This window comes from Streptomyces sp. NPDC053541, from assembly GCF_044544705.1.
Lineage (GTDB): Bacteria > Actinomycetota > Actinomycetes > Streptomycetales > Streptomycetaceae > Streptomyces.
The window spans coordinates 165198-221708 of the sequence record NZ_JBITXM010000013.1; the positions used below are offsets into that span (position 1 = coordinate 165198).

The window sequence follows — 56511 nt, forward strand, 5'->3', positions numbered from 1 at the left end:
GGTCCTGGAAGACGATGCCGACCCGGCGCCGGATCTCGGCGAGGTGCTCCTTGCCGACCGGCAGCCCGGCGACGGTCACGCGGCCCGCGCCGCCGGTGAGGATGCCGTTGAGGTGGAGGACGAGGGTGGTCTTGCCGGCGCCGTTGGGGCCGAGCAGGGCGACCCGCTCGCCGCGTCCCACGGTCAGGTTCACGCCGAAGAGGGCCTGGTGGCCGTCGGGGTACGCGTACGCGAGGCCGCGGACGTCCAGCGAGGGGTGCGGTGCGGTCACAGCAGTCTCAGTGGTCTCAGCGGTCTCAGCGGTCTCAGCGGTCACAGCGGTCACAGCGGTCACAGCGGTCACAGGGTCCATCCCAGGAGGCAGATCAGAAGGGCGGCGAGCGGCAGCGCGACGGCCTCGCGCCACTGCGCCGGGGTGGCGGTGACCTCGTCGATGACCGGCATGGTGCCGGTGTAGCCGCGGCTGACCATGGCGAGGTGGACCCGCTCCCCGCGCTCGTAGGAACGGATGAAGAGGGCCCCGGCGGACTTCGCGAGGACGCCCCAGTGCCGCACGCCGCGCGCCTCGAATCCGCGGGAGCGGCGGGCGATCGACATCCGGCGCATCTCGTCGGTGATCACGTCGCCGTAACGGATCATGAAGGAGGCGATCTGGACCAGCATCGGCGGCAGCTTGAGCCGCTGGAGGCCGAGGAGCAGCTCGCGCAGTTCGGTGGTGGCGGCGAGCAGCACGGAGGCGGCGACGCCGAGGGTGCCCTTGGCGAGGACGTTCCAGGCGCCCCACAGTCCGGGGACGGAGAGCTGGAGGCCGAGGACGCTCGTCTGCTCGCCGGGGACGACGAAGGGCATGAGCAGCGCGAAGGCGACGAACGGGATCTCGATCAGCAGCCGCTTGAGGAGGAAGCCGGCCGGTACCCGGGCCCGCGCGGCGACGGCGCCGAGCAGGGCCGCGTAGAGGGCGAAGGCCCAGATCGCCTCGCGGGGCGTGGCGACGACCACGACGACGAAGCCGAGGACGGCGGCGAGCTTGGTGTGCGGGGGCAGCGCGTGCACCGGCGAGTCCGCCCGCCGGTACAGCTTGTGCGTGTGCCCCGCGCCCATGTCAGGCCTCCGCCGCTTCGGGCGTGCGGCGGCGGCGCACCACCCAGAAGGCCCCGGTGCCGACGGCGAGGGTCGCGGCGACGCCGATGACGCCGGCGAGGCCGCCGGACAGGCGCGCGTTCGAGACGTCCTTGACGCCGTAGTCGGCGAGCGGGGAGTCGGCGGCGGCGTGCGGTGCGACCTTGCGGTCGATGCCCTGGTCGGCGGCGACCTTCTCCAGGCCGTCGGGGCTGGCGGAGGCGTAGAAGGAGACGAAGCCGGCGAGGACGAGCGCGGTGACGACGCCGGTGATCCACAGCGTGCGGGGCGAGCGGGCGGCGACGGCCGGGCGCGCGGGCGCGGGGCGCGCGGCGGGCGCCGAGGCCGGCTCCGCGTCGACGAGCTCGCCGTTCACGCGCAGCTTGAGCGGGGTGCTCAGGCCGCGGGCGCCGTGCACGAGGTCGGGGCGGACGGCGAGGACGGCGCCGACGGTGAGGGTGGTGATGACGGCCTCGCCGATGCCGATGAGCAGGTGCACGCCGACCATCGCGGTGAGCACCTTGCCGATCGGGACGTCGGTGGTGCCGCCGAGCGCGTAGATCGCCGTGAAGGCGGTGGCGGCGGCCGGCACGGAGACGAGCGCGGCGAGGAAGGAGGCGACGGTCACCGAGCGGCGGGTGCGCGGCAGGACGAGGACCAGGCCGCGGAAGAGCCCGTACGCGACGAGGACGGTCACCACGCCCATGACGGTGATGTTCACGCCGAGCGCGGTCAGGCCGCCGTCGGCGAAGAGGACGCCCTGCATGAGCAGGACGACGGCGATGCACAGGACGCCGGTGTACGGGCCGACCAGGATCGCCGCGAGCGCGCCGCCCAGGAGGTGTCCGCTGGTGCCGGCGGCGACGGGGAAGTTGAGCATCTGCACGGCGAAGACGAAGGCCGCGACCAGTCCGGCCAGCGGCGCCGTCCGCTCCGCTCCGGCGAGGCCGGCGGCACCGTTTCCGGAGCCGCCGCCGAGCTCGCGGCGGGCTCCGCGCAGGCTGACGGCGATGGCGCCGGCGGCGACGACACCGGCGGCGGCCGAAACGGGGGCGTTGATGAATCCGTCAGGTACATGCACGTCCCGAATGATACGGCGCTGCTGCGAACCGTTTGCAAGAGCGCTCAGGGGTCAGGAGCGGAGTGAGAAGCCTTCCCCGACCGGGCGCGCGCCCCGGATTAGTGGGACATTGAGGACAAACAGCACGAACTTTTTGTGTTCGTGTACGAGTGTGAGGAGCCGTCCGATGCCCCGCGCCGTTGATGACCGAGAAGTCGAGGACCACGCCAAGGGCCGGATCATCAGCGACGCCCCGCTCTCCCGGCCGGTGCCGGTGGCCCTCCGCTTCGATCCCGGGTCCGAGCCCGCCACCGTGCGCTTCGTCTTCCCCGGCAACATCGAGTGGTCCTTCCCCCGCAGCCTCCTGGAGACCGGGATGCGGGCGCCGACCCGGCGCGGCGACATCGGGGTCTGGCCGTGCGGCCGGGTGCAGACGGTGGTCGAGTTCCACACCGCCGACGGGGTCGCGGTGGTGCAGTTCGACGCCACCGCGCTGCTCCGCTTCCTCCAGCACACGTACGCCGTCGGCGCGGCCGTGTCGGCGCGCTGACGGCGTACGTACCGTGCCGGTTCCCCGTCCCCACAGGTTCCGGCACGTTCCGGGGCGCACCGCCCGCTCAAGCGGCGGCCCCGGAGTCCCTCGGGGTCAGACGGAGACCAGCTCGCGGTCCTTGTCCGGGTCCGTGCCCCCGTCGTTTCCGCGGCCTCCGCGGCCCGCGTCGCTCCCGTCCTGGGCGGCGGCCGCGAGGCCCTCGCCCTCGACGTCCACGTTGGGCAGCACGCGGCCGAGCCACTTCGGCAGCCACCAGGCCTTGTGGCCGAGCAGCGCGAGCACCGCGGGGACGATCGCCATGCGGACCACGAAGGCGTCGAAGAGCACGGCCACCGCGAGACCGAAGCCGATCATCTTCACCATCTGCTCACTGGAGCCGATGAAGCCCGAGAAGACCGCGATCATGATCACCGCGGCGGCGGTGACCACCCGGGCGCCGTGCCGGAAGCCGGTGACGATCGCCTCGCCGGGGCGCGCCCCGTGGACGTACGCCTCGCGCATCCGGGTGACCAGGAAGACCTCGTAGTCCATGGCGAGGCCGAAGACCACGCCCACCATGAAGATCGGCATCATCGACATGATCGGGCCGGTCTGCTCGACGCCGAACAGTCCGCCGAGCCAGCCCCACTGGAAGACCGCGACGACCGCGCCGAGGGCGGCGACCACGGAGAGCAGGAAGCCGAGGGCCGCCTTCAGCGGCACCAGGACCGAGCGGAAGACCACCATGAGCAGGAGGAAGGCGAGTCCGACGACCAGGGCCAGATAGGGCAGCAGGGCGTCGTTCATCTTCTGCGAGAAGTCGATGTTCATCGCGGTGGCGCCGGTGACCAGGACGTCGTCGCCGGTGGCGTCGCGGATGTCGTGCACCAGCCGCTCGGTCTCCACGGAGGACGGGCGGTCCTTCGGGATGACCGTGATCATCGCGGCGTCGCCGGCCTTGTTCGGGGTCGGCGGCGTGACGGCCGCCCAGCCCTCGACGCTCTTGATGCTGCTGACGGTCTTGTCGGCGGCGGCCTTGTCGCCGTCGACGACGACGAGCAGCGGGCCGTTGAAGCCGGGGCCGAAGCCGTCGGAGAGCAGGTCGTAGGCCCGGCGCTCGGTGGCCGAGACGGGCTTCACGCCGTCGTCCGGCAGGCCCATCTCCAGGGAGGCGGCGGGCAGCGCGATCGCGCCGAGGCCGAGGACGCCGACGAGCAGCACCATCAGCGGACGGCGAATGACGAAGCGCGCCCAGCGGGTGCCGGCGTTCGGCTTCTCGCTCTTGTCGTCCTTGTCGCCCTTGTCGCCCTTGGACTTCGCGAGGTCCGCGGTGTCCTGGGCGGCCGCGGTGTCCTGGGCGGCCGCGGCGTTCCGCTTGCGGTCCTTGCGGCCCACGACCTTGTCGCCGGCGAAGCCGAGCAGCGCCGGGATGAGGGTGAGGGCGATGAGGACGGCGATCACGACGGTGCCGGCGGCGGCGAAGCCCATCTTGGTGAGCATCGGGATGTTGACGACGGCCAGGCCGACCAGGGCGATGACCACGGTGAGTCCGGCGAAGACCACGGCCGAGCCGGCGGTGCCGGTGGCCCGCCCGGCGGCCTCCTCCTTCGTCCGGCCCTCGGCGAGCTCCGCGCGGTAGCGGGAGACGATGAAGAGGGCGTAGTCGATGCCGACCGCGAGGCCGATCATCATCGCGAGGGTGGAGGTGGTCGAGCCGAGGTCCAGGACGCTCGCCAGGGCCGTGATGGTCGAGACGCCGATGCCGACGCCGATGATCGCGGTGAGCAGCGGCAGTCCGGCGGCGACCAGCGAGCCGAAGGTGATGACGAGCACGATGCCCGCGATGACCACGCCGACGACCTCGCCGGCACCGGTCTCCGGCATGGTCTGGAGCGCGTCGCCGCCGATCTCGACGGTGAGCCCCTGGCCCTGCGCGGCCTCGCCGGTCTCCTTGAGCGCGTCACGGGTGGCGTCGGTCAGCTCCATCGCGTTGACCTTGTACGCCACGGAGACGTAGGCGGTCGAACCGTCGCGGGAGACCGCCTGGGCGGTGTACGGGTCGGTGACCCGGGCGATCTGGTCGGAGCCGGACTTCAGCGCGGCCACGGTCGTGGCGACCTTGGCCTTGTTCGCCGGGTCCTGCATGCTCTGGCCGGCCGGGGCCTTGAAGACCACCCGGGCGGTGGCGCCGTCGGCGCTCGCCTCGGGGAAGCGCTGTTCGAGCAGGTCGAAGGCGCGCTGGGCCTCGGTGCCGGGGATGGAGAAGGAACTGGAGGTCGCGGTGGGCGCGGTGGCGGCACCGACTCCGGCGAGCGCGAGCAGCGCCACCCAGAGGAGGGCGACGAGCCGGCGGCGCCGGAAGGCGGAGCGGCCGAGCTTGTAGAGGAACGTGGCCACGGGGGCGTACTCCCGGTGTGGGTGGGACAGGGCATGGGGAGCCGGCCCGACGGCGTGAGCGGTGCGACGTCAGGTGGTGCGGGCGGTGCGGATGGGTGGTGCGGTGGTGCGGGTGGGTGATGCGGGTGGTGCGGGTGCTGCCGGGGACTCAGACGCCGAGTGAGGGGAGCACGACGGCGTCGAAGTAGGCACTGAGGAACGCGCGGTCGACCGGCTGATCCTCGATCAGCGGACGGGCGATGAACGCGCCGATCAGCATGTGCGGGACGAGCTTCAGCGCCGGGTTCCCGGCGTCGATCTCACCCCTGCGGACCGCTCTGCCCAGGACTTCGTCGAGGCCGTTCATCTCGGGTTCGATGAGCAGCTCGCGCAGTGCCCGGTGCAGTTCGGGGTGGGTGTGGACGGCATGGGCCAGACCCCGCATCAGCGCGGCGTCCTTGTCCATCTGGCAGTCGTCGGTGCGGGCGAGCATCTCCTGGATGTCGCCGCGCAGCGAACCGGTGTCGATCTCCTTGAGCGAGACCGGCTTGCTGTGGCGCAGCGCGCGGGCGACCAGCTCCGGCTTGCTCCCCCACTGGCGGTAGAGGGTGGCCTTGCTGGAGTGGGTGCGGGCGGCGACGGCGTCCATGGTGAGGGCGTCGTAGCCGACCTCGCGGAGGAGTTCGAGCACGGCCGCGTACAGCTCGGACTCCCGCTCGGGAGTGAGCCTGCTGCGTGCCATGTCCGGCCTCCGACTCGAACGAAACGGTTTCGTACACCACGACGATACCCCCGCCCTCTACGAAACGAAACCGTTTCGTACGTGTCCTCGACCACACGTACGAGTTGCCTCGCCCCCTTCGCGCGGAAAGCATGAGGAGGTGAGTGACGACGTCGCGTATCTCCGCTTCCCGCACCTCCACGGCGAGCTCCTGTGCTTCGCGGCCGAGGACGACCTCTGGGTCGCCCCCCTCGTGCCCGAGGGCCAGCGACCGGGCCGCGCGTGGCGGATCACCGCCGACCGCACCCGGGTGGGGCACCCGCGCTTCTCCCCGGACGGACGCCGCATCGCCTACACGAGCTGGCGCAGCCTCGATCCGGAGATCCACCTCGCGCCCGTGGACGGCGGCCCCTCCCGGCGGCTCACCTACTGGGGCTCCACCGACACCCGGGTCTGCGGCTGGACCCCGCCCGACCAGGACGGCCGCTCCGACATCCTCGCCGTCTCCTCGCACGGCCAGCCCTTCTCCTACTTCTCCTGGGCCTACACCGTCCCCACCGACGGCTCCCCCGGCGGCAAGCTGCCCTGGGGCCCGGTCTCCGGCATCGCCGTCGCCGAGCTCGAAGGGGACGCCCTCCCCGACGGCGCCGAGGCGGCCGAGGGCGCCAGGGCACAGCGGCGCACCCTGCTGCTCACCGGCACCCCGCCGCACGAGCCGGCCTCCTGGAAGCGCTACCGCGGCGGCGCCATGGGCCGGCTGTGGCTGCACGGGCAGCGGCTGCTCGAGGACATCGACGGGCACCTCGACGCGCCGATGTTCGTCGCCGCCCCGCCCGACGAGGGCGGCCGCTCCGGCGCCCTGCGCATCGCCTTCCTCTCCGATCACGAGGGCATCGGCAACCTCTACTCCTGCCTCCCGGACGGCACCGACCTGCGCCGCCACACCGACCACGACGAGTTCTACGCCCGCCACGCCTCCAGCGACGGGCATCGGGTGGTCTACCAGCACGCCGGCGAACTGTGGATCGTCGACGAGCTGACCGCCGCCTCGCGCCCGCGCCGGCTCGACGTGCGCCTCGGCGGCCCCCGCACCGGCCGCCGCCCCTACCAGGTGCCGGCCGCCCACCACGTGGACGCCCTGTCCGTGGACGAGACCGGCCGGGCCAGCGCCGTCTCGGTGCGGGGCAGCCTCTACTGGCTGACCCACCGCGACGGCCCCGCCCGCACCATCGCCGACACCCCCGGGGTGCGCGTCCGGCTCCCCGAGATGCTGGGCAGCGGCGGCCAGGTCGCCTACGTCACCGACGCCGAGGGCGAGGACGCCGTCGAGATCGCCTACCTCCCCCGCGCCAGCGGCGACCGCCCCCCGCGCCGCCTCGCCTCCGGCGAACTCGGCCGCGTCGAGGAACTCGTCTCCGACCCCGACGGCGAACGCCTCGCCATCGCCTCCAGCGACGGCCGCCTCCTCCTCATCGACACCACCGAGGAGGACGAGGAGATGGAGGTGGAGGCGGGGGCAGGTGCAGGGCCGGCCCCGGGGGCAGGTCCGGAGCCGGAGGCCGGTCCGGAGCCGGAGGCCGGGGCGGCCCCGGAGGCTGGGGCAGAGCCGAAGGCGGAGGCCGCCGCGGCCGGCGAGGCCACCGCCACCGGAACCGGCACCGGGACGGGGACGGGGACCGGGCCCGCCACCGAGTCCGGGGCCGCGACCGGGGCCGCCACGGCCACCGCCACCGGGGCCGGGGCCGAGACCGAGGCCGCCACCGGGACCGGGGACCAGGCCGGAAACGGGCCCGGCACCGGCGCCGCCCCGCCCACCGAGGCCAGCGCCACCGAGACCGGCACCACCGGCGCCGCCCCGCCCACCGAGGCCAGCGCCACCGAGGCCAGCGCCACCGCCACCGGCACCACCGGCGCCGCCCCGCCCACCGAGGCCAGCGCCACCGAGACCGGCACCACCGCCACCGGCACCACCGGCGCCGCCGACACCGCCACCACTGGCTCCGGCGACCCCTCCCTCCCCCGGGGCAAGGTCACCGAGCTGATCCGGTCCGTCAACGGCCCGGTCCGCGACCTCGCCTTCTCGCCCGACGGGGCCTGGCTGACCTGGTCCCACCCGGGCATCGGGCGCTCGCTGCGCTCCATCAAGATGGCCCGCATCGCCGGCCCCGGCCCGCGCGTCATCGTCGACGTCACCAACGGGCGCTTCGAGGACGAGAACCCGGTCTTCACCCGCGACGGGCGCTACCTCGCCTTCCTCTCCTGGCGGGGCTTCGACCCGGTGTACGACGTGCACACCGGCGACCTCTCCTTCCCGCTGGGCTGCCGCCCCTATCTCGTACCGCTCTCCTCCGCGACCCCCTCTCCCTTCGCGCTGCTCCCGGACGGACGTCCGGCCGCCGGCGGGATGGACCCCGCCGACGAGGAGGCGGGCGCCGGGGACGGCACGGTCACCGTCGAGGTCGAGGGGCTCCCCGACCGGGTCACGCCCTTCCCCGTGACCGCCTCCAAGTACTCCGCCCTCCGGCCGGTGGCCGGCGGCGGCCTGGTGTGGCTGCGCTGGCCGATCTCCGGCGCCCTCGGCGAGACCTTCGCCAACCCCTCCGATCCCTCCCCCCGCCCCACGCTGGAGCACTACAACATCACCAAGGCCCGCAAGACCGAACTCGTGGACCACCTGGACTGGTTCGCGGTCAGCGGCGACGGCTCCCGGCTCGTCGTGGTCGACGAGGGCGACCTGCGGGCCGTCCCCGCCACCGAGTCCGGCGACGGCGACTCCACCGTCTACCTCGACCTGCGGCGCATCGTGCACGAGGTCGACCCGGCCGCCGAGTGGCGTCAGGCCTTCGACGAGGCCGGCCGGATCGTCCGCGCCTACTTCTGGGAGCCCGACATGGGCGGGGTCGACTGGACCGCGATCCTCGACCAGTACCGCCCGCTCGTCGAACGGGTCGCCTCCCCCGACGAGTTCGCCGACCTGCTGCGCGAGGTGATGGGCGAGCTCGGCACCTCGCACGCCTACGTCAGCCCCGCCCGCCGCAACGAGGGCCCCGCCCACTACCAGCGCCCCCAGGGCCTGCTCGGCAGCAACCTGGTGCCGCGCGAGGACGGCTGGACGGTCAAGCGGATCCTGCCCGGCGACTCCTCCGACTCCAAGGCCCGCTCACCGCTCGCGGGCACCGGCATCCGCGAGGGCGCCGTCCTCACCCATGTCGACGGCCGCCCCGTCGACCCAGTGGCCGGCCCCTATCCCCTCCTCTCCGGCACCGGTGGCACCACCGTCGAACTCACCTTCACCCCCGCCGGCGGCGAGGGCCGCTCCCGCCGGATCGCCGTCGTCCCCCTCGTCGACGAACGCCCGCTGCGCTACCAGGACTGGGTGAGCAAGCGGCGCGCCGTCGTGCGCGAGATCAGCGGCGGGCGCTGCGGCTACCTCCACATCCCCGACATGGGCGGCTCCGGCTGGGCGCAGTTCAACCGCGACCTGCGGATGGAGGTCTCCCGGCCGGCCCTCATCGTGGACGTGCGCGGCAACGCCGGCGGCCACATCAGCGAGCTGGTGATAGAGAAGCTCACCCGCAAGATCCTCGGCTGGGACCTCACCCGCAACGCCCAGCCGGTCAGCTACGCCTCCAACGCCCCGCGCGGCCCGGTCGTCGCCCTGGCCGACGAGGCCACCTCCTCCGACGGCGACATGATCACCGCCGCCTTCAAACTGCTCGGCCTCGGCCCCGTCGTCGGCCAGCGCACCTGGGGCGGCGTCGTGGGCATGACCGGCCGCCACACCCTCGGCGACGGCACCACCATCACGGTGCCGATGAACGCCGCCTGGTTCCCCGAGTACGGCTGGTCCATCGAGAACCACGGCGTCGCCCCCGACCTCGCCGTGCTGCGCACGCCCCTCGACTGGGCCGAGGGACGGCACGCCCAGCTCGACGACGCCGTGCACGTCGCCCTGGCCCTGCTCGACCAGAACCCGCCCGCGAGCCCGCCCGGCTACGAGGAGGTGCCGGACCGCTCCCGGCCCAAACTGCCGCCCAGGTCCAACTCATAGGCCGTACCGGGCTCCTGCTCCGTGCCCGCGCCCTTGCCCGGCAGCAGCACGCTGCCCACCGCGCCGAACCCGACCCGGGCGAGCACCGTCCGGGACGGCCCGTTGTCGAGGGTGGTCGCGGCGGTCAGCCGGCTCAGCCCGTACTCGTCTCGGGCCCGCGCGCACAACTCCCGTACCACCGTGGTCGCCAGACCGCGGCCGGTGGCCTTCTCGGCGACCCGGTAGCCCAGTTCGGCGCTGCCGTCGGCTATGTCCACCAGATTGAACCGCCCGACTATCTCCCCGTCCGCCGCCACCAGCACGTGGAAGCGGATCGTCCCGCTCTCCTGCTCGTCGAGGAGGGCCCGGAGCCGCGCGGCGAACTCCTCCTCCTCGAAGAAGGCGTCCCCGCGGTCGGGCACGGACGCGGCGAAGAAGGCCCGGTTCTCCCACTCGAAGGCGAGCAGGGCGGGCGCGTGGTCTTGGCGCAGGCGCTCAAGTACGAACTCGAACTCGGTCTCGGACATGGGCATCACGGTACGTAACTTCCCGGCTCCGCGCAGAAAGTTATCCACAGGTGCCGACCGGTCCGGTCCACGGCTTCCCCGGCCCTCCCCCGCGGGGCCCGCGAGGCCCTCAAGGTCCCTCAAGGCCCCCAACGCGCGAAGGCGCACCCGGCGTCCCGGGTGCGCCTTCCTCACAGGACGACGTCAGGCGTCGTAGTCCATGTCGTGGCGGTCCTGCTCCTCCTGCCGGCGACGGCGCTCCTCCTCGGACCGCGCACGGTCCTTGGCCTGCGACGCACGCTCGGAAGCCTGGTCCTTCGCCCCGCCCATGGCCTGCTTGGCCTTGTCACCGAGCTGCTCGGCCTTGTCCTGGAACTGGTCCTTGATGCCCATGAAGATTCACTCCTAGAAGGGTGTGGGAGACGAGGGCGGAATTCCGCCCCGTGGGCTGTGACCAGACTGACACGGCCGAACAACGCTCGCATGTCGGTCGAATACGGACAGTCACCCCTGCCGGGAACGGGCTTCTTCGTCCGCGGCCCCGCCCGCGCCGACCAGCCCCTTGCCGACCGACCCGAGGCGCGGCTCGAAGCGCCGCATCTCGCGCTGCCCGACGGCCGCGATGATGCCGGGCAGATAGCCGCGGCTGGACTGCATCCCGCGCAGCCACCACTGCGCGTACACATGGGCCGAACGCCGCTCGACGCCCGCGACGATCCGGTCCACGGCCGGGCCGAGCGGATACGTCCGGTTGGACGGCCACGGCAGCCGGGAGCGCAGCTCGCGCATCACGTCGTCCTGGTCCGCGCCGCGCACCATGTCGGTGTCGGTCCAGGAGAGGTAGCCGACGCCGACCTTGACGCCCTTGTAGGCGACCTCGGCGCGCAGGCTGTGCGCGAAGGCCTCGACGCCCGACTTGGAGGCGCAGTAGGCCGTCATCATCGGCGCCGGGGTCATCGCGGCGAGCGAGGCGATCTGCAGGAAGTAGCCGCGGGACTCCATGAGCACCGGCAGGAACGCGCGGGCCGTGACGGCGCCGCCGATCAGGTTGACCTCGATGACCCGCCGCCAGGCGACCGGGTCGGAGTCGACGAAGGGACCGCCCGCCGCGACGCCCGCGTTGGCGACCACGATGTCGACCTTGCCGAACCGCTCCTTCACCTCGGCCGCGACCCGGGCCATCGCCTCGTGGTCGGTGACGTCGGCGTGCCACCAGTCGGACTCGGTGTGCAGCCGCCCGGCGACCTCCTTGAGGAGCTCCGGCTCCAGGCCGACCAGCGCGATCTTCGCACCGCGCGCGGAGAGCTTGCGGGCGAGGAGTTCGCCCACGCCGCGGGCCCCTCCGGTGACGACCGCGACCTGCCCCTCCAGGCTCACCCTGCTCATGCCCCTGCCTCCTCGTTCTCCTTCACGCCCAGGTAGGTGAGCGTCAGTTCACGGATCTGCGCGGTGACGGCCTCCGGGGCCTCCACCGGCGTCATGTGCCCCATGCCGGCCAGCTCGACGAGGCCGGTGCAGTGCGGCAGGGCGCCCGCCATGGCCCGCGAGTGGCGGGGCGGGGTGAGCCGGTCGGCGGTGCCGACGAGCACGGCCACGGGCAGCCGCAGCTCCCGCACGCCGGCCTCCGCGTCGAGCGAGGCGAGCACCTGCGACCAGCCGTGGCGGACGCCGCGCGGGCAGGCGTGCACGATCCGGGCGCAGGCGTCGACCCGCTCGGGCGCCGAACCGGGCCCCATCGTCGCGTACTTGAGGATCCGCTTCGACACGGGCGTGACCGGTCCGAGCGGCGCCTTGGAGCCGAGGACGGCGCGGGTGAGCCGGGTCCTCAGCCTGCCCGGCCCGAGCGGCACCACCAGCGCCTCCTCGGTGAGCCGCGAGGGCCCGGTGGAGCAGAGCAGCGCGGCGGCGGCGTGCTGCCGGAAGACGGGCCGGCGCGCGGCGGCCATGATCGTCATGCCGCCCATGGAGTGCCCGGCCACGACGGCCCGTTCGCCCGGGCCGAGGGTCGCCGCGAGCACGGCCTCCAGGTCGTCGGCGAGGGCCTCCGTGGAGTAGCCCTTGCCGCTGCCGTCGAGCGCCGGCGCCGGGGACTCGCCGTGGCCGCGCTGGTCGTAGACGACGACCCGGTGGTCGGCGGACAGGGCGTGGATCTGCGCGTCCCAGAAGCGGGTGGAGCAGGTCCAGCCGTGCGCGAGGACGACCACGGGGGCGCCCTCGGGGCCGTACACCTCGACGTGGATCGCCGAGCCGTCGGCGGACGTGACCATCAGGTCGCGCCCGGCCCCGAAATCACGGCGGGCATCGCCAGGAGTGGCGCCAGGGGCGGCGCGGTGCAGGTCGCGGCTCACTGGACGGCCTCCTTCCGGCGGGTCGCGCGGCGGCCGGCCGCGGGCTTCGCGGGGGCGCGCAGCACCTCGTACTCGGCCAGGTCGACGCTCCGCGTCTCGCGCCGGAACTCGCCGGTCGTGCCCGGCCACAGCGTGGTGTTGCGGCCGTTGGCGTCGAGGTACCAGCTCTCGCAGCCGCCCGACTTCCACACGGTCCGCTCCATCCGCTTCTGCACCCGGCGGTTCCAGACGCCGACGGCGGAGGGGCGGGCGGCGAGGGCGGAGCGCCCGCCGAGGACGTTCAGCTGCCGCAGGTAGTCGGCCATGTAGTTGAGCTGGGACTCGATCATCAGGATCATCGAGGAGTTCCCGAGGCCGGTGTTGGGGCCGATGATCGTCATCCAGTTGGGGAAGCCGGCGGCGGTCGCGCCGCGCAGCGCCTCCATGCCGTTCTTCCAGTGGTCGGCGAGCGAGCGCCCGTCGGCGCCGATGACGCGCGGCGCGATCGGCATGTCGGTGACGTGGAAGCCGGTGCCGAAGATGATCGCGTCGACCTCGGTCTCGGTGCCGTCGGCGGCGACGACCACGTTCCCCCGTACCTCCTTGAGACCGGAGGCGACGACGTCGACGTTGGGCTGGGCGAGCGCCGGGTAGTACGTGTTCGACAGCAGGATGCGCTTGCAGCCGAGGCGGTACGAGGGCGTCAGCTTGGCCCGCAGCGCCGGGTCCTTGATCGCCCGGGCGATGTTCGCCTTGGCGAGCCGCTCGACCAGGCCGAGCTCCTCGGGCCGCTTGGTGAAGGCGCTGACCTGGAGTTCGCGGATGCCCCACAGGATGCCGCGGCGCGCGGTCGCGGTGAACGGCAGCTGTCGGTGCAGCCAGCGCTCGGGGGCGCTGATCGCGCGGTCCATCCGGGGCATCACCCAGGGGGCGGTGCGCTGGAAGAGGGTCAGCCTGCCGACCTTCGGCTGGATCGACGGCACGATCTGGATGGCGGAGGCGCCGGTGCCGACCATGGCGACGCGCTTGCCGGTCAGGTCGTAGTCGTGGTCCCAGCGGGCCGAGTGGAAGACCTTGCCGGTGAAGTCGGCGAGCCCCGGGATGTCCGGGATCTTGGGGTCGGAGAGCGGGCCGGTGGCGGAGACGACGACGTCGGCGGAGAAGCTGCCGCGGCTGGTCTCGATGTCCCAGCGCAGCTCGTCCTCGTTCCAGGCCATCTTCATGACCTCGTGGTTCAGCCGCAGGTGCGGCCGGACCCCGAAGGTGTCCGTGACGTGCTCCAGGTACGCGCGGATGTGGCGCTGGCCGGAGAAGGTGCGGGGCCAGTCGGGGTTGGGCGCGAAGGAGAAGGAGTAGAGGTGGGAGGGCACGTCGCAGGCGCAGCCGGGGTAGCTGTTGTCGCGCCAGGTGCCGCCCACGGCGTCGGCCCGCTCCAGGACGACGAAGTCGGTGATCCCCTCGCGGCGCAGCCGGACGGCGGCTCCGATGCCGCCGAATCCCGATCCGATCACCGCCACCCGTACGTGCTCGTGCTTCGCCATGCCGCCTCCCGTGCGCCCGGCCAAGATTCCGCCAGCAATCACTGGCACAATCGGGACTGTAGAGCAGCGGCATACCGAGCGGTAGGGGTAAGGCCGGGGAAAGTTACCGGCGGTACAACATAGGCTGGCGGACGTGGCAGAACGATCGGGAGACCAGACGGGCACGACGACGCACACGCCCGGCGCGCCGGGCACGGGGGGCACGGAGGGCGGTCGACCCACGGAGCGCGGGGAGGCCGCGGAGGGCGGCGCGCGCGAGTACCGGATGGCCGAGCTCGCCGCCGCGGCCGGCATCACCGTCCGCACCCTCCGCTTCTACCGCGAGCGCGGACTGATCCCGCCGCCCCGCCGCGAGGGCCGGATCGCCTGGTACGACGAGCGCCACCTGGCCCGGCTGCGCACCATCTCCGCCCTCCTCGAACGCGGCCACACCCTCAACGGCATCGCCGACCTCACGACCGCCTTCGAGTCCGGCCGCAACGTCGGCGAGGTCCTGGAGCTGGGCACCCCCACCGAGGAGGAGCCCGTCCGCCTCACGCCGGAGGAGCTCGCCGACCACTTCGCCGGCGAGGTCACCCCGGAGAACCTCGCCGCCGCCCTCGACCTGGGCTATCTCGCCACCGACGGCGAGGACATCGTCCACGTCAGCCGCCGGCTGCTCGACGTCTCGTCCGCGCTGGTCCGCGAGGGCGTCCCGCTGGCCGCCGTCCTGGAGGCCGGCGGCCGGGTCCGCGAGCACGCCGAGGCCCTGGCGGAGCTCTTCACCGAACTGCTCGGCAAGTACACCGCCGACAAGGACGTGCAGCGACTGCGCCCGCTGGCGAAGAGCGTGGTCGACGCGGAACTCTCGCTCGCCCTGGACCGGAGGCTCAGCGGACGCGCGTGACGGCGCGTCTCGCCTCGGAGAAGTGCGAGGAGTTCAACGTCACCGTCCCCATGGCCGTCGAACGGGCCACGCGGTCTGCGCGCCGGTCCACGGCGGCCCGGTCGAGACCGGCCCCGGGCGAGGGCTGACGGTGAGGCGGAGCACGAGGGACACGATCGACGGCCGGGACCGTCCCCCGCGGGCACCCACCGACCCCGCCGGACCCCGCTCCTCGCGACCGCCGCGCCGGCCGTGGTGGCGCCGGCCGTGGTGGCGCCGGCCGTGGTGGCGGCGACGGTGACGGTCGGCCGTCTCGGGCTCGGCGGCGACGGAACGGACGAGGGGCCCGACACCCCGCTCCGGGCGGGCGCCACCGTGCGCGTCAAGGACAAGGCCCGAGGCCGCGGGCCGACCCTGCGTGCGACTACAGCTCGTAGACCGCGGTCACGGGCGCGTGGTCGCTCCAGCGCTCCGCATGGGTGGCGGCCCGCTCGACGAAGGCCTTGACGGCCTTGGCGGCGAGGCCGGGCGTCGCGACCTGGTAGTCGATGCGCCAGCCGCTGTCGTTGTCGAAGGCGCGGCCGCGGTAGGACCACCAGGAGTAGGGGCCCTCCTGCTCGGGGTGGAGGGCGCGCACCACGTCCACGTAACCGCCGTCGGTCTCGTCGAGGACCCGGCTCAGCCACGCCCGCTCCTCGGGGAGGAAGCCGGCGTTCTTCTGGTTGGCCTTCCAGTTCTTGAGGTCGGCCTCGCGGTGGGCGATGTTCCAGTCGCCGCAGACGACGACCTCGCGGCCGTCGGCGGCGGCCCGCTCCCGCAGCTCCTTCAGGTACGGCAGGAAGGCGTCCATGAAGCGGATCTTCTCGTCCTGCCGCTCGGTGCCGACCTCGCCGGAGGGCAGGTAGAGGCTGGCGACGGTGACGCCCGGCAGGTCGGCCTCGACGTAACGGCCGCTGGTCTCGAACTCCGCGGTGCCGAAGCCGACGCGCACCGCGTCGGGCTCACGGCGCGTGTAGAGGGACACCCCGGCCCGGCCCTTGGCGGCGGCGGGCGCGTGGACGGTGAACCAGCCCTCGGGCGCGCGGACCTCGGCGGGCAGCTGCGCCTCCTCGGCGCGCACCTCCTGCAGGCACACCACATCGGCGGAGGTCCCCGCCAGCCACTCGACGAAGCCCTTCTTGGCGGCGGCTCGGAGACCATTGACATTCACGGACGTCACAGTGAGCATCCCGGGAGAATACCGACAACGGGCGTCCGGACTCCCTCGACGCTTCGCATAGACATACGATTGACAGCATGGACATTCGCCCTACTCCCTTCGACCACCCCGACGCCGTCAAGCTCAACGACGCCGTCCAGCTGGAATACGCCGAGCGCTATGCGGACGACGACGGGGACGGTGAGGGCGATCTCACACCCCTCGACGCCTCGATGTTCGCCCCGCCGCAGGGCCTCTACCTGCTCGCGTACGACTCCGAGGGCCGCCCCGTCGCGACCGGCGGCTGGCGCACCCAGGACGCCAACGACGAGGGGTACGCGGACGGCGACGCCGAGCTGAAGCGGATGTACGTGGTGCCCGAGGCGCGCGGCCTGGGGCTCGCGCGGCGCATCCTCGCCGCGCTGGAGGCGGACGCCCGCGAGGCCGGCCGGACCCGCATGGTCCTGGAGACGGGCACGGCCCAGCCGGAGGCCATCGCGCTCTACACCTCGTCCGGCTACGAGCCCTGCGAGAAGTTCGGCTACTACCGGCACTACGAGAACAGCCGCTGCTACGCGAAGTTCCTCTGAGGCCCGTCCGTAGTCCGGGACCGAGTCCGGTCCCGGTGCCGTGGCCGGTGCTGGTGCCGACGCCGGTTCCGGTCCCGGTCCCGGTGCCGGTGCCGATGCCGGTGGCCGGTGCCGACGCCGGGACACAGCCCGGGACGCCCCGGGCCCCGGCCGCTCCCGCCACCCTCCCCCGTGACGCGCTCCTGACAAATCCACAAGGCTCTGGCACGCTGCCCTCACGCACGCCGATCCGCACCGTTCTCATCCCCACCTGCCCCGGCAGAAGGAGACATGCGTGAGACGCCATCGCTTCGCCACAGCCGTCCTGTTGACCGCCGGCGCCCTCTTCGCCGGCGGACTCGCGTCGACCGGAGCGGCCCAGGCCGCGGACCACCCCGGCGCCGTCGGGAACACCGGCCACTCGTTCACCGCCGCGCAGCAGGACCGGGCCGCGGACTTCTGGACCCCGGAACGGATGCGCTCGGCCACCCCGCTGGACCTGGAGGCCACCCCCGGCGCCCTGCGCCGGGTCCCGCGCGCGGCCACTCCGACGACGATCGCCCCGACGGCCGGCCCGGCCGCCGTCTCCCCCACCGCCTTCCCGCAGGCGGGCGGCGCGTGGACGGGCGGCGGCGCGGTCGTGAAGACCTCGGGCCGGGTGTTCTTCACCTTCCAGGGCCGCACGGCCTCCTGCTCCGGCAACGCCGTCACCAGCAAGAACGCCAGCACCGTGATCACCGCCGGCCACTGCGTGAAGTACCAGGGCGCCTGGCACACGAACTGGGTCTTCGTCCCGGCGTACGACAACGGCAACGCGCCCTACGGCCAGTGGACCGCCACCAAGACCCTCACCACCCCGCAGTGGGAGGCGAGCGAGGACATCAACTACGACGTCGGCGCCGCCGTCGTCGCCCCGCTGAACGGCCGGACCCTCACCTCGGTCACCGGCGCCCAGGGCATCCAGTTCAACGGCGGCTACAACAAGCCGATGTACGCCTTCGGCTTCCCGACCGCCTCTCCCTACGACGGCACCAAGCTGATCTACTGCGCGGGCAACACGTCCAAGGACTTCCTCTTCTCCCAGGACCACTCGCTCGCCTGCAACATGACCGGCGGCTCCAGCGGCGGCCCCTGGTTCGCCTCCTTCGACGAGACCACGGGCACCGGCCTGCAGTCCTCGGTGAACAGCTTCGGCTACACCTTCCTGCCCAACCGCATGTTCGGCCCCTACTTCGGCACCGACGCCCAGAACCTCTACGACAAGGCCCAGAGCTCCTGACACGCACATAGCGAAGAGCCCGGCCGATCTGGTGATCGGCCGGGCTCTTCGTGTCTGTGGACCTGAGGGGATTCGAACCCCTGACCCCCTCGATGCGAACGAGGTGCGCTACCGGACTGCGCCACAGGCCCCTGCGACGTGTGAAACATTAGCATCCCGAGCGCAGTACGAGGAAATCCGTTCCCCCGCAGGTCAAGGAGCCGGTCATTCGTTGGCCGCGCGGGGGCGGTCGTCGTCGGCGTACTGGTCGAAGAGCGGGGTGCGGCCGTGGTCGCGGCGGGCCTGCGGGCGGGCGGTGCGCTGGCGCGGGGCCGGGGCGGGGGCCGGGGTCGGGTCGGCCGCCGTGGAGGAGCGGGCCGAGCTCCAGGTCTCCGGGTCCGTGACGTCGACGCCGCCGGAGGCGCGCGGGGCGACCGGCGCGGTGACGTACGTGGGGAGCGGGACCGGGACCGGGTCCCAGCTGTCGCCGCGGGCCGGGCCGCGCTCGCGCTGCTGGTCGACCCACTCGGCGTGGTCCGTCTGCTCGACCAGCGCCCGGCGGTCCGCCTCCTGCGGGGAGACGGCGGGCTCGGCCGGGGCCGCCGGGGCGGGCTCCGGCTCGGGCGTCGGGGCCGGGCGACGGCTCTCGCGCAGCCGGGCGGCGGCCGCCTCCGCGTTGCGGCGGTCCATCACGTACACGAAGCGCCGCCGCTCCTGCACCCGCAGGTAGACGATGTACGCGCTGAGCAGCACGGCCGGGACGGCGGGGGCCCACAGGAAGGCGAGGCCGCCGACGGCCGCGACGACCGCGCCGAGCGTGAAGGCCAGGAAGAGGACGACCGTGGTGCGCCGGCGCCGGGCCAGGACCTTGCTCCGGCGGGCCCGTTCGGCGGCCGCGCCGCCGGCCGCCCCCGCGCCCGCACCGCGCCGCGCCGGGGCCGGAGCCTGGGACGGGGCCGGAGCGGGGGCCTTGGGGGCCTCCTCCGGCAGTTCCAGACGGGCCTCGGTTCTGGTCGCGGGCGCGGAGAAGCCCCGGACGTCGACCGAGCTGAGGTGCTCGGTCACCGCGTCCGGGTCGACGTCGGGTGCCGGGTCGTCGGCCGCCCGGTCCCGGTCCCTGAGCTCCTTGGCGTAACGGCGCTCCATGCCCGCCCGTCCGGACAGCAGCCGGATGGCGGTGCTGAAGCGTTCCGTCGGACGGGCCTCGTTCAGCTCGTCCTGCCTGCGGAGCCACATCGGCACCAAGTAGGCGGCCCAGGCCCCGACGATGACTGCGTAGATGAGGCCGCTGCTGCTCACGCCTCACACGGTAGAGGGGTTCGGGTGAGCGCATCGGCCAATTGGGCCGGTGTGTCGCACGATCTGGCTGATATCACTGAACTTTTTTGTGATTGTTCAGATCGATTGGCGCTCAACTGCCGATTAAATTCGAACACTTATTGGAATTACTGGTGCTGGCGACGTGCCTCGTGCCACCGCCGCACCAGACCCTCCGGCGCCTCCTCCGCCGTCATCGCGAAGACCAGATGGTCACGCCAGGCGCCGTCGATGTGGAGGTAGCGCGGGCGCAGCCCCTCCTCGCGGAATCCCAATTTCTCCACGACCCGGCGCGACGGGCCGTTCTCCGGACGAATGCAGACTTCCATCCGGTGCAGTCCGACCGTGCGGAAACAGTGGTCGACGGCGAGCGCCACCGCCGTCGGCATGACGCCCCGGCCGGCCACCTCGCGGTCCACCCAATAACCCACGTGGGCCGAGCACATCGAACCCCACGTGATTCCCGCCACCGTCAACTGCCCGACCAGCCGCCCCTGGTACTCGATGACGAACGGCAGCATCCGGCCCGCGTTCGCCTCCGCCCGCAGATGGCGCACCATCTGACGGTACGTGGGGCGCTGGGCCACCGGGCCGGCCGGTCCCGGCGGCGGGACGGTCGCCTCCCAGGGGCGCAGCCAGTCGCGGTTGCGCCGGTTGACCTCGCGCCAGGCCCGCTGGTCGCGCATCTTTATCGGGCGGAGCACCACGTCTCCGTCCACCAGCACCACGGGCCAGGACGGAATCATGACTCCGGGCCCGTTTCCGCCGCGGGTCTGGGGTGGTCGCCGCCACGGATCTGGTCCACCGCGTGGACCAGCAGCGGCTCCAGGACCGCGAGCCCGTCGCGCACCCCGCCGGAGGACCCGGGCAGGTTGACGATCAGGGTGCCCTTCGCGACCCCGGCGAGACCGCGCGAGAGGGCCGCCGTCGGCACCTTCTCCCGGCCGTACGCCCGGATCGCCTCCGGGATGCCCGGGATCTCCTGGTCCAGGACCCGCCGGGTCACCTCGGGCGTCTCGTCGGTGGGCGAGATGCCCGTGCCGCCGGTGGTCAGGATGACGTCGTAGCCCGCCTCGACACCGGCCCGCAGCGCCGCCTCGACCGGCGCGCCGTCCGGGACGACCTGCGGGCCGTCCACGGCGAAGCCGAGCGCCCGCAGCCCGGCCGCGATCAGCGGACCGCCCTTGTCCTCGTAGACACCGGCGGACGCCCGGTTGGAGGCGGTGACGACGAGCGCGGCGTACGGGGCGGTCAGCGCGGCCCCGGAGGGCTCCCCGGGGCCGTGCGCCTCGGACCGCCGCGGCCCGTGCTCGGACCCGTGCCCGTGCCCGTGCTCGTGCTCGTGCTCGTGGGCTCCTGTCACCCGGCCCGCGCGCGTCACGCCTCGCTCCGCGTCCAGTGGCCGGACTTGCCGCCGGTCTTCTCCTCGACGCGCACGTCGGAGATGACCGCGCCCTTGTCGACCGCCTTGACCATGTCGACGACGGTCAGCGCCGCCACCGACACCGCCGTCAGGGCCTCCATCTCCACGCCCGTGCGGCCGGTGGTCTTCACCGTCGCGAGGATCTCCACGGCGTCGTCGGCGACCGTGAGGTCGAGCGTCACGCCGGAGACCGCCAGCGGGTGGCAGAGCGGGATCAGCTCGGGCGTCTTCTTCGCGCCCATGATCCCGGCGATCCGGGCGGTGGCGAGCGCGTCGCCCTTCGGGACGCCCTCGCCGCGCAGCAGCTCGATCACGCGCGGCGACACGAGGACCCGTCCGCTGGCGCGGGCGGTGCGGGCGGTGACGTCCTTCGCGGAGACGTCGACCATGCGGGCCGCCCCGGCCTCGTCGATGTGGGTGAGTCCTTGCTGCGTGCTCATGGCGGTGACACTCCCGGTCGCTGTGTGGGACGACACGGTACCCCCACCGGGCGCCGTCCACCGGACGAGGCCCGAAGGGTGGTCACCCGCCGTCACCCCCGCTCGCCCGCGCTCACCCCAACAGGAGCACGTCGAGCTCCGCACCGGGCTCGACCTCGGTCACCTCCTCCGGTACGACGAGCAGCGCGTCCGCGTGCGCGAGTGCCCCGATCAGGTGGGAGCCGGAGCCGCCGACGGGGCTGACGGCGCCCGACTCCGCGTCGTACGTCCCGCGCAGGAACTGGCGCCGGCCGGCCGGCGAGGACAGCGCCCGGTCGGCCTTGAGCACGGCCCGCACCCGGGGCCGCCGGGTGTCGGGCCGGTCGCCGAGGCCCCTCAGGACGCGGATCGCGGGCCGGACGAACAGCTCGAAGGAGACGTACGAGGAGACCGGGTTGCCCGGCAGCGCGAGCAGCGGGGTGTGCTCGGGGCCGATCATGCCGAAGCCCTGCGGCTTGCCGGGCTGCATGGCGAGCTTGCGGAAGTCGACCTCGCCGTCGGCGGTCAGCGCCTCCTTGACCACGTCGTAGGCGCCGACGCTGACCCCGCCGGTGGTGACGATCAGGTCGGCGCGGATCAGCTGGTCCTCGATGGCGGCGCGCAGCGACTCGGCGTCGTCGGCGACGGCGGGGACCCGGTAGGCGAGGGCTCCGGCGTCCCGGGCGGCGGCGGCGAGGGCGAAGCTGTTGGAGTCGTAGATCCGGCCCTCGACGAGCGGCTCGCCGGGCTGGGTCAGCTCGCTGCCGGTGGAGATCACGACCACCCGCGGGCGGGGGCGCACCCGCACGGTGCCGCGGCCGATGGCGGCGAGCAGGCCGATCTGCGGCGGGCCGAGGACGGTGCCCGCGGCGAGCGCGAGCTCGCCGGCGGTGACGTCGCTGCCGCGGGCCCGGACGTGGGCGCGGGCCTCGGCGGGGCGGTGGACCCGGACCTCGCCGGCCGCGCCCTCGGGGGCGGCGCTGGCCGGGCGCATCCCGCCGGCCGCGCCGCCGCCGGTGCCGCCGTCGGTCCACTCGACGGGGACGACGGCCTCGGCGCCGGGCGGCAGCGGGGCGCCGGTCATGATCCGGGCCGCCTGGCCGGGGCCGACCTCGGGCAGGCCGCCGGCGCCGGCGGCGACGTCGCCGATCACGGTGAGGACGGCGGGGAACTCCTCGCTCGCCCCGGCCACGTCGGCGACCCGCACCGCGTACCCGTCCATGGAGCTGTTGTCGAAGGGCGGCAGCGCGACCGGCACCGTGACGTCCTCGACCAGCACGCAGCCCTGGGCGTCGGCCAGTTGCAGCTCGATGGGCTCGAGCGGGGAGACCGCCGCGAGCACGTCGGCCAGGTGCTCGTCGACGGACCACAGGCCCGTGGCCGGCCCGGCGCAGGGGTCACCGGGACCGCTGCCGTGGCCGTCCCCGTGGCCCCGGCCGTGGTCGTGGCCCTGGCCGAGGCCGTGGCCGTGCCCCTGGCCGTGGTCCGCCGGTGCCGTACCGCTGCTGCTCAAGGTGCTACATCTCCTCGCTGACGTAACTGCGGAGCCAGGACCGGAAGTCCGGCCCCAGGTCATCACGTTCGCACGCCAGTCTGACAATGGCACGCAGATAGTCGCCGCGGTCCCCGGTGTCATAGCGGCGGCCCTTGAAGACCACGCCGTGCACGGGCCCGCCGGCCCGCTCGTCCTGGACGAGCTTCTGCAGGGCGTCGGTCAGCTGGATCTCGCCGCCGCGGCCCGGCTCGGTCTCGCGCAGTATGGCGAAGACGGCGGGGTCGAGGACATAGCGCCCGATGATGGCCAGATTGCTGGGGGCCTCCGCCGGCTCGGGCTTCTCGACCAGGCCGGTCACCTTCACCACGTCGGACTCGCCGGTGGGGCCGACGGCGGCGCAGCCGTAGAGGTGGATCTGCGAGGGCTCGACCTCCATCAGCGCGATCACGCTGCCGCCGAAGCGCTCGCGGACCTCGACCATGCGGGCGAGCAGCGGGTCGCGCGGGTCGATGAGGTCGTCGCCGAGGAGGACGGCGAAGGGCTGTTCGCCGACGTGCGGGGCGGCGCACAGGACGGCGTGGCCGAGGCCGCGCGGGTCGCCCTGGCGCACGTAGTGCATGGTGGCGAGGTCGCTGGACTCCTGCACCTTGGCGAGGCGTTCCCCGTCGCCCTTGCGGACCAGCGCCTCCTCCAGCTCGTAGTTGCGGTCGAAGTGGTCCTCGAGCGGACGCTTGTTGCGGCCGGTGATCATCAGCACGTCGGAGAGCCCGGCGGCGACGGCCTCCTCGACGACGTACTGGATGGCCGGCTTGTCCACGACCGGCAGCATCTCCTTCGGCGTCGCCTTGGTGGCCGGCAGGAACCGGGTGCCGAGGCCGGCCGCCGGGATGACAGCCTTTGTGATGGACGGCGTCTGAGTCATGCGGTGCACCCTAGCCGTTCGGTATGCGAGGGAAGGTGAGGATCACATGAGCTTTCTCAACCCTCGTACCGCTACCGCCCGATACCAGAGGAATACGAGCCACGTTGAGCGCCGGAACCCCCGCCGAGCCCACCGAGCCGACGACGACCGCCGAGCACACGACGGCTGCCGAACCCGCGACGACTGCTGAGCCCACGACGACCGCTGAGCCCACGACGACCGCCGAGCCCGACGGGGGCGGCACCGAGAAGGCGCTGTTGCGCCGGGCCCTGCTCGCCGCCCGCGCCGCGCTGACCAGCGACGAGCGGGAGGAGGCGGCCGGGGCGCTCGCGCGGGCCGCGCTCGACCTGCCGGAGCTGGCGGAGGCGGGCACGGTCGCCGCGTACGTCTCGGTGGGGCGCGAACCGGGTACCCGCGCGCTGCTCGACGTGCTGCGCGAGCGGGGCGTACGGGTGCTGCTTCCGGTCCTGCTGCCCGACAACGACCTCGACTGGGCGCCGTACGAGGGTCCGGAGCGCCTCGCGAAGGCGGGCCGGGGGCTGCTCGAACCGGTCGGCGACCGGCTCGGCCCGCAGGCCGTGTGCGCGGCGGACGCGGTGCTGCTGCCGGGCCTCGCGGTCGACGGGCGGGGCATGCGGCTCGGCCGGGGCGGCGGTTCGTACGACCGGGTCCTCGCCCGGCTGGTCCGCTCGGGCGCGGATCCGGCGCTCGTGGTGCTCCTGTACGCGAACGAGGTGGTCGCGCGGGTCCCGGAGGAACCGCACGACCACCCCGTGCACGCGGTGGTGACCCCTCAGGGGGTCCGGCGCTTCGCGCCCTGAGGCTCGGGCCCTGGGGCTCCGGCTTCGCTAGGGCTGCAGCGTCAGGGTGTCCTGGGTGGTGGCCTCGACGGCCGCCTTCCCGTAGGACCAGTCGAGCAGCTCGCCCTTGGACCACTTCTCGGTCTGGTCGGTGTAGTGGCTGGCGAAGGCGTGGCCGGAGGCGCCGGTGAGGTTGATCCAGCGGGACTTGTCCCAGTCGCCGACGTTGACCACCATCCGCATGGACGGCACCCAGATCACGTCGTAGCCGCCGGCCGCGTTCCAGCCGGTGGCGTCGACGGCGGCCTCGCCGCCGCCGAGGTTCCACGGGCCGCGGTTGAGCAGGGACTGCACGAAGCCGGGGCCGGCGGTGCCGAGGGTCTGGTTCTTCAGGGTGAGCTGGTGCAGCCGGCCCCAGCTCCAGGTGGAGACGTCCTTGCCGAGCTTGGCCGTCAGCTCCCAGCGGGCGTCCTTCATGGCCTGCGCGAGCAGCTGGTCACGGGTCTCGGTGGCGGCGTTCAGGCGGTCGCCCGGGGTCTTCCACCACTCGCTCCGCTCCTGCTCCAGGAGCGGGCGGACCACCTCGTACCAGCGGTCGCCGCCGTCCGGCTGCGCGCTGTCGGGGTCGCGCTCGCCGCACTCGGGGACGAGCTTGTTCTGCTCGTCGACCGGGCCGGTGGCGTCGGCGACGCGGACGTTGATGCACTCGCCCTCGACGCGCAGCTCCTTGGGCAGCTTGTTGCCGAAGGCGAGCTTGAGGACGTTGCGCCAGACCGCGTTGAAGTAGGCGGCGGCGGCCGAGTCCGGCTCCTGGGTGTAGTCCCAGCCCTCGAGGAGCTTCTGGGCCTCGCGGACCTGCGGGTCGGAGATGTCGATCTTCAGCAGGAGGGGGTTGAGCAGGGTCGCGATCTCGCTGCGGTTGTCCTTCTGCATGGTCTGCATGTCGTCCGGCGAGATCTTGCCGCCGTCCTTCAGCTTGGACTCGATCAGGTCGTTGATCCGCTGGCTGCGCGAGCCGTAGCCCCAGTCCCGGGTGAGGAGGTAGGGGTACTTCTTCTCGTCGACGACGGCCTGGTTGGCGGTGACGATGTAGCCGCGCTTGGGGTTGTACTCGTAGGGCAGCTCGGTGAAGGGGATGGTGCCCTTCCAGTCGTACGAGGAGTCCCAGCCGGGCGCGGGCAGGGTGCCGTCGTAGCCGGGGGCCTTGCTGCGGATCGGGATCGTGCCGGGCGCCTGGTAGCCGATGTTGCCGGCGGTGTCGGCGTAGATCAGGTTCTGGGACGGGACCTCGAAGTGCTTGGCCGCGGCGCGGAAGCTCTGGAAGTCCTTGGCGCGGTTGAGCTCGAAGACGGCGTCCATGGACTTGCCGGGCTGGAGGGCGGTCCAGCGCAGGGAGACGCCGTAGCCGGTGCCGCGGTCGGGGGCGGCGTTGCCGACGGGGGCGGTCTGTCCGACCTTCTCCAGTTCGGTGGAGCGGTCGGAGACCAGCGGGCCGTGCTCGGTGGAGCGGATGGTGATGGTGCGGTCGGCCTCGCCGGCGACCTTGATGACCTCGTCGCGGCTGATGAACGGCTTGGTCTTGCCGTCGACGACGTAGCCGTCGGTGCCGATCTTCTCCAGGTAGAGGTCGGTGACGTCGGCGCCGAGGTTGGTGAAGCCCCAGGCGATCTTGTCGTTGTGGCCGATGATCACGCCGGGCATGCCGGAGAAGGTGTAGCCGGCGACGTCGTAGCGGCAGGTCGCGGAGACCGAGCGGCAGTGCAGGCCCATCTGGTACCAGAGGGACGGCAGCATCGGCGCGAGGTGCGGGTCGTTGGCGAGCAGCGGCTTGCCGGAGGTCGTGAAGTCGCCGGAGACGACCCACGAGTTCGAGCCGATGCCGTTGCCGTTGGGGCCGAGCAGGGCCGGGATCCGGTCGAGGGCGTCGGAGAGCGAGGCGAGCTGGGACTGGACGCCGCCCTGCCCGCCGGACGTGCCGCCGCTGCCGGTGTCGTCGCCGGTGCGGGGCTCGGCCTTGGGGTCGAACGTGCCGGTGGCCTTGTCGACGGCGCCGCGGTCGACGATCGGCTGGTGCAGCTCGTACGGGTAGCCGGGGTAGAGGTCCTTGATCTGCTGCGGCTTCAGCCGGCTGGTCATCAGGGAGCGGTCGATCTCGTCCTGCATGTTGCCGCGCAGGTCCCAGGCCATGGCCTTGAGCCAGGCGACCGAGTCGACCGGGGTCCAGGGCTCGATCGTGTAGTCGTTGGTGAAGGCCAGGGCCGCGTACTCGACGGAGACGTCGGACGGGTCGCGGTCCTTCAGATAGGCGTTGACGCCCTCGGCGTAGGCCTGGAGGTTCTTCTTGGTCTCCGGCGACAGGTGCTTGTCGTACTCCTCCTGCGCGACCTTGCGCCAGCCCAGGGTGCGCAGGAACGCGTCGGTGTCGACCTGGCTGCGGCCGAACATCTCGGAGAGGCGGCCGGCCGTCAGGTGGCGGCGGACGTCCATCTCGTAGAAGCGGTCCTGGGCCTGGACGTAGCCCTGCGCGCGGAACAGGTCGGCCTCGCTGTCCGCGTAGATCTGCGGGATGCCGTTGGCGTCGCGCTTGACCTCGACGGGCCCGGAGAGCGCGCCGAGCCGGATGGTGCCGGTGGTCTGCGGGAACGAGCCGCGGACGGTGCCGACGCCCCAGTACCCCCCGTAACCGACGCCCGCGACCAGCGCGAGCACCAGGACGAGGACGATCAGGCGGGCGCGCCGTCCCTTCTTCTTCTTGGCAGGGGGCGCGGTCGTGTTGGAGGGCATCGCTGTCCTTCGAGGGGCAGGGTGGTCCTGGAGTACGGGAGCAACCTTAGGCGCAGCGTCCGAAGGGCCCGGACGCGGAGTCAGGAAGAGATCCTTCCTTATACGCACTGTTGTGCGATCACACACCAAGAGGGCGTCAAGGATGCGTTAAAGATTAGGTAAGGTAACGAAGTACCGGTGTCGGCAGGAACGATCCGTTCACGCCACCCGGCACGCTCCGAGGGGAAGGAACGGCCACTGACTGTCCACCAGCTCAACGAACTCCTGCTCATCTGCTCGCTCGTGCTGCTCATCGCCGTCGCGGCGGTGCGCATCTCCTCCCGGAGCGGGCTTCCCAGCCTGCTGCTGTACCTCGGGATCGGGGTCGCGATGGGACAGGACGGCATCGGCAACGTCGCCTTCGACAACGCCGAACTGACCCAGGTGATCGGTTATGCCGCACTTGTGGTGATCCTGGCCGAGGGTGGTCTGGGCACCAAGTGGAAGGAGATCGAACCCGCGTTGCCCGCGGCGGTCATGCTGTCGACCGTCGGCGTCGCGGTGAGCGTGGGCATCACGGCGACGGGGGCGCACTACCTCGTCGGGCTCGAGTGGCAGCAGGCCCTCATCATCGGCGCCGTCGTCTCCTCCACCGACGCCGCCGCCGTCTTCTCGGTGCTGCGCAAGGTCCCGCTGCCCTCGCGCGTCACCGGTGTCCTCGAAGCCGAGTCCGGCTTCAACGACGCCCCGGTCGTCATCCTGGTCGTCGCCTTCTCCACCGCCGGCCCCGTCGACGCCTGGTACGTCCTGGTCGGCGAGATCGCCCTGGAGCTCGCCATCGGCGCCGCCATCGGCCTCGCCGTCGGCTTCATCGGCGCCTACGGCCTGCGCCACGTCGCCCTGCCGGCCTCCGGCCTCTACCCGATCGCCGTCATGGCCATCGCGGTGGTCGCCTACGCCGCCGGCGCCATGGCCCACGGCTCCGGCTTCCTCGCCGTCTACCTGGCCTCGATGGTCCTCGGCAACGCCAAGCTCCCGCACGCCCCGGCCAACCGCGGCTTCGCCGAGGGCCTCGGCTGGATCGCCCAGATCGGCATGTTCGTCCTGCTCGGTCTGCTCGTCACCCCCCACGAGCTCGTCCACGACTTCTGGCCGGCCGTCGTCATCGGCCTGGTGCTCACCGTGATCGCGCGGCCCATGGAGGTCCTGGTCAGCCTCCTTCCCTTCCGCATTCCCTGGCAGGAGCAGGCCCTGATGTCCTGGGCCGGCCTGCGCGGCGCCGTCCCGATCATCCTGGCCACCATCCCGATGGTGGCCCAGATCGAGGGCAGCGAACGGATCTTCAACATCGTCTTCGTGCTGGTCGTCGTCTACACCCTGGTCCAGGGCCCGACCCTGCCCTGGCTCGCCCGGGCCCTGAAGCTCGGCGACCAGGGCGAGGCCGCCGACCTCGGCGTCGAGTCCGCGCCCCTGGAGCGACTGCGCGGCCACCTGCTCTCCGTCGCCATCCCGGAGGCCTCCAAGATGCACGGCGTCGAGGTCGCCGAGCTCCGGCTGCCCGCCGGCGCCGCCGTCACCCTGGTCGTCCGCGACGAGAAGAGCTTCGTCCCCGGCCCCGCCACCGTGCTCCGGCGCGGCGACGAACTCCTCGTGGTCGCCACCGACCCCGTCCGGGACGCCGCCGAACGCCGGCTCCGGGCCGTCGGCCAGGGCGGCAAGCTGGCCGGCTGGCTCGGCACCGGCGGCTCGGCCGCCCTCCCACCGGACCGCCCCCGAACCGGCCTCCGTCACCCCTTCCGCAAGCCAACCCGGCGAACATCCGGCTAATCCGAGGCATTAATTCGGGGCCGAGGGCGTTTTCCCAGGCGGGAAGACGCCCTTCCCTGTACCATGAAGGCACACCAGATCGAACCAACTCTGCCTGACGCAGAGCTGGCGCGACCGTATGGCGGCCGCGGCGCCCTTCGCAGTGGGGCCCGGTATCTACCGCAGTTCCGCGCAAGAGGACAGCTCTCGGCGACGCCCGCACCACCATGCCCGGGCCCGCTACCAGGCGGCAGAAAGGCATGGACCGTGGCGTCCACGGTCGTCTCGGAGAAGCGACCCGGCTACGGCCGACTGCTGCGCACCCCCGGCGCTCTCTCCTTCCTCCTTCCGGGCTTCGCCGCCCGCCAGCCGTTCGCGATGCTCACCATCGGCATCGTCCTGCTCGTCCAGCACACCACCGGCTCCTACGGCAGTGCCGGCGCCGTCGCCGCCGCGACCGGCGTCTCCATGGCGCTGTTCGCCCCGCAGAGCGGCAAGCTCGCCGACCGCTTCGGCCAGCGGGCCGTCCTGATCCCCGGTGTGCTGATCCACACCGCGTCGGTCTCCCTTCTCGTCGCCCTGGCGCTCTCCGGCGCCCCGATGTGGGCCCTGTTCCTCGCCGCCGTCCCCTCCGGCGCCTCGGTGCCGCAGGTCGGCCCGATGGTCCGGGCCCGGTGGGCGGCCAAGCTGGAGGGCACACCGCTGATGCCCACCGCCGCCGCCTTCGAGTCGGTCACCGACGAGTTCACCTTCGTCGTCGGCCCGGTCCTCGCCACCGCCCTGTGCACCGGCATCCACCCGGCCGCCGGCCTGATCACCGAGGCCGCGCTCACCCTGGTCGGCGGCCTCTTCTTCGCCGCCCAGCGCCGCACCCAGCCCGCCTTCGGCCCGGCCGCCTCGGCCGGCCACGCCGACGGCGAGCCGCACCGCTCGGCCCTGTCCATCCCGGGCGTCCGCGTCCTGATCGTCGCCTTCCTCGGCATCGGCTCGGTCTTCGGCGGCATGCAGGTCTCGCTCACCGCCTTCTCCGAGGAGATCGGCAACCCGGGCGCCAACGGCCTGCTGTACGGCGTCTTCGCCGCCGGCAACATGCTCGCCGGCATCGCCATGGGTGCCGTCGCCTGGAAGATCGGCCCGCGCCGCCGGCTGATCCTGGGCTACGCCGGTCTCACCGTCGCCGCCTCCCTCCTGTGGTCCGTCCACTCCGTCCTGCTGCTCGGCGCCCTCGGCCTCGTCGTGGGCCTGTGCATCGCCCCGGCCCTGATCACCGGCTACACGATCGTCGAGACCCTGGTCCCGGCGAGTTCCCGCACCGAGGCCTTCACCTGGCTGACCGGCGCCGTGGCGCTGGGGCAGGCCGCGGCCGTCACCGTCGCCGGCCGGCTGGCCGACGCCCACGGCGCGAGCACCGGCTTCCTGGTGCCGATGGCCGGCACCCTGCTCGCGCTGGTCACGCTGGTCGCCCTGCGCTCGCGGCTCGCCCCCCGCGCTGCGAGCCGGGTCGCGGCACGTGGTATCGGTCACCGAGTTCCCGTGCCGGTGGACTGAACCCGCGGAATACGTCACTATGGATCGTCGTTAGCACTCGATGAGTGTGAGTGCCAGGAGGAAGACAAGTGCCGACCTACCAGTACCAGTGCACCGAGTGCGGCGAGGGCCTCGAGGCGGTGCAGAAGTTCACGGATGACGCCCTGACCGAGTGCCCGAACTGCAAGGGACGCCTGAAGAAGGTGTTCTCCGCCGTCGGCATCGTGTTCAAGGGTTCCGGTTTCTACCGCAACGACAGCCGCGGCTCGTCGTCCAGCAGCTCGCCGGCCTCGTCGAAGTCCTCCTCGACCTCGACCTCCACTTCGTCGTCGACGACGGCCTCCTCGGACGCGAAGCCCGCGTCGTCTTCCAGCACGTCGAGCTCCACGAGCTCCACGTCGGCGGCCTGACCTCCGTCTCTTCCGTTTCCTTCCGGTGCCCCGTCGCTGTCCGCGACGGGGCACCGGCGTTTTCCGGCCGTCCTCCGGCAGAGCCCGGCCGACCCCCGGGCGGCCGGGCGGGCGGGGTGACTAGGGTGACGGCCATGGCGACCCACAGGACTGATCGAACGGCCGACCGGACGGCTGCGGGGACGACCGTCCCGGCGGCGGACTCGTTCGCGGACATCGGCGTGATCGGCGGCTCCGGGTTCTACTCCTTCCTGGACGATGTGACCGAGGTGCCGGTCGACACCCCGTACGGCAGCCCCAGCGACTCCCTCTTCCTCGGTGAGGTCGCCGGCCGGCGGGTCGCCTTCCTGCCCCGGCACGGGCGCGACCACCGCGTACCCCCGCACCGGATCAACTACCGCGCCAACCTCTGGGCCCTGCGCTCGGTGGGCGTGCGCCAGGTCCTCGGGCCGTGCGCGGTCGGCGGCCTGCGCGAGGAGTACGGCCCGGGCACCCTCGTCGTGCCGGACCAGCTGGTCGACCGTACGAAGAGCCGCGCGCAGACCTACTTCGACGGTGAACCCCTCCCCGAGGCCTGGGGCGGCACCGTGCCCCGAGTGGTCCACGTGACCTTCGCCGACCCCTACTGCCCCGACGGGCGGCGGGTGGCCCTGAAGGCCGCCCGGGGGCGGGGCTGGGAGCCGGTCGACGGCGGCACGATGGTCGTCGTCGAAGGCCCCCGCTTCTCCACGCGCGCCGAGTCGCGCATGCACGCGGCCGCGGGTTGGTCGGTAGTCGGCATGACCGGCCACCCCGAGGCCGTGCTGGCCCGGGAACTGGGACTCTGCTACACCTCCCTCGCACTGGTGACGGATCTGGACGCGGGTGCGGAGACGGGCGACGGCGTCTCGCACACCGAGGTCCTCCGTGTGTTCGGCGAGAACGTCGGCCGGCTGCGCGACGTGCTCTTCGACGCGGTCGGCGCGCTCCCCGCGACGGTCGACCGGGACTGCCTGTGCACACGGGCCCACGACGGGTGGGACCTCGGGATCGAACTGCCCTGAGCCTCGAGGCCGGGGGTCGGGCCGGGTGAGGGCCGGCCGCCCGCGAGGTCCGGACTCGTTCCAGAGTCGCCGACCGCCCCCACGGCGGCAATCGCTCGCGCGGGTGAGTGAGTTATCCACAAACGCCTGGTTGTCCACAGGCCGAAGCGGGATCGCGGCGGATGCGGGACGGTGGATCCGGTTCGCCGGAAGGTGGACCCCGCTCGCCGGACCGTCCGGCGAACGGCCGTGCCACGACAGGCGGTTGCGCGATGACCACGAACTCCTGCCTCACCACCCACACACCGGCCTCGGTGCCCCCGCCGTGCGGGCTCCCGCCCTTCGACCCGCTGCGGGTGCGCGGTGCGCGGCTGCGGCTGCGCCGGGCGCTGCGGCGCAGGCGACGGGCGCCCGCCGCGGTGCTCGTCATGACCGCGGCCACGCTGGCGGCGGCCGGCGCGGCCGGGGCCGACGACCCCGCCCCGCCACCCCCTCCCCCGGCCTCCCGGGCCGCTGCCCGGCCGGCCGGTGTGCCGCTCGTGTCGGCGCCGGTGCGGATCGCCGACGCGGCGACCGTGCGGCTGCTGCGGCCCGGCGACCGGGTGGACGTGATCGCCGCCGCCAACTCCGTGACCGGCATGGCGGGTGAGGCCAGAGTGGTCGCCTCGGGCGCTCGAGTGGCCGAAGTGCCGCAGCCGGGTGAGACTCGTTCGGACGGCGGGGCCCTGATCGTCCTCTCCGTTCCACGGTCGACGGCGACGGCGCTCGCGGGGGCGGGAATGACGTCCCAACTGGCGGTGACTCTGTGCTGATTCGCACTGACGGCCTGTCAAGTCACCGTCCCGTGTGTACGGATTGGACGCGTTCGCGCCCGGCGCGGCCTAATGGCTCCGCACACTGCACACGGAACGAAAGGCACCTTGGTGGCCGAGAAGAAGGAAAGCTTGCTGGGAGGCTTCAAGGCCTTCCTGATGCGCGGGAACGTGATCGACCTGGCGGTGGCGGTCGTCATCGGTGCCGCGTTCACCAACATCGTGAACTCGGTGGTCAAGGGCATCATCAACCCGCTCGTGGGTGCCTTCGGCACGAAGGACCTGGAGGGCTACTCGTCCTGCCTCAAGGACCCCTGCAAGGTCGTGAACGGCGAGATGCAGGGCATCCAGATCCAGTGGGGCCTGGTGCTCAGCGCCGTCCTCAGCTTCCTGATCACGGCCGCCGTCGTCTACTTCCTGATGGTCCTGCCGATGGCCAAGATCCTCGCCAAGCGTGCCGCGCACGACAAGGCGAAGGAGAGCGTGGAGGAGACGCTGGAGATCAGCGAGCTGGAGGTGCTCAAGGAGATCCGCGACCACCTGGTCGCCCAGCGCGGCCCGAGCTCGGGCTCGACGGCGGGCTCCGGCGCCGGTGGCGGGACGCACTCCACCTCCTGACCGGCCTTTCCGGTCGGTCTCAGAGGTGGTGCGGCGGCTTCTCGTCGAGGAAGCGCGCGAGGTCGGCGGCGCTGCCGCCGGCCGGAGGCCGCTCGCCCCACCCGCGGTCCGTGTCGTCCGCGGACTGCTGGTCCAGCGGATCGTCGAAGACCAGTGCCGGCCGGGGTCGTGCATCGGGATCGTTGTCGGACTGCTTCGCTGCTCGCGGTCCGTGGGCGGGGGCGGTGCTCATGTTTTCAGGGTACGCCCGGAGCACCGCCCCGTACCCGCCCGATCAGAGGTCTGATCTGCGGGATTCGACTCATCGGTCCTTCGGGTCGAGCAGCCAGAGGCCGAGCACGACGAGGAACGACAGGACCAGGAAGGCCGCTCCCCACCAGGCGGTGCCGGTGTCGCCGGCCATCCACTCGTCGACGACGACGGTGAGCCCCCACAGCTGGCCGATGACCACGGTCAGGGCCAGGGCGAGTCGGGCGGAGAGCTTGGCGGAGCGTTCGGGTTCCTGTTCGCCGCCGGCACCGGGGCCCGGGCCGGTGTGCCGGATACGGGGGTCTCCATAGCCGCTGGTGGGGCGGATCTGGGGGTAGCGCTCGTGGACCGGGCGGTTGAGCCGCGGCTGGGCGCTGCCGGGGGTGTAGGCGGGGCGGGGCGGCGGGTTCCGGGGGGTACCGGCCGGTTCGGGGGCCGCCGGGTCCCTGGGGAACGGGGTGTCGGTCATGTCCGTCGGCTCCCTTCCCCGGCGGGGCCGCCGGTGCCCGGGCAGCCGAGGCGTTCGGCGAGACCGGGGCGTTCCTCGCCGAGCTGGCGGCACAGGCCCTCGCGGACGCTCTCTCCGGAGCGGGTGGTGCCGACGGCCCAGATGCTGCCGTCGGTCTCCTCGACCAGGAGCACCTTGGGCAGGCCGCGGGGTGGCGGGCCCGCGGTGACCTCGCCGGTGCGGGCGTCGAAGACGCCCTCGTGGCAGGGGCAGTACAGCTCGCCCTCGCTCCCCCGTTCCTTGCGCCAGAGGACGGCGCAGGCCAGGTGGGTGCAGACGGCGGAGTAGCCGGCGAGGGTGCCGTCGACGAGGCGGACGGCGACGGCGCGGTCCTCCTCGTCGGGGTAGCGGAAGGCGATCGACTCGCCGGGCAGGAGCCGTTCGGCGATCCGCTTCGGCTCGGGGGCGCCGTTGTCGTTGTCGCCGTGGCGGTGCAGGATGCCGGCGGCGACGCCGATGCCGCCGGCGGCGAGACCGCCGGAGACGGTGGCGACGATCCGCAGGTAGTCGCGGCGGGTGGTGAGGGAGTCGGCGGCGATCCGGTCGTGGAGGGCCGCGTGGGCGGCGTCGGCGGGCCGGTTCGGGCCGTCCGGGTCGGTGGTAGTGACGGCGCCGCTGTCCGGGGGCGGTTCGGTGAGGCTCATCGGACATCCACTCCGTTGACTTCGACGATGGGCAGTCCGCCGGGGACGGGCCACCGGACTCTGTCCGCGGGGACGACCATCGCCACTCCGGTGGAGACGGTGGTGGACCCGAAGGTGAAGGAGTCGGCGACCTCGACGCCGGGGCGTTCGGCGCGGAGCTCGTCGAGGGTTCCGTAGAAGAGGGCGCCGGTGGGGCAGACGGTGGCGCACATGGGGGCCAGTCCGTAGGCGGTGCGGTCGTAGCAGAGGTTGCACTTCATCTGCAGCTTCGCCTGGAGGTCGATCTTCGGGACTCCGAAGGGGCAGGCGTTGACGCAGTTGGCGCAGCCGATGCAGCGGGTGGTGTCGGCCTGCTGCACGACGCCGTCGGCGGTGACCAGGATGGCGTCGGCGGGGCAGACCTCGGCGCACGGGGCGACCGGGTCCTCGCAGTGCATGCAGACGGTGGGAAGGGAGGCGACGGAGTGCCCCTCGTCGGGGTAGTCGAGGTGGATCATCGACTTTCCGCGGTGGGAGTCGCACTCGCGGCAGGCGGAGACGCAGGCCTGGCAGCCGATGCAGCGGCCGGGGTCGATGAAGATCGTGCGGCCCATCATCTGCGGCTCAGCTCCTCTCCGAGGTGCCACGGCCCTGCGGGGACGTGGGCGGCAGGGGGTCGTCGCGGGAGACCTGGGTCTCCGGGTAGGCGACGTGGCCGGGCGCGGTGGGCGGCGCGGGGACCTCGTCGACGCGTTCGGCCGGCTCGATGCGGGCGGCGCAGACCTTGTACTCGGGGATCTTCGACCGGGGGTCGAGGGCGTCGATGGTCAGGGCGTTGGCCGCCGTGGGCACGGGCCAGTGGTAGGGCACGAAGACGGTGTCGGGGCGGATGGCCTCGGTGACCAGGGCGGGGAAGACCTCGCTGCCGCGGCGGGTGACGACGCGGACCGGGTCGCCGTTGCGGAAGCCGTGGGAGGGGTGGACCTCGACCCAGGGGCGCGGGGTCTGTTCGACGAGGGCGCCCAGGCGGCGGGTCTGGTTGCCGGAGAGGAAGTGGGCGACGGTGCGCCCGGTGGTGAGGGAGAGGGGGTATTCCTCGCTGTACGGGTCCATGGGCGGGTGCCATTCGACGGCCTGCATGTGGACCTTGCCGTCGGCGTGGTAGGTCCGGCCGTCCTCGAAGAGGCGGGGGGTGCCGGGGTGGTCGGTGGAGGGGCAGGGCCAGGCGATGCCGCCGGTCTCCTCCAGCCGTTCGTAGGTGATGCCGTAGTAGTCGTTGACCGTGCCGGCCGACGCGATGCGGAGTTCCTCGAAGACGGAACGGGAGTCGGGGAAGGCGAATTTGTCGCCCGCGCCGAGGCGTCTGGCGAGCTCGCAGAGGACCCAGGTGTCGGTGCGGACGCCGGCCGGGGGTTCCTGGGCCTTGTTGTGCTTGACGACGCGGGCCTCGGCGTTGGCCATGACGCCTTCGTCCTCGGCCCAGACGGTGACGGGGAAGACGACGTGCGCGTTGGCGGCGGTCTCGGAGAGGAAGAAGTCGAATTGGGCGTGGAACTCGGTGGTGTCGTAGCCCTCCTTCACCGTGGCGTAGTGCGGGAGGGAGACGAAGGGGTTGTTGCAGATGCCGATGAGGCCGCGGATCTCCTTGCGCCGCATCTGCCAGACCATCTCCATCATGGAGGTGCCGGCGGGCGGGAGCTCGGTCTCGTCGATGCCCCAGATCTCGCAGATCTGGCGGCGGTGCTCGGGGTCGGAGATGGAGCGGCCGCCGGGCAGCAGGTCGGACTTCTGGCCGTGCTCGCGGCCGCCCTGGCCGTTGCCCTGGCCGGTGATGGTGCCGTAGCCGGCGCCGGGCTTGCCGATGTTCCCGGTGGCGACGCACAGGTTGATGATCGTCAGGCAGTTCTCGACGCCCTGGGAGTGGTGTTCGACGCCGCGGGCGTGCCAGGCCATGGCCTTGCCTGCGCCGGCGAACATGCGGGCGACCTGGACGATCTGTTCCTCCGGGACGCCGCAGATCTCGGCGGCGCGGGAGGGCGGGTAGTCGGCGACGGTCTTGCGCACCTCCTCCCAGCCGGTGGCGTGGGCGGCGAGGTAGGCCTCGTCGGCGAGGCCCTCCTCGACGACGACGTGGAGGACGGCGTTGAAGAAGGCGGAGTCGGTGCCGGGTTTCAGGGCGACGTGGACGTCGGCGGTCCGGGCGATGGCGGTCTCGCGCGGGTCGACGACGATGAGGGTGGCGCCGCGGTCCCGGGCTCCCCAGAGGTACTGGGTCATGACGGGGAAGCACTCGCCGACGTTGGAGCCGGCGATGAGCAGGCAGTCGGTGAGGAGGATGTCGGAGAAGGGGTTGCCGGCCCGGTCGATGCCGAAGGAGAGCTTGTTGGCTCCGGCGGCCGAGACCATGCACAGGCGCCCGTTGTAGTCGACGTGCCGGGTCTTGAGGGCGACCCGGGCGAACTTGCCGACGAGATAGGTCTTCTCCGAGAACAGGCTGGCGCCGCCGAGCAGGCCGAAGGCGTCGTTGCCGTAGCGGGACTGGATGCGGCGGATCTCGGCGACGGTGAAGTCGAGCGCCTCGTCCCAGCCGACTTCGCGGAAGGGCTCGTCGCGGCTGCGGCGCATGAGCGGGGTGGTGAGCCGGTCGGGGTGGTTGACCTGCTGATACGCGTTGATGCCCTTGGGGCAGAGCCGCATCCGGTTGATGTCGTGGTTGCGGGGTTCGACGCCGAAGACCTTGCCGCCGCGGTCGACGCGCAGGTACATGCCGCACTGCACCCCGCAGAAGCAGCAGTGGGTGGGGACGAGGGTCTCGCCGTTCTGGTCGGCGTGCCAGCGGTCCGCGGGGATGCCGCCGGCGTCGCGGAAGTCGCGGGTGCCGGGCGGGGCGACCGAGGGGTCGAGCGGCAGCGGCTGCCCCGCGTGCGCGTGGGTCACTTGAAGCCCTTCTTGACGTGGGTGAGGTAGGCGGTGCCGCGCAGGACGCGCTTGCAGCGGGGGCAGTACTCGGCCCATTCGTCGAAGCCGAGCTGGAGATCGCGCATGGTGCCCCGGAGGTTCTCGACGTACGGGGCGGTGTCGACGGGCCGGCCGCAGCGGCGGCAGCCGAGCAGGCCCTCGGCGTCGACCTCGCCGGGGACCCCGGCCTCGGCGGCGGCCCCGGTCAGGGCCCCGGCCGTGGTGGCCGGCTCGCCCTTGCGGCGGGCGGTGTACTTGAACAGCTTCATGCCGACGGCGGCGGGTCGCTGCACGATGTGGAAGAACTTCCCGAACGGGATGTAGATGAGCGTGAAGACCACCGACACCATGTGCAGGATCGCCAGGAACTTGTAGCCGCCGCCGTGCAGGAAGATCGAGGAGAAGGTGAGCAGCAGGCCGGTGACGGAGATGACGACGAGGGCGAGCAGCGGCACCAGGTCGTAGGCGAAGCGCTGGCCGGTGATGGCGCCGCGGTCCTTCATCCGGCGCCACAGGAAGTAGCCGGCGCCGGGGATGACGAGGACGGCGGCGATGTCCAGGCCGTGGAACATGAGCCAGCCGACGATGTTCAGCGAGTCGAAGCCGAGGATCTTGAAGCCCCAGATCCGCATCTCGTAGCCGGGCCCCGAGCCGGTGGAGGAGGTGAAGGTGAACCAGCCCCAGGTCAGCGGGAAGGTGATGAGGGCGGCGAGGACACAGCCCCAGAAGATCAGCTGGTGAGCGGCCCAGCGGGCGTGCGAGCGGGCGCCGAGGAACTTCTGGAAGCCGAGGTAGGTGGCGATCATCCGGGGCAGGGCGGTGGGCGCCCTGCGGAAGTTCGCGGCGGAGAAGAAGGCCCGCCAGCCCTGCTGGAAGAGCCGCCGGGCGCCGGGGGCGGAGATCCACACGGTGTAGCGGTAGGCGACGCCGAAGGCGAGGAAGACCGTGGCCACCGCGTACGGGAGGAGGGCGGAGTCGAAGTCGCGCAGCAGCCGGCTGCCGAGGACGATCGCGAGGATCAGCAGGGCGGAGACGGCGACACCGGCGAGGGCGGCCCGGCGGCGCACCTGGGCGGGGGTCTGTGGCGGCCGGGTCCCGGCGGCTGCCGTCGCCCCGGCGGGGGCCTGGTCCTGGGTGGAGTCGGCGCGTGCCTGCGGGGACTCGGCGGGGGCCGGCGGTGGCTCGATCACGCGGCCACCCTAGGTGGGTATGGGTACATGTGCGCGCTTTGTGACACGAGTGGGTGAGGGCGCGTCGGCTCGTCGGGCGGCGGGCGGTCCGGGGCCGGAAGACCTCCGCCACGGTGTCGCGGCGGGCCCGGATCGGGCGCGCGTGCTGTTCTGTCGTGCATGACGCAACCTCTTCTGCCACTCACCGCACGTTCGCGCGACGAGGCGCACCGGGCGGCGACGCCCCTCGAGTTGTTCTTCGACCTCTGTTTCGTCGTGGCCGTCGCCCAGGCCGGCGCCGAGCTCGTGCACGCCGTCGCGGAGGGGCACTCCGGGACCGGGATCCTGAACTACGCCATGGTCTTCTGGGCCGTGTGGTGGGCCTGGATGAACTTCACGTGGTTCGCCTCGGCGTACGACAACGACGACGCGCTCTACCGGGTGGTCACCCTGGTCCAGATCGCCGGCGTGCTGATCCTGGCCGCCGGTGTCTCGCGGGCCTTCGAGGAGCACGACTTCCTGGTCGTCTACGTCGGTTACGTCGTGATGCGGCTCGCGCTCTCCTCCCAGTGGCTGCGCGCCGCGCACCACGCAGCCGACGCCGCCGAGCGGACGATGTGCCGCCGTTACGCCGCCGGGGTGGTGGCCTGCCAGATCGGGTGGCTGGCGCTGCTCTTCGCGCCGGAGGACGCGCGACCCTACGTGTTCCTGGTGATGGCGCTGGCCGAGATGGCGGTGCCGGTGTACGCGGAGAAGGACGTCACCACGCAGTGGCACCCGCACCACATCGCGGAGCGCTACGGGCTCTTCACCATCATCGTGCTCGGCGAGACGATCGCGGCGGCTACGGTCGCCGTGAAGTCGGGCGTCACCGAGAACGACGCACTCGGCGAGGTGCTGCCGATCGCCGCGGGCGGGCTCCTGATCGTCTTCGCGGCCTGGTGGATCTACTTCGTCGTGCCCGCCCACGACCGCCTGTCCTCCAACCGGCAGGGCTTCCTCTGGGGCTACGGCCACTACCTGATCTTCGCCTCGGCCGCCGCGATCGGCGCGGGCATCGAGATCGCGGTCGAGCAGGCGGTCGGGAAGGCGCACATCACCACCCTCGCCGCGGCCTCCGCCGTGACCATCCCGACCGCCGTCTTCCTGATGTGCGTGTGGCTGCTGCACGCCCGCTACTTCAAGGTCGGGCTCGCCCAGCAGGCCGTGCTGCCGGTGGCGTCCCTGGCGATCCTCATGTGCTCCTTCGCCGGGCACTGGGCGGTGCTCGCGGCCGGCCTGGTGGCCGCCGCGACGGTGGCGGTGGGCGTGACCCTGACCGCGACCAATCCGGCCACCCGCCCGCGCCGCCCCGACCGGTCCCGCACCTGACCGGTGCCGCACCTGACCGGTCGCGCGCCCGCCCGCTCCTCCCCAGTCGCCGCCTTCCGTGCTACCCAGGACGCATGACGGAGGAGCAGCACACGGAGCAGCAGCGAAGGGGACCGCTCGACGCCCTCACCGACGTGGCCGGCCTGCGGGTCGGCCACGCACGCGTGGCGGGGGCGGGAGCGCTGTCCGGGACGACGGTCGTGCTCGCGCCGGAGGGCGGCATGGTGGCCGCGGTGGACGTGCGGGGCGGCGGGCCGGGCACGCGGGAGACGGACGCGCTGGATCCGCGCAACGTGGTGCAGCGGATCGACGCCGTGGTGCTGACCGGCGGCAGCGCGTACGGGCTCGACTCGGCGGGCGGGGTGATGGCCTGGCTGGAGGAGCGCGGGCGCGGCGTGCGGGTGGGGCCGGAGCCGGCGCACGTGGTGCCGGTGGTGCCCGCCGCCTGTGTCTTCGACCTCGGCCGGGGCGGGGACTTCGCGGCCCGGCCGGACGCGGCGACGGGGCGGGCGGCGGTGGCCGCGGCGGAGGCGAACGGGCCGCACGCGCGCGTGGCGACGGGCGCGGTGGGCGCCGGGACCGGGGCGGTCGTCGGCGGCCTGAAGGGCGGGGTGGGGACGGCGAGCACCGTCCTGGGGTCGGGGATCACGGTGGGCGCCCTGGTGGTGGTCAACGCGGTCGGTTCGGCGGTGGACCCGGAGACGGGTGTGCCGTACGGGGCCTATTTCGCGGGCGGGCGCCCGGTGCACCCGGAGCCGGCGGTGCACGAGGCGGCCCGGCGGCGGCTCGCCGAGGCGCGGGCGAAGCACGCGCCGCCGCCGCTCAACACCACGCTCGCGGTGGTGGCGACGGACGCGGTGCTGACGCGGGCGCAGGCGCACAAGCTCGCGGGGACCGCGCACGACGGCATCGCGCGCGCCGTCCGTCCGGTGCATCTCCTGAACGACGGCGACACGGTCTTCGCCCTCTCCACGGGGGCGCGCGAACTTCCCTCCGCGCCGGGGCCGCTGGCGCTCAACGAGATCCTCGCGGCGGGCGCGGACACCGTCACGCGGGCCATCGTGCAGGCGGTGCTCGCGCCCACTTCCGGGGCCTACGGGCCTGGTGGGGACTTCCCGGCCTATCGGGAGCTGTACGGCGGCACGCCGGGCGACTAGCCCCAGGCGCCGACTGCCGGTATACCAAAGGAAGTTGAGAAATATGCGCGGGGGGCGCGGGAACTCGATGTGCGCCCCCGTTCGTTTTCCCGAACGCCGGACACGATGTCAGACCCAGGGACTACGTTTAGCAAGCAGCAAGTGACATGCGGCGACGGCCTGGAGACCCTCTTGAACGATCCGCAGGATCAGTCACACGATCCGTACGAGACGACCGAGACCCATCTTGAGCGACTCCTCGGCCGGGCGCTCAACTCCTTCGATCTGCCCGACTCCCTGGTCGAGCGCCTGGAGTCGGCCCTCGCGCACTCCACCGCGCTCTACTCCTCGCACCACAGCGCGTCGCTGCACCGCACCACCTACCGCCACACCTATCTGCTCCCCGACGGCACGGCGCCCAGCCTGTGGGAGCTGGTGCACAACTCGGGCCGGGACGGCTCCGACCAGCACGAGCTGTACGTGGAGGAGGCCGAGGCGCGGCTCGCCGCCTCGCGGCTGCCGGCCGGGCCCGCGCTGGGCTGGACCGTGGAGCGCGCCGACGGCACGCCCGCCGACGAGGACGACGACCTGGAGATCCTGAGCGCCCTCCTCGCCCGGCCGATACCGGCGCAGCCGCGCGTGTACGTGCCGGACAACTCCGCGGACCACGCGCGCCGGGTGCTGCGCCGCGCGGAGAACGCGGACCGGCCCGGCGAGGCCACGGCACGCCGGCTGCGTCTCGCCTTCGCGCACCACATCACGCAGGCGCTCGGGCGCCAGTGCCCCGTCGAGGGCGGCCGGGACGCCGGCTTCACCCTCTACGAGCACCAGTTCCTGCTGGTCGACGGCACCGAGCTGAGCCTGTGGGAGGTCGAGCACACGGCGACCCCCGACGGGCGCCACATGTGCGAGGTGTACGAGGAGGAGGCCGCCGCCCGCGCGGCGATGGAGTCGCGCAGCCGCCGCAGCCGGGTCCGCTGACGCCCGGCCGAGGCCGGCCCAGGGACCGTTGCCGGGCAAGGGTCCCGGTCGCATGACGCGAGGGGCGGCGCGCCCTCCCGGTGCGCGCCGCCCCTTCTCGTACCACTTCGTACTGCTCGTACTGCTCGTGCCGCTCAGAGTCCTCCGACGGTCGCCTTCGGTCAGGAGACCAGCTCGGGCTCCTTCGCCGGCGGGGCGTCCGGGGTGGCTCCGGTGTCGCCGGCGTCACCGCCCTCCAGGTGCTGCTGGGGCTTGGCCGGGAGGGCGAACATCACCAGGAAGATGCCGGCGAGCACCACGGCCGCCCAGCCCAGCGAGTTCTGGAAGGCCTCCGTGAAGGCCTTGCCGGTCTCCTGCGGGAAGGCCTTCAGCCGCTCCTCGTCGATGGTCCCGAAGAACACCACGGACACCAGGCCGAGGCCGAGCGCGTTGCCCATCTGGCCGGTGGTGTTGATCAGCCCGGAGGCGGAGCCGGCGTGCTCGCGCGGCACCTCGGAGAGCACCGCGTCGGTCAGCGGGGCCACGATGAGGCCCATGCCGAGGCCCATGACGACCAGGGCCGCGATCATCTGCCAGGGGTGGATGTCGGTGCCGTAGCGGCCGGCGAGGACGAAGTAGAGCAGGATGCCCGCGCCCATGGTCAGCGCGCCCGCCTGGAGCACCTTGCGGCCGAAGCGCGGCACGAGCTGCTGGACGGAGAGGCCGGCCGCGGTGGACACGGCGATGGAGAACGGCACACCGGTCAGGCCGGCCTTGAGCGGGCTCCAGCCGAGGCCGATCTGCATGTAGAGCGTCCAGACCAGGAAGAAGATGCCCATCACGACGCCGAAGGTGAGCTGGACGGCGATGCCGGCCGCGAAGGACTTCACCTGGAACAGGGACAGCTCGACGAGCGGCGAGCCGTCCTTCCGGGTCTTGTGCTTCTCGTACGCGACGAGGGCGCCGAAGACCAGGACGCTGCCGGCCATCATCAGGTGGCCCCACAGCGGCCAGCCGAGCTCGCGGCCGCGGGTCAGCGGGTAGATCAGCATGAGCAGCGCGGCCGTCACCAGGAGCACGCCGACCATGTCGAGCCGCAGCGCCTTGGGCGCCTTGGACTCGATGATGAAGCGGCGGCCGAGGATCAGGGCGGCGATGCCGACCGGCAGGTTGATGAGGAAGATCGGGCGCCACTCCAGGCCCGCGATGTTCCACTGGGTGAGCAGCGCGCCGAGCAGCGGGCCGGAGACCGCGCCGAGGCCGATGATCGCGCCGAACAGGCCGAAGACCTTGCCGCGCTCGTGTGCCGGGAAGGTGACGTGCACGATCGACAGCACCTGCGGCACCATCATCGCCGCCGCCGCGCCCTGCAGCAGCCGGGAGCCGACCAGCATCTCCTGGTTGGCGGCGAAGCCGCACAGCGCGGAGGCGAGGGTGAAGCCGGCGGTGCCGACGAGGAACAGGCGCTTGCGGCCGTGGATGTCGCCCAGCCGGCCGCCGGTGATCAGACCGGCGGCGAAGGCCAGTGCGTAGCCGGCGGTGATCCACTGGATGGCGCCGAAGGAGGCGCCGAGGTCCCGCTCGATGCTGGGGATCGCGATGTTCACGATCGTGGCGTCGACCAGGTCCATGAAGGCGGCGGTCATGACGATCGCGAGGGCGATCCAGCGTCTCTTGTCCCCGGTGGCGGGGTCGGCGACGGCCGCGTCGGAAGCGGCCGCGGGGGCGGCGTCGTGTGAACTCATACGAGGAAACTAGAAGCCATATAGGTCAGGTCATGTCCTAGTTGGCGCGCATCCTGGATCTCATGACGGACACACCGGCACGACTCCTGAATCTGCTGTCGCTCCTCCAGACCCCGCGCGAGTGGCCGGGCAGCGAGCTGGCCGAGCGGCTCTCGGTCTCGCCGCGCACGATCCGCAGGGACATCGACCGGCTGCGCGACCTGGGCTATCCGGTCGAGGCGAGCAAGGGCGCGGTGGGCGGCTACCGCCTGGGGGCGGGCTCGGCGATGCCGCCGCTGCTGCTCGACGACGAGGAGGCCGTGGCCATCGCGGTGGGGCTGCGGGCCGGGGCGGGGCACGCCATCGAGGGCGTCGAGGAGGCCTCCGTACGGGCCCTGGCCAAGCTGGAGCAGGTGCTGCCCTCGCGGCTGCGTCACCGGGTCTCGACGCTCCAGAACGCGACGATCCCGCTCACCCGCGGGGACGGCGCCACCGTCGCGCCGCAGACCCTGACCGCGCTGGCGGGTGCGGTGACGGGCCACGAGAAGCTGCGCTTCGGCTACCGGGCGGGGGACGGCGCGGAGAGCCGGCGGCTCGTGGAGCCGTACCGGCTGGTGTCGACGGGGCGCCGCTGGTACCTCGTCGCCTACGACCTGGGGCGGGAGGACTGGCGCACCTTCCGGGTGGACCGGGTCACCGAGCCGTTCCCGACGGGGGCCCGGTTCGCGCCGCGCGAGCTCCCGGCCGGGGACGCGGCGGCGTTCATGACGCGGTCGATGGCGCGGGCGCAGGGCGAGGTGGACCTGGACGTCGAATTCGCGGCGCCCGCCGAGTTCGTGGTCGCCCGGCTGCCCGGGCACCTGGTGCCGGTCGCCGAGGGGCCGGACCACTGCCGGCTGCGGGCCCGGGTGGCGGACTCGGTGGAGTGGCTGGCGCTGCGCCTGGCGCTCATGGACGTCGACTTCACCGTGCACGCGCCGGAGCCGCTGATCGCCTACATGCGGGACCTGTCGGTGCGGCTGGCGGCGGCGACGCGGCCTGCCTGAGCAAGGGGCCGCACGCGCGCCGTACGTGCGGGCCGGCCCGGGGGCAGCCCCGGGCCCGGTCTCACGGCCCGTACCTGGGGGCGCCGGTCCCCCGGACGTGCCCGGGTGCCGGCTCCCGTCCGGCCCTCCTACGCCACCGCGTCGAAGCCGGTGTCGCGGGCCATCTTCTTCAACTCCAGGAGCGCGTGCTTCTCGATCTGGCGGATGCGCTCGCGGGTGAGGCCGTGCTCCTTGCCGACCTCGGTGAGGGTGCGCTCGCGCCCGTCCTCGATGCCGTACCGCATGCGGATGATCGAGGCCGTGCGGTGGTCCAGCTTGTCGATCAGGTCGTCGAGCTCCTCACTGCGCAGCAGCGTGAGCACGGACTGCTCGGGCGAGATCGCCGAGGTGTCCTCCAGGAGGTCGCCGAACTGGGTCTCGCCCTCGTCGTCCACGGACATGTTGAGCGAGACCGGGTCGCGGGCCCAGTCGAGGACGTCCGTGACCCGCTCCGGGGTGGAGCCCAGCTCGGTGGCGATCTCCGCGGGCTCCGGCTCGCGGCCGTTCTCGCGGTTGAACTCGCGCTGGACCCGGCGGATGCGGCCCAGCTCCTCCACCAGGTGGACGGGGAGCCGGATGGTGCGGGACTGGTCGGCTATGGAGCGGGTGATGGCCTGGCGGATCCACCACGTCGCGTACGTGGAGAACTTGAAGCCCTTCGCGTAGTCGAACTTCTCGACCGCGCGGACCAGGCCCGCGTTCCCCTCCTGGATCAGGTCGAGCAGCGGGAGTCCGCTGCGCGGATAGCGTCGGGCCACGGCGACGACGAGCCGCAGGTTGGACTTGATGAACAGGTCCTTCGCCCGCTCGCCCTCGGCGACCAGTGCCTCGAGCTCCTCGCGGGTCGCCTCCGTCTCCGTCTCGATCTCTCCGTCGAGGATCTGCCGGGCGTAGACGCCCGCCTCGATCGTCTGGGAGAGCTCGACCTCCTTGGCGGCGTCGAGCAGGGGGGTGCGCGCGATCTCGTCGAGGTACATGCCGACCAGGTCGCGGTCGGCGATCTCCCCGCCCACGGCGCGAACGCTGCTTGCCCGGCCCTCTCCGCTCGCGGCGGAGGACTGACGACGGGCGACGGCACGGGTTGCCATGCGTGCTCCCTTGCTGAGTAGGTCGCGACACCCTCGCGGGTGCCCTGCATCCGACGGAAACAACGACTGGAATCAGGACAGAATTCCCACCCGGCACATGGATTTTCGCGATCATGCAGTATCCTGCGCCGCCCCTACGTGCACGCGGGAGCGGCGGGCCGGTCGCCGTGACCCACGGAGGTGCAGGTCAGAGCGGGCGAAGGGGGCGATCCGGGCGCCCTGCTCGCCCTCTGTCACCCCTCCATGCGTGAGACGGGCGTCACGTTCGGCCCCGAATCCCTCACCCGGGAGCAGCGGCTCCTTCGGCTCCGCTCCCACCCCGAAGACGCCCCGCACCGCCTGCTGGTTGCGCGCGGCCCTTCGGCGGGCACCGGCGCGTCAGCCGAACTGCACCGAGCGCTTGGCGAGCCCCATCCAGAAGCCGTCGATGACGCTGCGCTCCTCGTCCAGGTCACCGGCCGCGTCCGCCGCGCCCATGGTGACGAAGAGCGGGGCGAAGTGCTCGGTGCGCGGGTGGGCGAGGCGGCCGGCCGGGGACTTGTGCTCGAAGTCGAGCAGGGCGTCGACGTCCCGCGCGGCCAGCGCCTCGCGGCCCCACGCGTCGAACTCGGCGGACCAGCCGGGCACGCCCGGGCCGGTGTGGCGCAGGGCGGCGAGGTTGTGGGTGAAGAAGCCGCTGCCGACGATCAGCACGCCCTCGTCGCGCAGCGGGGCGAGCCTGCGGCCGATCTCCATGAGCCGGCGCGGGTCGAGCGTGGGCATGGAGATCTGGAGGACGGGGATGTCGGCGTCGGGGTACATCTCGACGAGCGGCACGTACGCCCCGTGGTCGAGGCCGCGGTCGGGGATGTCCTGCACGGGCGTGCCGGGCGCGCGCAGCAGCTTGCGGACGGCCTCGGCGAGCGCGGGGGCGCCGGGGGCCGCGTACCGCACCTGGTAGTAGTGCTCGGGGAAGCCCCAGAAGTCGTAGACGAGGGGCACCGTCTCGGTGGCGCCGAGGGCGAGCGGGGCCTCCTCCCAGTGCGCGGAGACCATGAGGATCGCCGTGGGGCGGGGCAGGCCGGCGGACCAGGCGGCGAGCTCGCCGGGCCAGACGGGGTCGTCGGCCAGCGGCGGCGCGCCGTGCGAGAGGTAGAGGGCGGGCATGCGCCCGGCCGGGGTTCGTTCCAGCGTGGCGTCGCTCATGGCGTCCGCCTCCTTACCGCGCACCGCGCATGCGTTCCCCGCACGCGCTCCATGAATGCTTGAAGTTTCAAGCTTGACTGTCGGGCACAGCTTAGACCCGATCTAGTTCAACTTTCAAGAACTGCCCGTACCATGGATCCATGACCGAACCCCGCTGGCTCAGCGACGAGGAGCAGCGCGTCTGGCGCTCCTACCTCCACGCCACCACCCTCCTGGAGGACCATCTCGACCGCCAGCTGCAGCGCGACGCCGGGATGCCCCACGTCTACTACGGGCTGCTCGTCCAGCTCTCCCAGGCACCCCGGCGCCGGATGCGGATGACCGAGCTGGCCAAGAACGCCAAGATCACCCGCTCGCGGCTCTCGCACGCCGTCGCGCGCCTGGAGAAGAACGGCTGGGTGAGCCGCGAGGACTGCCCCTCCGACAAGCGCGGCCAGTTCGCGGCGCTGACCGACGAGGGGTACGAGGTGCTGCGCCGCACCGCGCCCGGGCACGTCGACGCCGTGCGGCAGGCCCTCTTCGACCGCCTCTCGCCCGAGCAGGTCGAGCAGCTGGGCGGGATCATGCGCACCCTCGCCGAGGGCCTGCAGCCCTCGGACCCGAACGCGGACCTGCCCTGGCTCCGCTGAGCGGAGCCAGGGCAGGATGCGCCGGATCGGGTGGCCGGGCCCCGTCTCGTGTCGCGCGTCGCGCACGGAAACCTCTCAGTGCGCGACGACCCAGTGCACGACGAGTCAGTGGGCGACGCCCCAGTGCACGACTCAGTGCACGACTCAATGCACGCCTCAGTGGGCGACGACGGGGATCTTCACCTCGTCCTCGGCGTCCGCACCGGAGCCGGCGACCGCGCCGGTGCCCGGCTTGCCGGTGTTGATCAGGGTGACCGCGAGGGTCGCCGAGACCACCAGGATGCCGACCGCCCACCAGATCGCCGCCGAGTAGCCCTCGACCATGCCCTGGAGCTGGACCAGCTTCTGGGCCGCCGGGGTGGTGGCGCCGGCCGCGTGGTCCGTCAGGTACGCGGTGGTCGCCGAGGCGGCGATGGTGTTCAGGAGGGCCGTGCCGATGGCGCCGCCGACCTGCTGCGAGGTGTTGACCATCGCGGAGGCCACACCGGCGTCCCGCGGGTCGACCCCGAGGGTGGCCAGCGACATGGCCGGCATGAAGGCGGTGCCCATGCCGAGGCCGAGCAGCAGCTGCGCGGGCAGGATCAGACCGGCGTACGAGGAGCCGATCTCCAGCTGGGTGAGCAGCAGCATGCCGACGGCGGCGGTCAGGAAGCCGGGGCCCATCAGCCAGCGCGGCGGGACCCGGGTCATCAGCCGCGTACCGATCTGGGTGGAACCGGTGATCATGCCCGCGATCATCGGCAGGAACGCGAAGCCCGTCTTGACCGGCGAGTACCCCTTCACGACCTGGAGGTAGTAGGTCAGGAACAGGAACAGGCCGAACATCGCGATGACGGCGAGGCCGAGGGAGAGGTAGACACCGCCGCGGTTGCGGTCGGTGACCACGCGCAGCGGCAGCAGCGGGGACTTCACCAGGCCCTCGACCACCGCGAAGGCGACGAGCAGCACGACCGAGGCGCCGAACAGACCCAGGGTGACCGGGTCGGTCCAGCCGTCGGACTCGGCGCGGGTGAAGCCGTAGACCAGCGAGACCAGGCCGAGGGTGGAGAGCAGCACGCCGGGGACGTCGAGCGGCGAGCGGTTGCGGCCGCCGGCCGGCTCGCGGATCACGAAGTACGCGCCGAGCGCCGCGACGACGGCGAACGGGATGTTGACGAAGAAGGTCCAGCGCCAGTTCAGGTACTCGGTGAGGAAGCCGCCGAGGATCAGGCCGACGGCGCCACCGCCACCGGCGATCGCACCGTAGATGCCGAAGGCCTTGGCGCGCTCCTTGGCGTCGGTGAACATCACCGCGAGCAGCGAGAGGGCGGCGGGCGCGAGCAGCGCGCCGAACGCACCCTGCAGCGCACGGGCGCCCAGCATCATCGCCTCACCGGTGGCCGCGCCACCGAGGGCGGAGGCGAAGGCGAAGCCGATCAGGCCGACCACGAAGGTGCGCTTGCGGCCCCACAGGTCGGCGACCCGGCCGCCGAAGAGGAGCAGACCGCCGAAGGCGAGGGCGTAGGCCGTGATGACCCACTGCCGGTTGCCGTCGGATATCCCCAGGTCCTGCTGGGCGGAGGGCAGCGCGATGTTCACGATCGTGGCGTCGAGCACCACCATCAGCTGGGCGAGCGCGATGAAGACCAGGGCCTTCCAGCGGCTCGGGTCCGCCTGCACGGGCGGGGACTGGGCGATTTTTGACATGGGGGTAGCCACCTCTTGGCGCAAAAGGCTGAAAAAGGACGTTCGGGCGTTCTTACGGGGAGTCAGGGGTGCCGCGCGGCGACGGCGTCATGATCAAGGGCGCGGACCTCAGCGGGCCGGACAGATCTCGCTCCTCAGGCTCTCGAGGGTGGCGGCGGCACCGGGCAGCTCGGAGCGCGCGGGCGCCTCCAGGCCGTCCAGGAACACCTGAAGGTGACGGTGGACGAAGCGGTCCATGTTCATGCAGGCCGTGCCCGGCAGCGGCCGGGTCAGCTGCGAGAGCGCGACCATCAGGTCCCCGACCCCGACGTCGGCCCGCATCCGGCCGGCCGCCTGCGCCCGCTCGACGAGGCCCGTCACGGCCTCCTCCAGACGCGAGCGCTCGGCCAGCAGGTCCGGGTGGTCCTTGTCGAAGTCGCCGTCGAGCATCGGGCACAGGGCACCGACCCGCTCGTCGGCCGCGGCGTGCGTGAAGCGGCGGAGCGCGGCGAAGGGGTCGCTCTCCTCCTCGGCGGCCTCGTACGCCCGCTCGGTGATGCGGGCGGTGAGCGAGAGGACGACCTCGCGGACGAGGTCGGCGCGCTCCGGGAAGTTGCGGTACAGCGTCGCGTTGCCCACGCCCGCGCGGCGGGCTATCTCGTCGAGCGGCACCTGGGCGCCGAACTCCACGAACATCTCGCGGGCCGCCGTCACGATCCGCTCCCGGTTGCGCAGGGCGTCCGCCCGCGGCCGGGGCATCCGGCGGGCCCGGGTGCCGGTCCCGGAGGTCCGGGTGCCGGTCCCGGACGCCCGGGTGTCGGCCGCGGTCGTCGGGGCGGCCTCGGGTACGGGCGCGGCGAGCGCGCCGGCGAGTGCCGTCTCCGCTGGGCTGGTGCTCACTGCCGTACCTCTCCCGCCTGCTCCGGATGGCCGGGCCGCTTTCGGGTGGCCATCTGATCCGGGGACTCAGTCCCCACTTCGTCGAACACAGGGGTAAACGGGGACTCGTTCCCCGGTTATTTCCCTCACCCGACGTGACCTGCGTCACATCCCCCGGTCGGGCCACCCGGCGCGCGCCCCTCGATCACCCGCCACAGGCTGATCGCAACACCGAGCGGAGAGAGGCGACCGCATGCAGGAGACCCGCCGACGGATACGCAGACCCATCGCCCTGGCCTCGGCGGCCGCCCTCGCGATCGCCGCCCTGGCGACGGCCAGCACCACCCTGCCCGGACCGGCCCCCGCCTCGGCGGGCCCGGTGGCCGCCGGCACCGGGGAGGCACCGCTGGGACCGTGCCGGATCGCCACGACGATGGGTGTGCAGATGTCGGAGGGGCTGCCGACGGCCCCCGGTTACGCCCGCTCCACAGGGCACATCAAGGCCCTCAACCTGATGATCGACTTCCCGGACGCCCCCGGGCAGGGCACCGCGATGAGCCGCTTCCGCGAGTTCTTCCCGCAGACCTCCGACTGGTTCCGGGTCAGCTCCTACGGGCGCCTCCACTACACCCCCGAGACCCCGATACCCGACTGGCTGCGGATGCCCCGCCCCTTCTCCTCGTACGGGGTGGAACGCGGCTCGCCGTACGAACCGGGCTACCGCGGCCTCGTCCAGGACATCGTCAAGGCCGCCGACCCGCGCGTGGACTTCAGCGCCTACGACCTGGTCAACGTCCTCGTCACGCCGAACGCCGGGCCCTCCGCCCTGGACACCGTGCTGTCCGTGACCTTCTCCGGCAACGACGACGCCCCGTACGCGGACGGCGTCCCGCTCGCCAACACGTCCTTCGTCTACAGCCGCCAGGACGACGGCTCCGGCAGCTACGCCGAGACCGGCTACCGCGTGCTGCCGCACGAGAACGGGCACGTCTTCGGACTGCCCGACCTCTACACCGTCGACGGCGGCGGCACCGTCGGGCACTGGGACATCATGTCCGAGGACTGGGGGGCCAACAACGACCTGCTCGGCTGGCACAAGTGGAAGCTGGGCTGGCTCGACAACGACCAGGTCGGCTGCGCCTCCCGGCCCGGCGACTTCGAGTACACCCTCACCCCGCTCGCCACCACCGGCGGACCCAAGCTCGCCTTCGTCCCGCTCTCCGGCACCTCCGGCTACGCGGCCGAGGTGCGCACCCGCGAGGGCAACGACGAGGCCGTCTGCAAGACCGGCGTCCTGGTCTACCGGGTGGACACCGACGTGGACACCGGGCACGGCCCGGTCACGGTCGCCGACAGCGACCGCTCCAGCGGCGGCTGCACCCGGCGCCCCAACGTGCACGCCGAACTCTCCGACGCTCCCTTCGGCCCCGGCGAGACCTTCACGGACCGGACCAACGGCGTCCGCATCAGCGTCCTCGACGAGGACCCCGAGACCGGCGGCTACCGCATCCGGGTCACCCGTTCCTCCTGAGGCCCGCCGAATCCGGCGCCCCGCTGATGAACTCGGTGAGCTCGGTGAACTCGGCGAACTCGGCGCGCAGCTCGCGCTTGAGGACCTTGCCCGTGGCGTTCCGGGGCAGTTCCGCGTCCCGTACGCGCACGTGCGCGGGCACCTTGAAGGCGGCGAGGCGCGCGCCGACGTGCGCCCGCAGCTCCTCCGGGCCGGCCGACGCGCCCGCCCGGAGCCGGACCACGGCGGCGACCTCCTCGCCGAGCAGCGGGTGCGGCACGCCGAGCACGGCCGCCTCGGCGACGTCCGGGTGCGCGTGCAGCACGCCCTCGACCTCCCCGCAGTACACGTTCTCGCCGCCCCGGATCACCAGGTCCTTGATCCGGTCGACGATCGTGACCCGCCCGTCCCGCACCCGCGCCAGGTCGCCCGTGCGGAACCAGCCGTCCGGGGTGAAGGCGGCCCGGGTGGCCTCCTCGTCGCCCCAGTAGCCGCGGATCAGGGACTGGCCGCGCAGCCACAGCTCGCCGACGCCGTCCGCGTCCGGCCGGTCGATCCGCACCCGCACGGCCGGGGCCGGCCGGCCCGCGCTGTCCGGGTGCGCGCGGTACTCGGCGCCGAAGTTGGCCAGCACGCCGCCGCAGGTCTCGGTGAGGCCGTAGCCGTTGCGGGGCTCGATCCGCTCCCCGTACGCGGCGGTGATCCGCGCCGCGAGCTCGGGCGGGGCCGCCGCTCCCCCGGTGTTGATCATCGTGACGGAGGCCAGCGGGTCACCGGTGCGCTCGGCGAGGTCGAGCAGCTGGAGCGCGGTGGTGGGCACGCCCGCGTAGTGGGTGACCTGGTGGGTCCGGATCAGCTCCAGGGCCTTCGCCGCGTCCCACTTGCGCATCAGGACGAGGCTGCCGCCGGCCGCCATCACCGAGTAGAAGGAGGTGAACGCGGCCACGTGGAAGAAGGGGAACGTGGTGAGCGAGACCGGCACCGGCCCGGCCCCCGGCCGTCCGCCCCGGCGGACCGCGGAGGCGGCGGCGAACCAGCGCGGGTTCATCGCCGCGCCCGCCTGCGCGAGATGGGTGGCCACGGCACCCTTGGGGCGCCCGGTGGTGCCCGAGGTGTAGATGATCGTCGCGTCGTGCTCGGGCAGCACCTCGACCGGCGGCGGCCCGAGCAGCGGGTCGGTGTCGGGGACGTACGGCTCGAAGCCCTCGGGGTACGGGTCGGGGTGCGCGTGGGGGTCGCCCTCGGGGTCACCCTCGGAGTCGCCCTCGGGGTCGCCCCCGGTGTGCGTGGCCGTGGCCGGTTGCCCCTCGGGACCGCCGTGGAAGACGATGCCGGGGACGGCGCGGGCCCGGGCCCAGTCGGCGACCCGTGGCACCCGCTCGCCGTCCACCAGCAGCACCCGCGGGGCGCAGTCGTCCAGCGCGTACGCGAACTCCTCGGCCGTCCACCAGGCGTTGAGCGGGACGGCGACGAGTCCGGCGAGCTGGGCGGCCCAGAAGGCGACGTGCCACTCGGGGTGGTTGCGCATCGCCACGACCGCCCGGTCGCCGGGGCGCAGTCCGTGCACGTCGACCAGGCGCCGGGCGAGGCCGCAGGCGGCGTCGAAGAAGGCGCGGTAGCCGAGGACGCCGTCGTCGGAGATGAGGAAGGGCCGGTCACCGAAACCCCAGGTGGCCTCGACGAACTCGCGCAGCGTGCGCGGGCCGCCGGTGTAGACGCCGTGCTCGTCGACGGCGAAGGGGGCCCCAGGGGCGGTCAGCGCGGCGAGCGCGGAGCGCACCTCAGCGGAGCGCGGCACGTCGGACGGCACGCCGAACGGATCGGCGTACGGGTCGGCGTACGGATCGGCACATGGATCGGCGCACGCATGGGCGTACGGATCGGTGTGCCGGTACGGATCGGTGGGCCGGTCGGCCATGGCGCCTCCCTCTCTCCGTCGCTCGCTGTCGGCCGCCTTCCGCGCGGGCTAAGCGTTCGCTCAGCGGATCGGTCCGCCGACGCTATCAGGCGGGCCCGGAGGCAGGGCCAGGGCCAGCGCCCGGATCAGGGCCAGGGTCAGGGTCAGGGTCAGGGTCAGGCGAGGGTCGGGGTCAGGGCGACGGCCAGAGCCAGGGTCAGGAAGGGAGCACCTACTCACCGGTCGCCCGTACGCAATCGGCCTCCCCCGACTCCCGTACGCGGTCCGGCTCCCCCGTTTCAGGTACGTGATCAGGCTCCCGTACGCGTTCCTGGTCGCCGGCCGCCACGAAGAGGCCGACCCGTGCCGCGCCGACCACCCGGGGCAGCAGGAACGCCCAGAAGCGGGTGAGCGGGGCGCGCTCCAGCCAGCCCGGGTCCTGGTGGCCCAGGGCCTCGTGGCCCGCCGCGACCGCGACGACCGCCGCCGCGACGTCACGGGCGGCGACGTCGGGCGCGAGCAGGCCCGCGCGCTCGGCGCGGGCCACCATGCCCTCGACCCACTCGCGCCACTGGCGCCTCAGGTCCCGCTCGGTGCGGGTGCGCTCGGGGGCGGCGCCCAGCGCGAAACCGGCGCGCAGCACCGGGTCGGTGCCGAGACCCTGGACCAGTTCGTGGCTGGCGTCGATCAGGATCTGCAGCGGCAGCGCCTCGCGCTCCCGGGTGATCCGCAGCAGGCGGTCGCCGGCCGCCGCGACGACCGCGTCGGCCAGTGCCGCCTTGCTGGGGAAGTGGAAGTGCAGGGCGCCGCTGCTCACCCCGGCGCGGGCGCTGATGGTCGCGAGCGAGGCGAGCTCGAAGCCGTCCCGGTCGAAGAGCACCGCCGCCGACTCGACGAGGGCGTTGCGGGTCCGGATGGCCCGCTCCTGCTTGGCCAAGGGGCCTCCGTCACTGAGGAGGTGCCGACGCGTTCCGAGGTGCCGACGCGTTCACTTTCTTCGACTGTAACAAACCGGTCGAGCGGTTTTTCAGCGAACAAAAGAGACCGTGCGCCCGTGCCCGTCAGTCGCGCGCGGCCCGCCGGACGGGCAGTGCCCCGTACCCGTTCAGGATGAAGGTCGGGAGCGGAGCCAGCTCCTCGGCGGGGCAGGCGAGTTCGAGGTCGGGGTAGCGCTCGAAGAGGGCTTCGAGGGCGGTCGTCGCCTCCAGGGTCGCGAGCGGGGCGCCGAGGCAGCGGTGCACGCCGTGGCCGAAAGCGAGCGGGTCGCGGTCGGTGCGGAGCACGTCGAAGCGCTCGGCGTCCGGCCCGTGGCGCTCCGGCTCACGGCCGCCGGCGGCGAAGTTGACGAGGATCGGGTCGCCCTGGGCGATCTTCACGCCGTCCAGCTCGATGTCCTCGACGGCGAAGCGCAGCGGCGAGTAGGCGGCCGGGCCGTGCAGGCGCAGGGTCTCGGCGACCACGTCGTCCCAGCTCGCCCGGCCGGCCCGGACGTGGGCGAGCTGCTCGGGGTGGGTGAGCAGCGCGGCGACGGCGTTGACCACGAGGGTGGCGGTGGTGTCCTGGCCGGCGGCGATCAACAGGAAGAGGGAGCCGAGGAGTTCGTTCTCGGTGAGGGCGTCGTCGCCGTCGCCGTCGCGGGCGGCGATCAGGGAGGAGGTCAGGTCGTCGCCGGGCACCTCGCGGCGGGCGGCGACCAGGCCGCCGAGCAGCCGGAAGGCGGTACCGCGCGCGGCCTCCATGGTCTCGGCGGAGACGCTGGAGCTGAAGACGGTGCGCAGGGCGGCGGTGAGCTCGTCGCGGTCGGCGCCCTCGGCCACACCGAAGAGCTCGCAGATGACCTGGAGCGGCAGCGGTTCGGCGTAGCCGGTGCGCAGGTCGGCGGTCTCGCCGGCGGCGAGGCGCTCGGCCAGGCCGTCGAGGAGCGCGGCGCTGATCTCCTGGATGCGGGGGCGGAGCGCGGCGGTGCGGCGGGCGGTGAACGCGGCGGCGACCAGACGGCGCAGGCGGGCGTGCTCGGCACCGTACGAGAAGAGCATGTTCTCGTTGGCGACCCAGGGGAAGAGCGGCCACTCGGGGGTGATCCGGCCCTCCATGAAGGCGGGCCAGTGGCGCCGGGCGTCCTTGGAGACGCGCGGGTCGACCAGCAGCCGCTCGACGTGCTCCTGGCGGACCACGGCCCAGGCGCCGACGCCGCCGGGCAGCTCGATCGGGACGGCGGGGCCGCGCTCCCGGAGGGCGGCGGCCTCGCCGGCGAGGTCGCGGCCGGTCACGTCGAGGGCGTACGGGCAGCCGCCCGCGCCCGCGAGGGCGAGGGATCCGGCGCCGGTGGCTCCGGGGGCGTCGTGCTGCACCTCGGGGTGCACGTCGTTGCGCTCGTCCATCTCGTCCATGCGGTTTCTC

At 72.8% G+C, this 56511-nt stretch carries 50 protein-coding genes and 1 tRNA gene (1 of these 51 cut by a window edge); 18 read left to right on the forward strand and 33 right to left on the reverse strand.

Features of this window, described 5'->3' with window-relative positions:
* From ACIGW2_RS31365 to ACIGW2_RS31375, 3 genes are all read right to left on the reverse strand, one after another.
* Nucleotides 1–271 carry the start of an energy-coupling factor ABC transporter ATP-binding protein gene (locus ACIGW2_RS31365; protein ID WP_399847389.1) on the reverse strand. The gene continues 479 nt to the left of window position 1, outside the view, so the window shows 271 of its 750 coding nt (coding positions 1–271); its start codon is at nucleotides 269–271; its stop codon lies beyond the left edge, outside the window.
* A 68-nt stretch (nucleotides 272–339) separates the two neighbouring features.
* Entirely contained in the window at nucleotides 340–1101 is a 762-nt protein-coding gene (gene cbiQ, locus ACIGW2_RS31370; protein WP_391654643.1) for a cobalt ECF transporter T component CbiQ, read from the reverse strand.
* A 1-nt stretch (nucleotide 1102) separates the two neighbouring features.
* Nucleotides 1103–2200 carry an energy-coupling factor ABC transporter permease gene (locus ACIGW2_RS31375; protein ID WP_391654644.1) on the reverse strand — a complete coding sequence of 366 codons (1098 nt, stop codon included), beginning with the start codon at nucleotides 2198–2200 and terminating at the stop codon, nucleotides 1103–1105.
* Nucleotides 2201–2366: 166 nt separating this feature from the next.
* Here ACIGW2_RS31375 and ACIGW2_RS31380 point away from each other — a divergent pair, with 166 nt between their 5' ends.
* Nucleotides 2367–2729 (forward strand): SsgA family sporulation/cell division regulator, encoded by a 363-nt coding sequence (locus ACIGW2_RS31380; RefSeq protein WP_391654645.1) that lies wholly within the window; start codon nucleotides 2367–2369, stop codon nucleotides 2727–2729.
* Nucleotides 2730–2825: 96 nt separating this feature from the next.
* On the opposite strand, the gene ACIGW2_RS31385 is transcribed toward ACIGW2_RS31380, so the two are convergent.
* The gene (locus ACIGW2_RS31385; RefSeq protein WP_399847393.1) at nucleotides 2826–5108 is read right to left on the reverse strand and encodes an MMPL family transporter; all 2283 of its coding nucleotides are present in this window, start codon (nucleotides 5106–5108) and stop codon (nucleotides 2826–2828) included.
* A gap of 148 nt (nucleotides 5109–5256) precedes the next feature.
* Complete coding sequence (locus ACIGW2_RS31390; RefSeq protein WP_391654647.1) at nucleotides 5257–5829, reverse strand: TetR/AcrR family transcriptional regulator; 573 nt, start codon at nucleotides 5827–5829, stop codon at nucleotides 5257–5259.
* A 139-nt stretch (nucleotides 5830–5968) separates the two neighbouring features.
* Here ACIGW2_RS31390 and ACIGW2_RS31395 point away from each other — a divergent pair, with 139 nt between their 5' ends.
* Nucleotides 5969–9859, forward strand: coding sequence for a S41 family peptidase (locus ACIGW2_RS31395; protein ID WP_399847395.1), 3891 nt, complete (start codon nucleotides 5969–5971; stop codon nucleotides 9857–9859).
* Here ACIGW2_RS31395 and ACIGW2_RS31400 read toward each other — a convergent pair.
* The 5 genes from ACIGW2_RS31400 to ACIGW2_RS31420 form a co-directional block, all read right to left on the reverse strand.
* Nucleotides 9802–10365 (reverse strand): GNAT family N-acetyltransferase, encoded by a 564-nt coding sequence (locus tag ACIGW2_RS31400; RefSeq protein ID WP_399847398.1) that lies wholly within the window; start codon nucleotides 10363–10365, stop codon nucleotides 9802–9804. The genes ACIGW2_RS31395 and ACIGW2_RS31400 overlap by 58 nt on opposite strands.
* A gap of 183 nt (nucleotides 10366–10548) precedes the next feature.
* Nucleotides 10549–10737 (reverse strand): hypothetical protein, encoded by a 189-nt coding sequence (locus ACIGW2_RS31405; protein ID WP_391654650.1) that lies wholly within the window; start codon nucleotides 10735–10737, stop codon nucleotides 10549–10551.
* 111 nt (nucleotides 10738–10848) lie between these two features.
* On the reverse strand, nucleotides 10849–11730 hold the full coding sequence (locus tag ACIGW2_RS31410; protein WP_391654651.1) for an SDR family oxidoreductase: 882 nt from the start codon (nucleotides 11728–11730) through the stop codon (nucleotides 10849–10851).
* The gene (locus ACIGW2_RS31415) at nucleotides 11727–12692 is read right to left on the reverse strand and encodes an alpha/beta fold hydrolase (RefSeq protein ID WP_399847401.1); all 966 of its coding nucleotides are present in this window, start codon (nucleotides 12690–12692) and stop codon (nucleotides 11727–11729) included. Before ACIGW2_RS31415 ends, ACIGW2_RS31410 begins: the two co-directional genes overlap by 4 nt.
* A complete protein-coding gene (locus tag ACIGW2_RS31420; RefSeq protein ID WP_399847403.1) occupies nucleotides 12689–14212 on the reverse strand; it encodes a flavin-containing monooxygenase in 1524 nt (507 codons plus the stop codon). The genes ACIGW2_RS31415 and ACIGW2_RS31420 overlap by 4 nt, the downstream gene beginning before the upstream one ends.
* 265 nt (nucleotides 14213–14477) lie before the next feature.
* Between ACIGW2_RS31420 and ACIGW2_RS31425 the strand changes: the two genes are divergently transcribed.
* Nucleotides 14478–15098, forward strand: a complete 621-nt coding sequence (locus ACIGW2_RS31425) for a MerR family transcriptional regulator (protein ID WP_391654845.1) — start codon at nucleotides 14478–14480, stop codon at nucleotides 15096–15098.
* A 403-nt stretch (nucleotides 15099–15501) separates the two neighbouring features.
* On the opposite strand, the gene ACIGW2_RS31430 is transcribed toward ACIGW2_RS31425, so the two are convergent.
* On the reverse strand, nucleotides 15502–16305 hold the full coding sequence (locus ACIGW2_RS31430; protein ID WP_399847405.1) for an exodeoxyribonuclease III: 804 nt from the start codon (nucleotides 16303–16305) through the stop codon (nucleotides 15502–15504).
* 68 nt (nucleotides 16306–16373) lie between these two features.
* Between ACIGW2_RS31430 and ACIGW2_RS31435 the strand changes: the two genes are divergently transcribed.
* Nucleotides 16374–16865: a GNAT family N-acetyltransferase gene (locus tag ACIGW2_RS31435; protein ID WP_399847406.1), complete on the forward strand. Its 492-nt coding sequence runs from the start codon at nucleotides 16374–16376 to the stop codon at nucleotides 16863–16865.
* Nucleotides 16866–17139: 274 nt separating this feature from the next.
* Nucleotides 17140–18123: a trypsin-like serine peptidase gene (locus tag ACIGW2_RS31440; protein WP_399847409.1), complete on the forward strand. Its 984-nt coding sequence runs from the start codon at nucleotides 17140–17142 to the stop codon at nucleotides 18121–18123.
* A gap of 57 nt (nucleotides 18124–18180) precedes the next feature.
* Here ACIGW2_RS31440 and ACIGW2_RS31445 read toward each other — a convergent pair.
* The 7 genes from ACIGW2_RS31445 to galU form a co-directional block, all read right to left on the reverse strand.
* Nucleotides 18181–18254: transfer RNA gene (locus ACIGW2_RS31445), tRNA-Ala, on the reverse strand.
* 73 nt (nucleotides 18255–18327) lie between these two features.
* Complete coding sequence (gene glpR, locus ACIGW2_RS31450) at nucleotides 18328–19401, reverse strand: gephyrin-like molybdotransferase receptor GlpR (RefSeq protein WP_399847410.1); 1074 nt, start codon at nucleotides 19399–19401, stop codon at nucleotides 18328–18330.
* Between the two features lie 146 nt (nucleotides 19402–19547).
* On the reverse strand, nucleotides 19548–20165 hold the full coding sequence (locus tag ACIGW2_RS31455; protein WP_361585881.1) for a GNAT family protein: 618 nt from the start codon (nucleotides 20163–20165) through the stop codon (nucleotides 19548–19550).
* On the reverse strand, nucleotides 20162–20800 hold the full coding sequence (locus tag ACIGW2_RS31460; RefSeq protein WP_399847413.1) for a molybdenum cofactor biosynthesis protein B: 639 nt from the start codon (nucleotides 20798–20800) through the stop codon (nucleotides 20162–20164). The genes ACIGW2_RS31455 and ACIGW2_RS31460 overlap by 4 nt, the downstream gene beginning before the upstream one ends.
* Entirely contained in the window at nucleotides 20797–21282 is a 486-nt protein-coding gene (gene moaC, locus ACIGW2_RS31465) for a cyclic pyranopterin monophosphate synthase MoaC (RefSeq protein ID WP_399847416.1), read from the reverse strand. The genes ACIGW2_RS31460 and moaC overlap by 4 nt, the downstream gene beginning before the upstream one ends.
* A gap of 112 nt (nucleotides 21283–21394) precedes the next feature.
* Nucleotides 21395–22672, reverse strand: a complete 1278-nt coding sequence (gene glp, locus ACIGW2_RS31470) for a gephyrin-like molybdotransferase Glp (protein WP_361586002.1) — start codon at nucleotides 22670–22672, stop codon at nucleotides 21395–21397.
* 145 nt (nucleotides 22673–22817) lie between these two features.
* Entirely contained in the window at nucleotides 22818–23717 is a 900-nt protein-coding gene (galU, locus tag ACIGW2_RS31475) for a UTP--glucose-1-phosphate uridylyltransferase GalU (RefSeq protein WP_361585885.1), read from the reverse strand.
* Between the two features lie 254 nt (nucleotides 23718–23971).
* Here galU and ACIGW2_RS31480 point away from each other — a divergent pair, with 254 nt between their 5' ends.
* Nucleotides 23972–24538 carry a 5-formyltetrahydrofolate cyclo-ligase gene (locus ACIGW2_RS31480; protein WP_391654846.1) on the forward strand — a complete coding sequence of 189 codons (567 nt, stop codon included), beginning with the start codon at nucleotides 23972–23974 and terminating at the stop codon, nucleotides 24536–24538.
* Nucleotides 24539–24565: 27 nt separating this feature from the next.
* Here ACIGW2_RS31480 and ACIGW2_RS31485 read toward each other — a convergent pair whose 3' ends face one another.
* Nucleotides 24566–27301, reverse strand: coding sequence for a penicillin acylase family protein (locus tag ACIGW2_RS31485; protein ID WP_399847418.1), 2736 nt, complete (start codon nucleotides 27299–27301; stop codon nucleotides 24566–24568).
* A gap of 237 nt (nucleotides 27302–27538) precedes the next feature.
* Here ACIGW2_RS31485 and ACIGW2_RS31490 point away from each other — a divergent pair, with 237 nt between their 5' ends.
* The 6 genes from ACIGW2_RS31490 (at nucleotide 27539) to mscL (ending at nucleotide 33475) form a co-directional block, all read left to right on the forward strand.
* Nucleotides 27539–29107: a potassium/proton antiporter gene (locus ACIGW2_RS31490; protein WP_399847586.1), complete on the forward strand. Its 1569-nt coding sequence runs from the start codon at nucleotides 27539–27541 to the stop codon at nucleotides 29105–29107.
* Nucleotides 29108–29353: 246 nt separating this feature from the next.
* Nucleotides 29354–30634, forward strand: coding sequence for an MFS transporter (locus ACIGW2_RS31495; RefSeq protein ID WP_399847419.1), 1281 nt, complete (start codon nucleotides 29354–29356; stop codon nucleotides 30632–30634).
* Nucleotides 30635–30702: 68 nt separating this feature from the next.
* Complete coding sequence (locus ACIGW2_RS31500) at nucleotides 30703–31023, forward strand: FmdB family zinc ribbon protein (RefSeq protein WP_391654725.1); 321 nt, start codon at nucleotides 30703–30705, stop codon at nucleotides 31021–31023.
* Between the two features lie 134 nt (nucleotides 31024–31157).
* Nucleotides 31158–32066: an S-methyl-5'-thioadenosine phosphorylase gene (locus ACIGW2_RS31505; protein WP_399847422.1), complete on the forward strand. Its 909-nt coding sequence runs from the start codon at nucleotides 31158–31160 to the stop codon at nucleotides 32064–32066.
* A gap of 251 nt (nucleotides 32067–32317) precedes the next feature.
* Nucleotides 32318–32857 carry a hypothetical protein gene (locus ACIGW2_RS31510; RefSeq protein ID WP_399847425.1) on the forward strand — a complete coding sequence of 180 codons (540 nt, stop codon included), beginning with the start codon at nucleotides 32318–32320 and terminating at the stop codon, nucleotides 32855–32857.
* Between the two features lie 72 nt (nucleotides 32858–32929).
* A complete protein-coding gene (mscL, locus tag ACIGW2_RS31515) occupies nucleotides 32930–33475 on the forward strand; it encodes a large conductance mechanosensitive channel protein MscL (RefSeq protein WP_391654728.1) in 546 nt (181 codons plus the stop codon).
* Nucleotides 33476–33494: 19 nt separating this feature from the next.
* On the opposite strand, the gene ACIGW2_RS31520 is transcribed toward mscL, so the two are convergent.
* The 6 genes from ACIGW2_RS31520 to ACIGW2_RS31545 form a co-directional block, all read right to left on the reverse strand.
* Nucleotides 33495–33707 (reverse strand): hypothetical protein, encoded by a 213-nt coding sequence (locus ACIGW2_RS31520; RefSeq protein ID WP_356064216.1) that lies wholly within the window; start codon nucleotides 33705–33707, stop codon nucleotides 33495–33497.
* A 69-nt stretch (nucleotides 33708–33776) separates the two neighbouring features.
* Nucleotides 33777–34193: a hypothetical protein gene (locus ACIGW2_RS31525; protein ID WP_391654729.1), complete on the reverse strand. Its 417-nt coding sequence runs from the start codon at nucleotides 34191–34193 to the stop codon at nucleotides 33777–33779.
* Nucleotides 34190–34876, reverse strand: coding sequence for a ubiquinol-cytochrome c reductase iron-sulfur subunit (locus tag ACIGW2_RS31530; protein ID WP_399847429.1), 687 nt, complete (start codon nucleotides 34874–34876; stop codon nucleotides 34190–34192). Before ACIGW2_RS31530 ends, ACIGW2_RS31525 begins: the two co-directional genes overlap by 4 nt.
* The gene (locus ACIGW2_RS31535; RefSeq protein ID WP_361585918.1) at nucleotides 34873–35472 is read right to left on the reverse strand and encodes a 4Fe-4S dicluster domain-containing protein; all 600 of its coding nucleotides are present in this window, start codon (nucleotides 35470–35472) and stop codon (nucleotides 34873–34875) included. The genes ACIGW2_RS31530 and ACIGW2_RS31535 overlap by 4 nt, the downstream gene beginning before the upstream one ends.
* A 7-nt stretch (nucleotides 35473–35479) precedes the next feature.
* Nucleotides 35480–37792 (reverse strand): molybdopterin oxidoreductase family protein, encoded by a 2313-nt coding sequence (locus ACIGW2_RS31540; RefSeq protein WP_399847432.1) that lies wholly within the window; start codon nucleotides 37790–37792, stop codon nucleotides 35480–35482.
* Complete coding sequence (locus ACIGW2_RS31545; protein ID WP_399847588.1) at nucleotides 37789–38880, reverse strand: MFS transporter; 1092 nt, start codon at nucleotides 38878–38880, stop codon at nucleotides 37789–37791. Before ACIGW2_RS31545 ends, ACIGW2_RS31540 begins: the two co-directional genes overlap by 4 nt.
* Before the next feature lie 282 nt (nucleotides 38881–39162).
* On the opposite strand from ACIGW2_RS31545, the gene ACIGW2_RS31550 reads away from it, so the two are divergent.
* From ACIGW2_RS31550 to ACIGW2_RS31560, 3 genes are all read left to right on the forward strand, one after another.
* A complete protein-coding gene (locus tag ACIGW2_RS31550; protein ID WP_391654732.1) occupies nucleotides 39163–40353 on the forward strand; it encodes a low temperature requirement protein A in 1191 nt (396 codons plus the stop codon).
* A 74-nt stretch (nucleotides 40354–40427) separates the two neighbouring features.
* Nucleotides 40428–41510 (forward strand): P1 family peptidase, encoded by a 1083-nt coding sequence (locus tag ACIGW2_RS31555; protein ID WP_399847435.1) that lies wholly within the window; start codon nucleotides 40428–40430, stop codon nucleotides 41508–41510.
* A 171-nt stretch (nucleotides 41511–41681) separates the two neighbouring features.
* Entirely contained in the window at nucleotides 41682–42470 is a 789-nt protein-coding gene (locus ACIGW2_RS31560; RefSeq protein ID WP_391654734.1) for a DUF6227 family protein, read from the forward strand.
* Nucleotides 42471–42631: 161 nt separating this feature from the next.
* Here ACIGW2_RS31560 and ACIGW2_RS31565 read toward each other — a convergent pair whose 3' ends face one another.
* Nucleotides 42632–44194 (reverse strand): MFS transporter, encoded by a 1563-nt coding sequence (locus tag ACIGW2_RS31565; RefSeq protein ID WP_399847436.1) that lies wholly within the window; start codon nucleotides 44192–44194, stop codon nucleotides 42632–42634.
* 62 nt (nucleotides 44195–44256) lie between these two features.
* Here ACIGW2_RS31565 and ACIGW2_RS31570 point away from each other — a divergent pair, with 62 nt between their 5' ends.
* Entirely contained in the window at nucleotides 44257–45219 is a 963-nt protein-coding gene (locus ACIGW2_RS31570) for a helix-turn-helix transcriptional regulator (protein ID WP_399847438.1), read from the forward strand.
* A gap of 128 nt (nucleotides 45220–45347) precedes the next feature.
* Here ACIGW2_RS31570 and ACIGW2_RS31575 read toward each other — a convergent pair whose 3' ends face one another.
* Both ACIGW2_RS31575 and ACIGW2_RS31580 read right to left on the reverse strand, forming a co-directional pair.
* On the reverse strand, nucleotides 45348–46346 hold the full coding sequence (locus ACIGW2_RS31575; protein ID WP_361585937.1) for a sigma-70 family RNA polymerase sigma factor: 999 nt from the start codon (nucleotides 46344–46346) through the stop codon (nucleotides 45348–45350).
* A 378-nt stretch (nucleotides 46347–46724) separates the two neighbouring features.
* Entirely contained in the window at nucleotides 46725–47531 is an 807-nt protein-coding gene (locus ACIGW2_RS31580) for a dioxygenase (protein WP_391654737.1), read from the reverse strand.
* Nucleotides 47532–47671: 140 nt separating this feature from the next.
* Between ACIGW2_RS31580 and ACIGW2_RS31585 the strand changes: the two genes are divergently transcribed.
* The gene (locus ACIGW2_RS31585) at nucleotides 47672–48160 is read left to right on the forward strand and encodes a MarR family winged helix-turn-helix transcriptional regulator (RefSeq protein WP_391654738.1); all 489 of its coding nucleotides are present in this window, start codon (nucleotides 47672–47674) and stop codon (nucleotides 48158–48160) included.
* Between the two features lie 156 nt (nucleotides 48161–48316).
* On the opposite strand, the gene ACIGW2_RS31590 is transcribed toward ACIGW2_RS31585, so the two are convergent.
* Both ACIGW2_RS31590 and ACIGW2_RS31595 read right to left on the reverse strand, forming a co-directional pair.
* Nucleotides 48317–49846 (reverse strand): MFS transporter, encoded by a 1530-nt coding sequence (locus ACIGW2_RS31590; RefSeq protein WP_361585946.1) that lies wholly within the window; start codon nucleotides 49844–49846, stop codon nucleotides 48317–48319.
* 108 nt (nucleotides 49847–49954) lie between these two features.
* Nucleotides 49955–50584 (reverse strand): helix-turn-helix domain-containing protein, encoded by a 630-nt coding sequence (locus tag ACIGW2_RS31595; RefSeq protein WP_356064395.1) that lies wholly within the window; start codon nucleotides 50582–50584, stop codon nucleotides 49955–49957.
* 373 nt (nucleotides 50585–50957) lie between these two features.
* Here ACIGW2_RS31595 and ACIGW2_RS31600 point away from each other — a divergent pair, with 373 nt between their 5' ends.
* Entirely contained in the window at nucleotides 50958–52235 is a 1278-nt protein-coding gene (locus tag ACIGW2_RS31600; protein WP_399847442.1) for a M6 family metalloprotease domain-containing protein, read from the forward strand.
* On the opposite strand, the gene ACIGW2_RS31605 is transcribed toward ACIGW2_RS31600, so the two are convergent.
* From ACIGW2_RS31605 to ACIGW2_RS31615, 3 genes are all read right to left on the reverse strand, one after another.
* Entirely contained in the window at nucleotides 52219–54132 is a 1914-nt protein-coding gene (locus tag ACIGW2_RS31605; protein ID WP_399847443.1) for a class I adenylate-forming enzyme family protein, read from the reverse strand. The two genes, ACIGW2_RS31600 and ACIGW2_RS31605, sit on opposite strands and share 17 nt — an antisense overlap.
* 211 nt (nucleotides 54133–54343) lie before the next feature.
* On the reverse strand, nucleotides 54344–55048 hold the full coding sequence (locus tag ACIGW2_RS31610) for a ScbR family autoregulator-binding transcription factor (RefSeq protein WP_399847444.1): 705 nt from the start codon (nucleotides 55046–55048) through the stop codon (nucleotides 54344–54346).
* Between the two features lie 124 nt (nucleotides 55049–55172).
* Nucleotides 55173–56501: a cytochrome P450 gene (locus tag ACIGW2_RS31615; RefSeq protein WP_391654742.1), complete on the reverse strand. Its 1329-nt coding sequence runs from the start codon at nucleotides 56499–56501 to the stop codon at nucleotides 55173–55175.
* Nucleotides 56502–56511: the final 10 nt, after the last annotated feature.

Bases quoted from the DNA above. Each gene is read 5' to 3' on its own strand.
- galU (WP_361585885.1), bottom strand. From the start codon at position 23,717: ATGACTCAGACGCCGTCCATCACAAAGGCTGTCATCCCGGCGGCCGGC.
- ACIGW2_RS31505 (WP_399847422.1), top strand. From the start codon at position 31,158: ATGGCGACCCACAGGACTGATCGAACGGCCGACCGGACGGCTGCGGGG.
- ACIGW2_RS31575 (WP_361585937.1), bottom strand. From the start codon at position 46,346: ATGGCAACCCGTGCCGTCGCCCGTCGTCAGTCCTCCGCCGCGAGCGGA.
- ACIGW2_RS31405 (WP_391654650.1), bottom strand. From the start codon at position 10,737: ATGGGCATCAAGGACCAGTTCCAGGACAAGGCCGAGCAGCTCGGTGAC.
- ACIGW2_RS31600 (WP_399847442.1), top strand. From the start codon at position 50,958: ATGCAGGAGACCCGCCGACGGATACGCAGACCCATCGCCCTGGCCTCG.
- ACIGW2_RS31400 (WP_399847398.1), bottom strand. From the start codon at position 10,365: ATGTCCGAGACCGAGTTCGAGTTCGTACTTGAGCGCCTGCGCCAAGAC.
- ACIGW2_RS31485 (WP_399847418.1), bottom strand. From the start codon at position 27,301: ATGCCCTCCAACACGACCGCGCCCCCTGCCAAGAAGAAGAAGGGACGG.
- ACIGW2_RS31535 (WP_361585918.1), bottom strand. From the start codon at position 35,472: ATGATGGGCCGCACGATCTTCATCGACCCCGGCCGCTGCATCGGCTGC.
- ACIGW2_RS31530 (WP_399847429.1), bottom strand. From the start codon at position 34,876: ATGAGCCTCACCGAACCGCCCCCGGACAGCGGCGCCGTCACTACCACC.
- ACIGW2_RS31565 (WP_399847436.1), bottom strand. From the start codon at position 44,194: ATGAGTTCACACGACGCCGCCCCCGCGGCCGCTTCCGACGCGGCCGTC.
- ACIGW2_RS31425 (WP_391654845.1), top strand. From the start codon at position 14,478: ATGGCCGAGCTCGCCGCCGCGGCCGGCATCACCGTCCGCACCCTCCGC.
- ACIGW2_RS31430 (WP_399847405.1), bottom strand. From the start codon at position 16,305: ATGCTCACTGTGACGTCCGTGAATGTCAATGGTCTCCGAGCCGCCGCC.
- ACIGW2_RS31555 (WP_399847435.1), top strand. From the start codon at position 40,428: ATGACGGAGGAGCAGCACACGGAGCAGCAGCGAAGGGGACCGCTCGAC.
- moaC (WP_399847416.1), bottom strand. From the start codon at position 21,282: ATGAGCACGCAGCAAGGACTCACCCACATCGACGAGGCCGGGGCGGCC.
- ACIGW2_RS31410 (WP_391654651.1), bottom strand. From the start codon at position 11,730: ATGAGCAGGGTGAGCCTGGAGGGGCAGGTCGCGGTCGTCACCGGAGGG.
- ACIGW2_RS31550 (WP_391654732.1), top strand. From the start codon at position 39,163: ATGACGCAACCTCTTCTGCCACTCACCGCACGTTCGCGCGACGAGGCG.
- ACIGW2_RS31605 (WP_399847443.1), bottom strand. From the start codon at position 54,132: ATGGCCGACCGGCCCACCGATCCGTACCGGCACACCGATCCGTACGCC.
- ACIGW2_RS31435 (WP_399847406.1), top strand. From the start codon at position 16,374: ATGGACATTCGCCCTACTCCCTTCGACCACCCCGACGCCGTCAAGCTC.
- ACIGW2_RS31590 (WP_361585946.1), bottom strand. From the start codon at position 49,846: ATGTCAAAAATCGCCCAGTCCCCGCCCGTGCAGGCGGACCCGAGCCGC.
- ACIGW2_RS31420 (WP_399847403.1), bottom strand. From the start codon at position 14,212: ATGGCGAAGCACGAGCACGTACGGGTGGCGGTGATCGGATCGGGATTC.
- ACIGW2_RS31595 (WP_356064395.1), bottom strand. From the start codon at position 50,584: ATGCCCCGGCCGCGGGCGGACGCCCTGCGCAACCGGGAGCGGATCGTG.
- cbiQ (WP_391654643.1), bottom strand. From the start codon at position 1,101: ATGGGCGCGGGGCACACGCACAAGCTGTACCGGCGGGCGGACTCGCCG.
- ACIGW2_RS31585 (WP_391654738.1), top strand. From the start codon at position 47,672: ATGACCGAACCCCGCTGGCTCAGCGACGAGGAGCAGCGCGTCTGGCGC.
- ACIGW2_RS31580 (WP_391654737.1), bottom strand. From the start codon at position 47,531: ATGAGCGACGCCACGCTGGAACGAACCCCGGCCGGGCGCATGCCCGCC.
- ACIGW2_RS31510 (WP_399847425.1), top strand. From the start codon at position 32,318: ATGACCACGAACTCCTGCCTCACCACCCACACACCGGCCTCGGTGCCC.
- ACIGW2_RS31570 (WP_399847438.1), top strand. From the start codon at position 44,257: ATGACGGACACACCGGCACGACTCCTGAATCTGCTGTCGCTCCTCCAG.
- ACIGW2_RS31615 (WP_391654742.1), bottom strand. From the start codon at position 56,501: ATGGACGAGATGGACGAGCGCAACGACGTGCACCCCGAGGTGCAGCAC.
- ACIGW2_RS31390 (WP_391654647.1), bottom strand. From the start codon at position 5,829: ATGGCACGCAGCAGGCTCACTCCCGAGCGGGAGTCCGAGCTGTACGCG.
- mscL (WP_391654728.1), top strand. From the start codon at position 32,930: ATGGCTCCGCACACTGCACACGGAACGAAAGGCACCTTGGTGGCCGAG.
- ACIGW2_RS31520 (WP_356064216.1), bottom strand. From the start codon at position 33,707: ATGAGCACCGCCCCCGCCCACGGACCGCGAGCAGCGAAGCAGTCCGAC.
- ACIGW2_RS31525 (WP_391654729.1), bottom strand. From the start codon at position 34,193: ATGACCGACACCCCGTTCCCCAGGGACCCGGCGGCCCCCGAACCGGCC.
- ACIGW2_RS31455 (WP_361585881.1), bottom strand. From the start codon at position 20,165: ATGATTCCGTCCTGGCCCGTGGTGCTGGTGGACGGAGACGTGGTGCTC.
- ACIGW2_RS31380 (WP_391654645.1), top strand. From the start codon at position 2,367: ATGCCCCGCGCCGTTGATGACCGAGAAGTCGAGGACCACGCCAAGGGC.